Genomic DNA, 57,671 nt, shown 5'->3' with positions numbered 1-57,671 from the left:
CGACTCTACCGTTCGTTTTGCCCATGTCATCGGACAGGCGCTGTCTGTAGAGCAGATGCCGGATAGTGTTCATTTCAATCAGATCAGTTCTTCTGAGATGAAATCTTACTTTGAAAAAGGTGAGATTAAACAAGGAGAGTCTATCGGTAATGTGCAGACCATCTATTATATGACGGATGATAAGGACAGTTCGCTCATTGGCTTGAATTATCTGGAGACCGATACCATGCGCATGTATATGGGACCGGGCAGGAAGATGGAGAAAATCTGGACCAATAAGTTTACATCTACCATGTATCCTATGACGCAGATTCCGCCGGCAAAATATAAACTTAACAATTTTGCCTGGTTCGAGGACTTGCGTCCTAAAGATAAGAATGATATCTTTGTATGGCGTGGTAAATCCAAGGGCTCCGAACTCAAGAACATTAAGCGTCATGAAGCTCCACTTCAGAAACTGACTGACTGATTATAATGAAGCATCATTTTCTTATATGATTAATATTTAGAGATGAGTGATATTATTCAACTTTTACCCGATTCTGTTGCCAATCAGATAGCAGCAGGTGAGGTTATACAGCGTCCGGCTTCAGTTATCAAGGAGCTGGTCGAAAATGCAGTCGATGCGGGTGCCAGGAATATCCATGTCACAGTTACCGATGCTGGCCGTACCAACATCCAGGTGATAGATGATGGAAAAGGTATGTCTGAAACCGATGCTCGTTTGGCTTTCGAACGTCATTCTACTTCCAAAATCCGTAAGGCTGATGATTTGTTTGCTCTTCGCACCATGGGCTTCCGTGGCGAAGCTTTGGCGTCAATAGCTGCTGTGGCTCAGGTAGAACTGAAGTCACGACAGGCTACCGACGAGATAGGAACCCTGATACAGATTTCTGGTTCCCGATATGAGAAACAGGAGCCATGCTCCTGTGCTGTGGGAAGCATCTTCTCTGTCAGCAATATCTTTTATAATGTACCCGCGCGAAGAAAGTTCCTGAAGTCCAATTCTACAGAGTTGAACAATATTCTGACGGCTTTCGAGCGGATTGCATTGGTAAATCCTCAAATCACCTTTACTTTACATAGCAATGGTACCGAAGTATTCAATTTGCGTGCCGCTAATTTGCGTCAGCGCATTCTCGATGTCTTCGGCAAGCGTTTCAATCAGGAACTCCTGCCGGTAAATGTAGAAACCACTATGTGTAAGGTGTCTGGATTTGTGGGCAAACCGGAATCTGCCAGAAAGAAAGGTGTGCATCAGTTCTTCTTTGTCAATGGGAGATACATGAAACATCCTTATTTCAATAAGGCTGTGATGGCTGCTTATGACCGTCTGGTTCCTCAGGGTGAACAGGTGCCTTACTTTCTGTATTTTGATGTAGATCCGAAGGATATTGATGTGAATATCCATCCTACGAAGACTGAAATCAAATTCGAGAATGAGCAGGCTATCTGGCAAATCCTCTCGGCTTCGGTCAAGGAGTCCATCGGTATGTTCAATGATGTACCTACCATTGATTTCGATACCGAGGATAAACCGGACATCCCTGTTTATAATCCAGAGATGAGCACTGCTGCTGCGGCACCGAAGATCAGTTTGAATCCTGGTTATAATCCGTTCAAGTCTTCCTCTTCCACTGGAGCAGTCCCTATGGGAGCAGGCTTCTCTGTTCCTAAGTCAAAGCCTCAGGTGGATGATAAATGGGAACAGCTTTATGAAGGACTCAAAGATCAGGATGATGTGCAGGGGATGGAGCAGACCATGGTGTTTTCCGATGATTCTAGTCAGGATAATACGCCAGACAGTATCATTGCAGAGAAATCGCCAGCCCATTATCAGTATAAAGGTAAGTATATCATGACTGCGGTAAAATCGGGATTGATGATTATCGACCAGCATCGTGCCCATGTGCGTGTCTTGTTCGAACAGTATTTGCGCCAGTTGGCTGACCGGACCTTTCATTCACAGAAAGTCCTCTTTCCTGAGGTTGTGCAGTTCCCGATGTCTGAGAAGGTAATCTTTGAAAAGATCCTGCCTGAAATGGAATCGATGGGCTTTGAACTGGAAGATCTTGGAGGCGGAAGCTATGCCGTTAATTCAGTTCCTGGCGGACTGGAAGGATTGAATCCTCTTAAACTGGTACAGGACATGGTTTCTTCTGCAGTAGAAAAGGGCGTATCAGCCATTGATGAAATCAATCAGACTTTGGCTTTGAGTCTGGCTCGCCAGGCTGCAATACCTCAGGGGCAGATATTGAGTAATGAAGAGATGGAGGGGCTGGTGAATGATCTTTTTGCCTGCCAGAATGTCAATTATACGCCCGACGGAAAGTCGGTACTTTGTATCCTCCGTCAGCAGGAAATTGAGCATCTTTTAGGTTAAAAGCAGGGAAAAATCCCGTTTTTCTTAAAAAAGTTAACGAAAAATGCTATTTTTTTTAGAAAATGAAGGTTATTTCAAAAAATAGTATTATCTTTGCTCCGTCATTCAGAAGGTATATATATATATAAATTGATTTTTAAATTATAAAGTTATGAAAAAGTTATTAGCAGTGCTAGCATTGGCTAGCGTAACAATGGGCAGTATGGCTCAGGATGCAGCAACTACTGAGAAGTATAGCGTTGCAACAAATTCTTTCTGGAGCAATTGGTTTGTTCAGGCAAACGTTGCTGGTTCTGCATTCTGGGGCAACCAGGAAGAGGGCAATGGTTTCTCTAAGAGCCCACTCAAGGGTTTCAGAAACAATCTCGGTTTCTCTGTTGCTGTAGGTAAGTGGTTCACACCAGGTCTCGGTCTCCGTACCAAGTTAAATGGTGTTTGGGGCCGTACAGTAGTTTCTGAGGATAAGTCAACAAATGCAAATAAGTATTGGACTTTGAATGAGCAGGTTTTGTTCAATGTTAGCAATATGTTGTGTGGTTACAACGAGGCTCGTGTTTGGGATTGCATCCCTTACGCAGGTTTTGGTATTAACCGTAACATGAGCGCTAACTGCTATGCTCCTGTAGTTGGTGTTGGTATCTTGAACGAGTTCAAGATCAATAAGAAGTGGGCTGTCAACCTCGATGTAAACTATGCATTAGGTGCTAGCGACTATGATGGTTACACAGGTGTATTGGCAGGTGCTAAGCCTAGCACATCTCGCTCTATCGACAAGGTGATTGCAAGACACGACCGTTCTTTGAATGTTGAGGTCGGTGTTACATACAACTTGGGTAAGGCTACTTGGAACAAGGTTCCAGATGTTGACGCTATCAACGCTCTTCATCAGTCAGAACTCGACGCTATCAATGCTAAGTTGAACGATGCTAATGCAGAGAACGACCGTTTGAAGAATCTCTTGAACAACCAGAAGTCTGTAGAGGATAAGGCAGTTAAGGAGTATGTTGCTACTCCAGTTTCTGTATTCTTCAACATCGGCAAGTCTAAGGTTGCTTCTAAGAAGGATCTTGTAAACGTACAGGCTCTCGCTCAGTATGCTAAGGACAACAACGCTAAGTTGGTAGTTAACGGTTATGCTGACAGCGCTACTGGTTCTGCAGCTGTTAACCAGAAGATTTCTAAGGCTCGTGCTGAGAAGGTAGCTGATGAGCTCGTTAAGTTGGGTGTTGCTAAGGAGAACATCGTAGTTAAGGCTAACGGTGGTGTTAAGGATTTGACTCCTGCTTCTTACAACCGTCGTGCAACTGTTCAGGTTGGTGAGTAATTATACAGTATATATAATATAAGGTATAAAAATAGAATAGGGCATTCTTCCTCGTGAAGAATGCCTTTTTTGTTTCTTTGAATTTCTTAAAAAAGAACTTTTCTTTCTCAATAAGTACCTTTGGGGGTTGAAAGAGGTTTGGCAGTCCCATCGTAAGTACTTTCTCTTGGTGGCTGTTTTTGGCAATTGAAATGCAAAAACTGACCGTTTTTACCCTGAAAAATGAGGAAAAACACCAGAAAATGCACTTTTTTGAAGAAAAAACGAAAAAAGTTGCTGAAAAATTTGGTGGAACCAAAAAATAGTCGTACCTTTGCAACCGCTTACGAAAAGTAAGGGCGCTTAGCTCAGCTGGTTTAGAGCATCTGCCTTACAAGCAGAGGGTCGGCGGTTCGAATCCGTCAGCGCCCACGGGGGTGTTCCCTGTGATTCACTTTTGTGGTTGCAGGGACTTTTTTAAGGGCGTTTAGCTCAGCTGGTTTAGAGCATCTGCCTTACAAGCAGAGGGTCGGCGGTTCGAATCCGTCAACGCCCACAATGGTGAAGGTCTCTCAACAAATGTTGAGAGACTTTTTTTATGCTTTTAAATTTATTTATCACTATTTTCTCTGTTTTCTCACGATAATTCATTAATTTTGCACCCTATATATAATACGTATTGTTATGAATTTAGATTTATTGACTGCCATATCACCAATTGATGGTCGTTATAGGGGAAAAACAGAGCAGCTCGCTAACTACTTCTCAGAGTATGCTCTCATTCGTTATCGTGTACGCGTAGAGATTGAATACTTCATTACTCTATGCGAGTTACCTTTGCCACAGCTTGCTTCTTTCGACAAGTCGCTGTTCGAACGTCTGCGTGACATTTATCGTAATTTTGACGAAAATGAAGCACAGCGCGTAAAAGACATCGAGAAGATTACCAATCACGATGTAAAGGCTGTAGAGTATTTTATCAAGGAAGAATTCGATAAGATCGGAGGCTTGGATGCTTACAAGGAGTTTATCCATTTTGGTTTGACATCTCAGGATATCAACAACACAAGTGTGCCTCTCTCTGTAAAAGAGGCTTTGGAAGAGTGCTTCAATCCGCAGGTTGAAGAGCTGATTGCACAGCTCCAGACTTATGCTGATGAGTGGAAGGATGTGCCTATGCTGGCTAAGACTCACGGACAGCCTGCTTCACCTACCCGCCTGGGCAAGGAAATCATGGTTTATGTTTACCGTCTTACCGAGCAGCTTAATTCGCTCAAGGCTTGCAAGATTACAGCTAAGTTCGGTGGTGCTACCGGTAATTACAATGCTCACCATGTAGCTTATCCACAGTATGACTGGAAAGTATTCGGTAACAAGTTCGTCAGCGAAAAACTCGGTTTGGAACGCGAGCAGTATACCACACAGATCAGTAACTATGACTACCTTGGCGCTATCTTTGACGCCATCCGTCGTATCAACACCATTATCATCGACTTAGACCGTGACTTCTGGATGTATATCTCTATGGATTACTTCAAGCAGAAGATCAAGGCAGGTGAGGTAGGCTCAAGTGCGATGCCTCACAAGGTGAATCCTATCGATTATGAGAACAGTGAAGGTAACCTGGGCATAGCCAATGCCATTCTTCAGTTCCTGGCACAGAAACTTCCGGTTAGCCGCTTGCAGCGCGACCTTACTGACAGTACCGTACTCCGTAACATCGGTGTGCCTCTCGGTCATAGCGTCATTGCTATCCAGAGTACATTGAAGGGCTTGCGTAAACTGATTCTTCACGAGGAGAAACTGCAGGAAGATTTGAATAATACATGGGCAGTTGTAGCTGAGGCTATCCAGACTATTCTTCGCCGTGAGGCATATCCACATCCTTACGAGGCATTGAAGGCGTTGACACGTACCAATCAGCACATGACTGAGGAAACTATTCATGAGTTTATCCAGGGATTGAATGTGAGTGATAGTGTTAAGGCAGAACTGATGGCAATCACACCAAGCAATTATACAGGTATCTAATATGCATAAAGGAATTTTGTAGTTTTAGTACATATATATAAAAGTAAAAATTAGATTTATTAACCCAGCCGTGAGGCTATTAAGTATTTTAAGAAAATGGATTCAGAATTTGAAAACAAACCTCAAGATCAGTCTTCTGAGAATGAGAGAACCCGTGAGGGCTACAACCCAGCAGGTGGTTATCAGAAGAGTTATCGACCAGTAGGTCGCACACAGCGTCCTCGTATCAATTCACATCGCGCATACAGCAGCGACAGAAGTAGCAGTAACAGCGAAGGCGGTTTCCGTCCTGAAGGTTTCGGTGCTGGCTTGCAGAGTACAGGCAGCAGCGAGCGTCCACAGCGCAGCAGCTATCAGAGCCGTGGTGGTTATGGTAACAGCAACCGTGGTGGCTACCAGCCACGTCAGCAGGGAGGCTATCAGTCTCGTCCTCAACAGGGTGGCTATCGTCCTCGTTACAACAATAATGATGAGCAGGGTGGTTATCAGCCTCGTCAGCAGGGTGGCTACCAGCCACGTCAGCAGGGCGGCTACCAGTCTCGTTCTCAGCAGGGTGGTTATGGCAACAACCGTGGTGGTTATGGTCGTCCCCAGGGTGGCGGCTATGGCAACAACCGTGGTGGTTATGGTCGTCCTCAGCAGGGTGGTTATGGCAACAACCGTGGCGGTTATGGCCGTCCACAGGGTGGTGGCTATGGCAACAACCGTGGTGGCGGTTTCCGTCAGCACACTCCTGGTTACGATCCAAATGCTAAGTATAGCATGAAGAAGCGTATCGAATATAAGGAGGAAAACATCGACCCAACAGAGCCATTGCGCTTGAACAAGTTCCTCGCCAATGCTGGTGTATGCTCTCGCCGTGAGGCTGATGAGTTTATCCAGGCTGGTCTGGTAACTGTCAATGGTGAGGTAGTTACCGAGTTGGGTACCAAGATCCTTCGTACCGATGAGGTGAAGTTCCACGACGCTCCTGTATCTTTGGAGAAGAAGGTATACGTATTGCTCAACAAACCAAAGGATTATGTTACAACCAGCGATGATCCTCAGCAGCGCAAGACTGTGATGGACCTCGTAAAGGATGTTTGTCCTGAGCGTATCTATCCTGTAGGCCGTCTCGACCGTAATACAACAGGTGTACTTCTCTTGACCAACGATGGTGACCTGGCTTCTAAGCTTACTCACCCTAAGTTCCTGAAGAAGAAGGTTTATCACGTTCATCTCGATAAGAATCTGACTGCTCACGATATGGATCAGATCCGTGAGGGTATCACCTTGGAAGATGGTGAGATTAAGGCAGATGCTGTAGAGTATGCTGATGATCGCGACAAGGCACAGGTTGGCATCGAGATTCATAGTGGCAAGAACCGTATCGTGCGTCGTATCTTCGAGAGCCTCGGCTATCGTGTTACCAAGCTCGACCGTGTACAGTTCGCAGGTTTGACTAAGAAAAATCTCCGTCGCGGTGACTGGCGCTTCCTTACTGAGAAGGAGGTAGACATGCTCCGCATGGGTGCTTTTGAATAAGGATAATAAGATATAATAAGAAAGGAGACTATCTGTTTAGTCTCCTTTTTAACCTATTAATTAACAATGGAAAAAGTAAAAAGAACTAAAGTTGTAGACTTGCTCAAGAGTACAGCCTACGGCTCAATCGTGAATGTCAAGGGATGGGTTCGTACCCATCGTAGTAGCAAAGCAGTCGATTTTATCGCTCTTAACGATGGTTCTACTATTAATAATATTCAGATAGTAGTCGACCCATCAAAGGTCGATGAGAATCAGCTCCGTCAGATTACTACCGGTGCTTGTATCAGCGCCGTAGGTACGCTGGTAGAAAGCCAGGGTGCCGGACAGAGTGTTGAGATCCAGTGCGAGAGCATCGAGATTTACGGTCTCTGCGGCAGCGACTATCCTATGCAGAAGAAGGGACAGAGCTTCGAATACATGCGTCAGTATGCTCACCTCCGTCTCCGTACCAATACCTTTGGTGCCGTGATGCGTATCCGCCATAACATGGCAATGGCTATCCACACTTACTTCCATGAGCATGGATATTTCTATTTCAATACTCCGCTCATCACAGCCAGCGACTGTGAGGGTGCTGGTCAGATGTTCCAGGTAACTACCAAGAATCTCTACAACCTGAAGAAGACCGAGGATGGCAAGATTGACTATTCTGATGATTTCTTCGGCAAGCAGACTTCATTGACCGTTTCCGGTCAGTTGGAGGGTGAGCTCGGTGCTACAGCACTCGGCGCCATCTATACCTTCGGTCCAACCTTCCGTGCAGAGAACAGTAATACTCCTCGCCACCTGGCTGAGTTCTGGATGGTAGAGCCAGAGGTTGCTTTCCTGGATATGGACGGTTTGATGGAGTTGGAGGAAGACTTCATCAAGTATTGTATCCGTTGGGCACTGGAGCATTGCAAGGACGATCTTGCTTTCTTGAACAAGATGATTGACAAGGGTCTGATTGCCCGTCTGGAAGGCGTATTGAATTCCGACTTCGTTCATCTTCCATATACCGAGGGTATCCGCATCCTTCAGGAGGCTATTGCCAACGGTAAGAAGTTTGAGTTCCCATGCGAGTGGGGTGATGACCTGGCTTCAGAGCATGAGCGTTTCCTCGTAGAGGAGCACTTCAAGCGCCCGGTTATCATGACCAACTATCCTAAGGCTATCAAGGCATTCTATATGAAGATAGACGAGGAGGAGAGTGGTTTCGGTGGCAAGAGCGGTCAGACCGTTCAGGGTACCGACGTACTGTTCCCACAGATTGGTGAGATTATCGGTGGTTCTGTCCGTGAGGAGAGCTATGACAAGCTGATGGGTGAGATTGAGGCTCGCAACATCCCTATGAAGGATATGAACTGGTATCTCGATACCCGTAAGTATGGTTCATGCCCACACGCAGGTTTCGGTCTCGGTTTCGAGCGTCTGATTCTCTTCGTAACCGGTATGCAGAATATCCGCGACGTGATTCCATTCCCACGTACACCAAAGAACGCAGAATTCTAGAATAAAAAAATGAAGCCTGTTTCGATGTCCTTCGAAACAGGCTTCATTGTTCTATTCATTGGAACGCTTGGTGCAACGACTGAACAAAACAAGGGTTTTACGTTCAATATAGCCCCTTTTTTTCGTCTTTTTATCACCAAAAATGGAAATGAGGCTTACTTGATAATGGGCAGGATGCTCCTGAAACTGCGTCCCGACGTAGCTGTCACTGCGTCGGGACGTAGTTGTTGTTACGTCGTGACGTAATTTCTCCTGCATCGTTGGCGGAATAACTCTACCTCCCTCTCATATGCTGATAGCTTTGATAAGCATATCGTTGTATCTGTCTATCACATCGTCATTGATACTTTTCCGATATTCACATCAATGCCAGTATATATGATAAGGTGTAATGGGCTGCCAGCCAGTTTTAGTAAGTAGATGAAATCATGTACGTCATTTAACAAGTTTATACGCTTCATTGAGTCGATAGATACGACTGCGTTGGGTTAAAGATACGACTGCGCTGGGCAGAAGATTCGATTTCGTTGGGTGGAAGAGTCAATTTCGTTGGCTGAATAATATGGCTGCGTTGGCTGAACGAAGTAGCTCAGTGAGCTGAATGAAGCACTTGAGTTATCAGAATGAGGTGGCTTGGTGTAATACGATTTACTCATACATTCGCATCTAGATGGTCCCTATATATAATAAGGTGTAGGACCGCCAATCTCCCCTATATATAATACGGTATAGGTTTTATATCGGCAAAATGGAGGAAAACAGGGAAAATGGACGGATTAGAAGCCCAATATGGGGGCTATTTTATAAAAAACATAAGAAAATTAGCCTTTTTTTGAAAAAAAATGCTCAAAAACTTGCAAGTTTCGAAAAATATACTTATATTTGCAACATGAAAAATCTCCTGGTTGGAGATATGATAAAAACAATAAGAACTGAGTGGCGATAAAAAGCCACAATATTTAAGAACGATAAAAAATAACTTTTCTAAGAGGACCTTTGAAAACTGAAAAAATAACTTTTCTAAGAGTGCAGACTCTTTTCATCAAACGGAACTCTTAATTCGATATAGAGAATTAATTAATAACTTCCTGCCGGAAGGCTAGGAAAATCGTATAACTTTATAAATTATTACCGTATGAAAAGAAAGTATTTTAGCGCGCTGCTTATGGGTGCATTGACAATTGCCTCGGTAAGCACATTTACTTCTTGTAAAGATTACGACGATGACATCGACAACTTGCAGAGCCAGATTGACAAGGCTGGTTTGCAGAGCGACATCGATGCATTGAAAACACAGTTGCAGGATGCAGCTTCTACTGCATCAGCAGCTAAGACTACTGCAGAGTCTGCTTTAGCTAAGGCTAATGATGCTGCTGTAAAAGCAGATGTTGAAAAAGCTATCCAGAAAGTTGAGGTTACAGCTAACAAGGCTGCCACTGACGTAGCAACTGCAATCAGTAACGCTGCTAATGCACAGACAACAGCTGACGGAGCACAAAAGGCTGCAGATGCTGCTGCTAAGGCAGCAAAGGATGCTCAGAAGCAAGCTGACCAGGCTGTTAAGGATGCCGCAGCTGTAGCTACTACAGCTAACGCTGCCGCTAAACAAGCTGACTTCGAGAAGGCTCTGGAGCGCATCGGTAACTTGGAAACAAGCCGAGTTACAGCAGACAAGTTGGATGAGAAGCTCACTCAACTCAAAGAAGAACTCCTCGGTGCTGATGGTGACAAAGAGACTATCGGTAGCTTGACCGTTAAGGTTAATGCATACAAGGGCGCTGTTGAGGAGTTGTATTCTGCAGTAACTAGCGTTGAGCTCGTTGAGACATATTCTGGTGTTAACGGATTTACAAGTAATTGGAATACAACAAATGGCATAACACCTCTCACAGTAGAGATGCTTCATGGTTTGATTTCAGACGACTCTAAGTTTGGTGATGAGAATGGTAATGACGCTAAGCCTATTGTTGAGTACGTTAAGGGTAAGGATATCGATGTGAAAGACGATGCTTCTATTGTAGTTCGCGTAAACCCAGTTAACGCTGACCTCACAAAGGGTGCTAAGATTATTCTTTTGAACTCTAAGGGTGAAAGCCTTGAGGACATTGTTAAGGTAGGTACTCCTTCTAAGTTCGACAAGTTGATTACTACTCGTGCTGCAGCTACTGTCAAGACAGGTCTTTGGAAGCTCCCTCTTTCTGTAGCAGAAGGCGTTTCAGAGGAAGACTTCAAGAAGGCAGTTACAGTAAAAGATGAGAATGGTAATGAAAAAGCTATCCTCTATGCTGTAGCTATCAATAACACTGTTGATTCTAAGGCAGAGGCAGCTGCTGACCGCTACGTAGTGTCTACTTACGATGTTAAGCCTACTTACAATAAGTTCGTGCCTAGCAACGATTTCACATTCAAGGTTGGTGGTAAGGATGTTAGTGAAATCCACAACCGTTGGACTGGTTATGAAATTGTTGGTGAAAACAGCAATTTCTCAAGCGATAAGAATCCTGAACTTGCTTGGGCAAATGATGCTGCCGCAGAGCCAGTTTTGGAAGGCGAGAAGAAGAACGTTGAGAACGCAAATTATCGTAGTCACCGATCTGATGTCCGATATTGGAATAGTCTCTTGCAGGTTGAAGTTGGTAAGCCATTCTCTATCACTGATTTGAAGACTTCAGACAATACGGCTGCGGATTATTACTATGTAGTACTCGACAAGGATAATGCTATCGAGTCTGGTGTTTCTGAGCTCAACGCTTGGAAGAACTATGAAATTGATAATTTGAACAAGGTTGTTCCTGCAAGCGAGAACTTGACTCTTACAATCCAGACCGAGGCTGCAAACCACGACATCATCGGTTTCCGTGTATATGCAGTAAACAAGGATGGTAAGTTGCTCGACCCAGATGGTAAGGCCTTCTACGTAGTTGTAGGTGAGAACTATACATCAGGTATCGTAGGTAACTTGGATGCAGTAAACAAGATTACAGAGAAGAAGGACTTCAGCCCAGTTGATGGTGTAAGCTATGGTCCTTGGGAGTTAGTAGCTGACAACAATGCATGTCCTCTTTCAGAGAAGCCTGTATTCGCTGCTGTTTATTACGACAAGGATGGAAATGAGACAACAAACATGTCTGAGGTTACAAAGATTGCCTTCAAGGTTAACAACCCAGCCCTCATCGCTGATGGTGCAACAGTTTCATTGAAGTCAACTTTGAGGAAGTATACTGATAACAACTTCTATGAGGTAGGTACCGTAACAGCTACGTACACCAAGGTTCTTCCTAAGGCATTCCCTGCTGACATCACATTCCGTCCAGCACAGGAAACAGGTAAGGGTACTGGTTACTTCATCGCTTACATGACGCCAGAAAATGGCTACACAGTAACCAATAAGAGCGTATATGGTTCTGTAGACTTGAATAACGTATTCTATAATCTCGACGATAACGTTAGTTTCGAAATCGCAGACGCAGCTAAGGATGCAAATGACAAGTTGACAAGTGTTAGGGCAGACAAGGCCAACAATTTTGTTGCGAAAGTTGCAGCTAAAGACTTCATTAACTCAACGACCAAGCATGCTGTTACAGCTAAGTACAACTATGGCGAGATTAGTCTTGTTAAGAATAATAAGACTGGCCAGTGGGAAAAGAAGCCTTGCTCTGTAGACTACGGTAAGAGTCTGTCAGTTACATTCGCTTGCTGGCATTCTGCAAGCAGCTATTCTTGGAAAGAACAGCCAGCACTCCAGTGGAAGGCTACTGCAAATGTAATCAAGACAGACATCAAGAACATTGCTGTTAAGAATACATATAACAATGATTTCTTCGGTGGTACATTTGCGCAGCTCTTGACTAACAAGTATCTGGAGGTTAAGGCTGGTTCAGCTCACTTGACATATGAAGGTCAGGTTGACCCATACTTCACGGTTGAAGTTGATGCCACTAACGGTCAGTTTATCTTTACTCAGACAGGTATTCAGGCAGAGAACGCTCCAACAGTTGATCACACAGAAAACTTGGAGTTCGTTGTTGTTGATGCTTATGGTCATGAGGTACCACAGTCATTCAAGGTTACTATCAAGCGTCCTGCTTCTAAGTAATTATTGCGACAACAAGAATCGGTTAGATTCTAGAACATTACTATAATACTGAGGGGGACGTTCATCTGAACGTTTCCCTCTTATTTTTAAACAATAAGGAAAGAAGAAGATGAGAAAATCATTTTTTTATATGGTTGTTTTCACCTTATTGCTGGTTCTAGGAATCAGCAGTTGTGGAAAGCCTGAACTTAAAAAGATAAGAGGCATCGTGAAAAATGTTCGCATTGATGATGATACCCTAAAGAACCTTACCGTTATGGACGGAGAAGATTCTATCGTATTTAATCTCAACGAGGTTCGTTACAACAATGGAGTGATGCTTCCTAATGATTCTGTTATTGTTGACTACATAGATGGAAAGAATGACACAGCTCGAGCTTTAGTAGTAACTGTACTTCCCAAAAATGCTGTAACAATCAATCCAGAAGACAACCAGAGCAAGAAACTCATTACAGCTCCCATAAAAAGCAATTAATAATCAGTTTTAAACTTATCAGACATGAAAAATTATAAGTTTATCATTGCATCTGCTATGCTCGCCCTCGGCACTTCAGCCGTGGCACAAGCCACCTATGTCGATAAGGACGGCAATGAGTATCAATTCAAGAAGCACTTCTACCCCGATATTCGGGGAGGTGGATAGTATACACTGGGCGAGGCTAAGTTCAAGGACTTACTCTCTCCTAATATTCAGGGAGCTATTGGCTATCAATTCTCTCCGCTTTTCGGACTCCGTGCTCAGATGAACGGACTCTGGAGCAAGGGCGGCTGGGCTAGTTTTCGCTCCAAAGTGGGAGAAAAGCCTTACAACGCCAAATATAAGTTTAAATATATGGCTCCTGGTGTAGATTTCATGTTCAACCTCTCCAACCTTTTCTGTGGCTGGAATCCGAACCGTGTGTTTAATATAAGTGCTTTCGCTGGCGGTGGTATCAACTGGGCTGGCGGCAACCAAGAGATAAACGGCATCGCTGCCACGCTTGAGAACTTCAACAACTACAACCTGGAGTATCTCTGGCAGGGAAAGAAGGTTCGCCCTTACGGCAGAGCCGGTATCGACCTGGAATTCAAGGTAAGCAAGGCTGTGAGCATCATGCTCGAGGGCAATGCCAACATGATTTCAGACAAATACAACTCTAAGAAGGAAGATAACCCTGACTGGTACTTCAATGCACTGGCAGGTGTACGCATCAACCTGGGCAAGAGCTATACCAAGAAGGCTAAGCCGGTAGAGGAACCTGCTCCGGCACCAGCTCCTAAGCAGGAATATGTAGCTCCTAAGCCAGCTCCTGTAGAGAAGAAGGTAGAGGAGATTCGCCGTGACATCTTCTTCACCATCAATTCTTACAAGATTGCTCCTGCTGAGGATGCTAAGATCCGTGAGGTGGTTGACTTCCTGAACAAGAACACAGAGGCAAAGGTTGTAGTAACCGGCTATGCTGACAAGGGTACAGGCTATGACGTCATCAACGACCGCATCGCTGCCAAGCGAGTAGCAGCTGTGGTTTGGATGCTTACAAAGAAATATAATATACCTTCAGAGCGCATTACAGAAGAATCTAAGGGTGCCCGTGTGCAGCCTTTTGCAGAAAATGCAGAGAACCGTGTAACGATCATGATCGCTAAGTAGTACGGTAAGTTTATAATGCGACAATCAATTATTTTAATTGGTGGCGGGGCATCCTCAAGGGGTGCCCCGTTTTTCTTTCAGCTATCCCTTCCTTCTCCCGCTCATTTTGTTATTTTTTCACCATTTCTTGCAGTTTCTCAATATTTTGTTGTACCTTTGCACAAAAATAATAATAAATTGCAAGAAAATGGGAAAGATTATATTGACGGGCGACCGTCCTACAGGTAAACTTCACCTGGGTCATTACATCGGCTCTCTGCAGCGCCGAGTACAACTTCAGAACGCTGGCGACTTCGACAGGATGTTCGTTTTCATGGCAGATGTTCAGGCTTTGACTGATAATGCCGACAATCCTGAGAAGATTCGCCAGAACATCACAGAGGTGGCTCTTGACTATCTCTCTGCGGGCCTCGACCCACAGAAGTGTACACTCTATATCCAGAGTATGATTCCAGAGTTGGCTGAGTTGACTACCTATCTGATGAACCTCATCAGCGTATCTCGTGTTCAGCGTAACCCAACCGTGAAGACTGAGATCAAGATGCGTAACTTCGAGGCAAACATTCCGCTCGGTTTCTTCTGCTATCCTGTGAGTCAGGCTGCCGACATCACCGCTTTCAAGGCTACAACCGTGCCTGCCGGTGAGGACCAGGAGCCTATGCTGGAGGTAACCCGCGAGTTGGTTCGCCGCTTCAACCAGACTTATGCACCTGTTTTGGTAGAGCCGGAGATTCTGCTTCCTGAGATTGCCTGCTGCCGTCGTCTTCCTGGAACTGACGGTAAGGAGAAGATGAGTAAGAGTCTCGGCAACTGCATCTACATGAGTGACGATGAGAAGACCATTTGGAAGAAGGTGAAGAAGATGTCTAACGGTGAGCCACGTATGAGCATGGAAGAGCCAGGACATCTGGAGGGCAATGCCGTATTCACCTATCTCGAGGCATTCTCTACTCCTGAGGATTTCGCAGAGTTCTGGCCTGAGTTCAAGACTTTGGATGAGTTGAAGGAGCAGTATGTGAAGGGTGGTATCGGTGACGGTACCTGCAAGAAGTTCCTGAACAGCGTCATTAACAAGATGCTCGACCCAATCCGTGCCCGCCGTCATGAGTTTGAGCAAGATATTCCTGAGGTATTCAATATCCTGAAGAAGGGTAGCGAGGATGCCCGCGAGTTTGCAGCCCAGACTATGGATGAGGTTCGCAAGGCTATGCGTATCGACTATTTCAGCGATGCTGCCTATATTGAGGAGCAGGCTGCGAAATATAGAGTATAGTGATTATTTATTAGTGATTAATGATAATCATTAAAGTACGTGAATAAACGAATATTACAATTAGCGGTGCCGTCGATAATATCCAATATCACGGTACCGCTTTTGGGTTTGGTGGATGTCGCCATCGTCGGGCATATCGGCAATGCGGCTTACATCGGAGCCATTGCCGTGGGGTCGATGCTGTTCAATGTCATCTACTGGCTTTTCGGATTCCTGAGAATGGGAACCAGCGGAATGACTTCGCAGGCTTTGGGAAGGAGAGATTTGGCTGAGGTACTGAGGCTCCTGGTGCGCTCTCTGAGTATCGGTGTGGGGATAGGAGTGCTGTTTTTCGTTCTCCAGAAATGGCTGATAGGCTGTGGACTGTGGGCGATGTCGCCGGAAGCGGATGTCGTAGAACTGGCACGAAGATACTGTTATGTCTGTATCTGGGGAGCCCCGGCAGTGCTAGGACTCTACGGATTTACGGGCTGGTTTATCGGTATGCAGAACACGCGCATTCCGATGATGGTATCGCTGATGCAGAATGTGGTGAACATCATCGCCTCTCTGCTGCTGGTCTTTGTCGGCGGTATGACGGTAGAAGGCGTGGCGCTCGGAACGGTTATTGCCCAATGGTGGGGATTCCTGATGGCATGTCTGTTCTATCGCATCTGTTATCGCCGGTTAAGCAAGTATGACTATCGCCGGCATCTCTTTGCTGCCGAACCGCTGAAGCAGTTTTTTTCGCTCAATAAGGATATCTTTCTCCGCACCCTCTGTCTGGTGGCGGTCAACCTCTTCTTTACGGCGGCAGGTTCCAGGGAGAGTACCATTGTGCTGGCTGTGAATACGCTGCTGATGACGCTCTTTACCATCTTCTCTTATTTTATGGATGGTTTTGCCTATGCGGCAGAGGCGTTGAGCGGCAAGTATTATGGAGCTCGAAACATGGGAGCATTCCGCGAAGTGGTTAGAAGAACGATGGGTTTTGGAGCTGTCGTGGCTGTAGGTTTCACCTTATTATATATAGTGGGTGGCGAGAATTTCCTCTCTTTGCTCACGAGCGATAAGCAGGTGATAACTGCATCGGGCGAATATTTCTGGTGGGCTGTGCTGATTCCGCTGTCTGGCATGTCGGCATTCGTCTTCGATGGCATCTTTGTAGGCATTACCCAGTCTAAGTCGATGCTCTGTTCTACCGCCGTAGCCTCGGCTTCGTTCTTCGGTCTGTTCTTCGGCTTGCATCCTTTCCTGGGCAATCATGCCCTGTGGTTGGCCTTCATTCTCTACCTTCTGTTGAGGGGAATCGTACTGTTCGTCATTTACCATAAAAAACTGCGGTAAATGACGAATTGTCTTTTTATAGGATATATTAGTAGAAATAATGTACATCTTTCATAAAAATTGCACACTGAATTATAGTGTGCGCATTTTTGTGAAAAACTACATTAATATAGTTTAAATCTTAGGCTTATATTCTTTTTCTTAGCCGAAAATTAGTAATTTCGCAGAGCAAAACTTAAAAAGAAAAGAGTAAATGACAGCAGAAGAATATTATCAGCAAGGTAACGCCTGGCGCAAGCAGGGTGACTTTAAGCGTGCCCTCGACTGCTATATGGAGGCCATTGCCCTCGATCCGGAGAGCCCTGCCGTAGCAGCCAAGGAGATGTTGGATGATATCATGAGCTTTTATTGCAAAGACTACTACAATCCATAACAACCGACATGTGGACAGCAGGAGCTTTGTTTACTCCAATGGTAAAGATAATTAGTAAGAAATTAGAATATGAGTAAGATTAAAGGGGCTATTGTAGTCGACACCGGGCGTTGCAAGGGATGCTCGCTCTGTGTGGAGGCTTGTCCTCAGCATGTCATCGCATTGGCAGAGAAAAAAGTCAATGTGCATGGTTACCGTTATGTAGAGGCAGCTGTACCTGATGCGTGTGTTGGTTGCACTTCGTGCGCCATCGTGTGTCCGGACGGCTGTATCACTGTTTATCGTAAGAAGGAGGACTAAATAATGGCAAATCAGAAAGTTACATTAATGAAAGGCAATGAGGCGATAGCCCATGCCTGTATCAGATGTGGTGCGGATGGTTTCTTCGGCTATCCTATCACACCTCAAAGTGAGATTATAGAGACGCTGGCTCTGCTCAAGCCATGGGAAACATCAGGTATGGTGGTTCTGCAGGCTGAGAGTGAGGTGGCGGCTATCAACATGGTTTATGGTGGCGCCGGTGCCGGTAAGCGTGTCATTACCACTTCTTCAAGTCCGGGTGTGGCTTTGATGCAAGAGGGTATCTCTTACATGGCTGGTGCTGAGATTCCGGGCGTTATCGTCAATGTGCAGCGTGGCGGTCCGGGTCTGGGTACAATCCAGCCATCCCAGAGTGATTATTTCCAGGCTACCCGCGGTGGTGGTAATGGCGACTATAATGTGATTGTGCTGGCTCCTGCATCTGTTCAGGAGATGGCTGATTTCGTTGATCTCGCCTTTACGCTTGCCTTTAAGTATCGCAATCCTGCGATGATTCTGAGCGATGGTGTCATTGGTCAGATGATGGAGAAGGTGGTTCTGCCTCCTGTCAAGCCTCGACGTACCGAGGAGGAGATTGCGAAGGAATGTCCTTGGGCTACCATCGGCCGTCCGAAGAGTCGTCCTGTCAACATCATGACCTCTCTGGAACTCAAGCCTGAGGTGATGGAGGAGCGCAATATTGCTCTTCAGGAGAAATACAGAAAAATCCGTGAAACCGAGGTTCGTTATGAAACCGAGCAGATGGATGATGCCGACTATGTTATCGTAGCCTTCGGTAGCGCGGCACGTATTGCCGAGAAGAGCATCGAGAGTGCGCGTGAGCAGGGCATCAAGGTAGGATTGTTCCGTCCTATCACCCTCTGGCCTTTCCCTGAAAAGGAGATTCACGAACTCGCCAAGACCAAGAAGGGCATTCTGGTTGTAGAAATCAATGCCGGTCAGATGGTTCAGGATGTGCGACTGGCTGTGAATGGTCAGACTCCTGTGGAGCACTTTGGTCGTCTGGGCGGTATCGTACCGGAGCCGGAGGAAATCGTTGAAGCATTAAAGAAGTTAATAAAATGAATGATATAATTTCACCAGAGAATCTGGTATATAAGAAGCCTACGCTGATGAACGATACCCCGATGCACTATTGCCCGGGGTGTTCGCATGGCGTAGTTCATAAGCTCGTTGCCGAGGTTATCGAGGAGATGGGCATGGAGGATAAGACGGTAGGCGTATGTCCGGTGGGCTGCGCTGTCTTTGCTTATCGCTATTTGGATATTGACTGGCAGGAGGCTGCTCATGGTCGTGCACCTGCTGTAGCTACGGGCATCAAGCGCTTGTGGCCTGATCGTCTTGTCTTCACTTATCAGGGCGATGGCGATTTGGCGTGCATCGGTACCTGCGAAACTATCCACGCCCTGAACCGTGGTGAGCACATCGCCATCATCTTCATCAATAATGCCATCTATGGTATGACCGGCGGACAGATGGCGCCAACCACCCTGTTGGGTCAGAAGACTGCTACCTGTCCTTATGGTAGAGATGCTGATCTTCATGGTTATCCACTTAATATTACCGAGTTGGCAAGCCATCTGCAGGGTACTTGTTATGTAACCCGCCAGAGTGTGGAGACCGTGGCAAGCATCAAGAAGGCAAAGAAGGCTATCCGCAAGGCGTTCGAGGCAAGCATGCAGGGCAAGGGCTCCAGCCTGGTAGAGATTGTTTCTACCTGCAACAGCGGTTGGAAACTCTCCCCTGTTGAGGCTAACAAGTGGATGGAAGAGAACATGTTTAAGCAGTATCCTAAGGGTGACCTGAAGGATACAACGGGAATGTAAGTGAAGAGTGAAGAACGAAGAGTGAAGAACGAATTGCTCTTCTAATATAATAATAGAACAATGAAGACAGAAATCATTATATCCGGTTTTGGTGGTCAGGGCGTTCTCTCTATGGGAAAGATTCTGGCTTATTCAGGACTGATGGAGGATAAGGAGGTAACCTGGATGCCTGCTTACGGACCAGAGCAGCGTGGCGGTACAGCCAATGTAACGGTCATTGTGAGCGACAGTCGCATCTCTTCGCCTATCCTGAGCCATTATGATGTAGCCATCGTGCTCAACCAGCCATCGCTCGACAAGTTTGAGCCGAAGATTAAGCCAGGCGGCATCCTGATTTATGATGGCTATGGTGTGATGAATCCTCCACAGCGCAAGGACATCACCATTTATCGCATTGATGCGATGGACAAGGCTGCCGAGATGAAAAACTCCAAGGTGTTCAATATGATTGTTTTGGGCGGTCTGCTGAAGGTTTGTCCTGTAGTTAGCACCGATGGTTTGAACAAGGCGCTTTACAAGTCATTGCCAGAGCGCCATCATGGTTTGATTCCGCTGAACATGCAGGCAGTGGAAGAGGGAATGAAGATTATCGAAAAGGTAGATTAAATTCAATCATCAGTATAGATAAGGGAGCGGGCTGCGTTGCAATGCAGTTCGCTCCCTTGTTTTATTAGGCTGGGTTGAAAAGGAAAAAATGATGCATCTTGCAGATTATATATTTAATTTGCATCATGTAGTTTGCTACATTCAAAAACTGTTGTTGAATGTTTTTCGTATCTTAAACTAAAGAAAGTCGCTCTTTTCTTTGGCATTTCCAATTCTTTTCTTTAATTTTGTGGCGTTAATTTAAAAGAAAGGAATAAGATGGAAACGATTAATATTCAGTTTCAAGTACCTTCTACAGGTCAATATACGCTTGACGAATTTGTCGCCAAGCTCAAAGACTATGCTGAAAAATTAGCCAGTTCTATCTCCAAATCAGGAAACAGTTATCAGGAAACTTATATGAGCCAGGCAGAGCAGGAAGCCTATGTGGCAGAAAGTCTCAACCGTGCTCTTGATGAACTGGAAGCCCATAAGAAGAATGGGACTAAGCCGATGAATGCTCGTGATTTGTTGAGAAGACTTCGGGAAGAGGAGGCGTAGTATGAAGGTTAAAATTTATACGGAAAATGAATTTGAGCGACAACTTAGAAAGCTTTCCTTGCTGGTAAATTGATTATCAAGGATCATACGATGGCTGCCCTTGGTTTGGGTGGTAAACCGTATAAGAAAATAAAGGTGACGCATCTCATTTGATGCGCCACCTTATTATATATAGTTCTAAAAACTTTATTCCGCCAATCGGATGCTCATCGGGCTTACGGTGATGAGGCGCTTTTTGTATAGATCGCCCACGGCACGCTTGTAAACCTTCTTGCTCACGTGGAAACGCTCGTAGATGTCGTCGGCTTCGCTCTTGTCGCCAAGGTTACACTCGCCATCGTTGTCCAAGAGATACTGGTAGAGGGTTTCGGCGAAATCGGCAGTCTGCTGAATACCGGTCTTCTGTAGGGTGACATCTATCTTTCCGTCAGGGCGAACTCTTCCGATGTAGCCCTTCATCTTGTCACCGGTGTGGATGTACTGGAAAATCTGGTCCTGATAGAGCAGACCCGGATACTGGTTGTCGATGATAACCTTGAAGCCGAGATCGGTCTTCTGCCAGATGAGGAGATCCACTTCATCGCCATGCTTGTAGTGAGGATGGTCTTCGTTGAGATAACGCTCAATCTTGGCAGAGGCAACGATGCGATAGCTCTCCTCGTCGATGTGGATATGCACGATGTAGGAGTTGCCGAGCACCATGCGCTTCTTCTGCTCACGGAATGGGCAGAAGATGTCCTTCATCAGTCCCCAGCCCAGAAAGGCTCCGTATTCGTTGACCCATTTCACTTCGAGATAGGCGAAATCGCCCACCTTTGCCAAAGGGGTTTCGGTGGTTGCTATGAGGCGCTCTTCCTGGTCGAGATAGATGAAGACATCCAGCTCGTCGCCGATGCCTGCGTCTTCAGGTACGTAGCGGGATGGAAGGAGGATCTCTCCCTCGTCACCACCATCGAGATACAGACCGAAATCAACTTTCTTTACGATGCGAAGGCGATTGTAATCGCCGAGTTTTATCTTTTTGCTCATATAATATTATCTTCAGTTTTTTCTTCTATTGTTGGGGCTTTTACAACCTCTTCAGTTTCTTTCTTGCTATCAGCTGTTCCTGCCTCCACCGTCTTCTCAATCATTCCATCCTTGAGGTGGATGGTGCGGTCGGTGATGGCAGCAAGGCCCTCATCATGAGTTACGATGACGAAAGTCTGACCGAACTTGTCTCTGAGGTCGAAGAAGAGCTGGTGAAGCTCAGCCTTGTTCTTGGTGTCGAGACTTCCTGATGGCTCATCGGCAAGGATGACGGCAGGATTATTGACCAAAGCTCTCGCCACGGCTACACGCTGTTTCTCACCACCGGATAACTCGGCAGGTTTGTGACTGGCTCTATCGCTCAAGCCCATGAATTCCAATAACTCCTCGGCACGCTCCTTGGCTTCTTTTCGGCTCTTGCCTGCAATGAAGGCAGGAATCATGATGTTCTCCAAGGCGGTGAACTCAGGGAGAAGTTGGTGGAACTGGAAGACGAAACCGAGATGCTGGTTGCGGAAATCGCTCAGTTTCTTGGTGCTGAGGCTGCTTACATCGATGCCATCAACCATGATGCTGCCACTATCAGGCTTGTCGAGGGTACCGATAATCTGGAGGAGTGTAGTCTTGCCGGCACCACTAGGACCGACGATACTTACCACCTCGCCCTTGTCAATATGCAGGTCGATGCCCTTAAGCACCTGCAGGGAGCCGAAGCTCTTGGTTATACCTTTTATATCTATCATTTTCTTACTCAAAATTATTTTGTAGGCAAAATTAAGCAAAATATTTGGAAATGCCTAATTTTAAGAGATAAAAAGAAATAAGGAGGGATATAAAAAAACAAAACGCGCCTTATTCTTGCAAATTAAGCTCGTTTCTGTACTCAATTCTGTATTACTTTCTATAAAATGTAGGTGTTATTTCAACCCATCGGCATCGCCGGTGGTCTTCAATCCGTTGCTCTTTTCTCTAGGGGTGATGTTCATCTTCTTTGCCATGGTATTCTCGATGAGGCTGGCATCGAATGCCATCTTCTTGTCGGTGCAGGTGATATCCTGGAAGGTGAAATCTACTAGGCGGTATTTATCGCTCTTACCCACATCGAAGAAGTTGTCGCAATCCATCTGGATGTTCTTGATGGAGATGTTGTTGCACTGGCACTGATCGTGTATTATTATATATTGGTTCTTTTTATATGTAATCTACGATAAACTCGTAATTTTCTATGTTTTAGTATTACGAAAAGCTCGTAAAACGTTAAAGTGTAGTTGAATTTATGTTTTTTAACGTAGGTTGTTTTGTACTTATACGAAAAGTTCGTAGATTTGCAGCGTGATTTAGAAACAAGAATGTTGAATTTAAAAGAATAAAGATAGAAATATGGAAAAGCTGACGAATCAGGAAGAAGATATTATGCTTCGGATATGGCAATTGGGACGATGTGCCGTGAAACAGATTATGGAACTGTTGCCAGAACCTCGTCCACCTTATACTACAGTGGCTTCTATTGTGAACAATCTGAAGCGCAAGGAATATGTCAAGGCGGAGCGGGATGGTAAGGGTTATGTCTATTCTCCACTCATAGCCGAGAGCGATTACAAGCGGAAGTTCCTGTCGGGTTTCGTGAACAATTACTTCAAGAATTCCTTCAAGGAAATGGTTTCCTTCTTTGCCAAGGACGAGAAAATCAGTCCTGAGGACCTCAAGGATATCATCCGTGAAATCGAGAATTCGGAAGAATAACTCGAGAACTTTGCTGAATAAATCAAGCTTTCGGAAGAATAATTATTAAGTTCATTTCAAACAAAAATCGAAACTGTATGGCAATATATCTTATAAAAATCAATGTAGCCCTGATGCTCCTTTATGGGTTTTATCGCCTCACGGTGAGCCGCGATACCTTCTTCGGTCTTCGCCGCCTTACCCTCTGGCTCATCTATGCCGTCGCCCTGATGGTTCCGGCGCTCAATCTGGAATATTGGGTACGCGATACCCCTACGATGGTGAGTATGGCGAATGTATATGCCGACACGTTTTATCCCGTGGTGGTTGTAAAGGCTCAGGCTTCCGGCATAACCTGGATGGATATGCTGCTGGGCATCTATTGGGTAGGAGTAGCCGTCCTCTCATTGCGGTTGGTATGGCAGCTCTTCAGCATCATCCGCCTTGTGGTTATTTCCCGGAAACAAGAGGTGGAAGGCATCACGGTACATCTGCTCAAGGGCGAGGGGAGTCCGTTCTCCTTCTTCCGCTGGGTGTTTATGTATCCATCTACCCTGGAGGGTAGGCAGTTGCATGAAGTGATGGTTCATGAATGCACCCATGTTTCGGGTCTCCATTCCCTAGATACCCTCTTCTCTGAGCTTTTCTCCATCGCCTGCTGGTTTAATCCGTTTGCCTGGCTGATGAAGCAGGAAGTAAGAATGAATTTGGAATATTTAGCCGATGAAAGTGTTTTATCTGATGGCAACGCGCGCAAATCCTATCAGTATCACCTTCTAGGTTTGGCATATCGACAGCCGAATGAATCGACCAAGATTGCCAATAATTTTAATTTATTACCTCTTAAAAAAAATTAAAATGATGAACAAACGTAGAACAAGTGAAATAGGCAAGGCGAAGTACCTCCTTTTCGCACCTTTGGCAGGAGTGTTGCTCATGGTGAGCAACATCGAGAGTGTGGCTCGTGAGATTGGCGAGCAGATTCCAGTAGTAGCTGAGGTTCAGCAGAAGACTGAGCAGGCTCTGAATGCTGATGTGGCTGTGGCGAATCCGATGGCAAAGGATGCTGTCGAGATGATGAACCCATCAGAGACGGCTGAAATGAAAGCTGCCGAGGCTGCAGAATTGGCAAAGGCGGAAGCTGAACTGAAGGCGGAAGCAAAGACTTCTGATGCGACAGCTCCTGCCGATACGACTAAGAGCGTAGTGTATGATATACCAGAGACGATGCCGTTTTTTCCTGGTGGTCAGTTAATGTTGATGAAGTATCTGGCTGATAACATCAAATATCCTGCTTCCGCAGTCAAGGCCAAAAAGCAGGGTCGTGTGATCGTAACCTTTATCGTCCAGAAGGATGGCAGCGTTACGCATGCCAAGATAGCCAAATCTATAGATCCGGAACTTGATGCTGAGGCATTGAGAGTCGTGAAGGGAATGCCTAAGTGGACTCCGGGTACACAGAATGGTAAACCTGTAAGTGTAAGATATATGGTCCCTGTAAAATTCTCTCTTTGGAAAGATGCAACCCCAGGGAAAAAGAAGTAAAGTAGAATATCAATCTCAGGTTATAATAAGAGCATATATCTCAACTCAATGAAAAAGAGCATAAATCTCATCTCAGCGATAGGGTATGTATTCTCTATTGACATGTAGAATGAAAAGGGCGGTTTTCTTGCGTGATGCAAGAAGCCGCTTTCTGCATTTTTCACGATTTTGAGGGTTATGCCAAATGTCATAGCCCAAATATCAAAAGAATAGGTTGGATATGGGCGGAAATGATTACTTTTGCAGCAGAAATTTTAAATAAGCTAATAACAAGATTAATATGAATAGTGTTTTAGAAGGTCGTCCTGCCTTGAAAAAGGAGGTCGAGAAGATAGCTGAAGTTGCTGGATACCTCTGGCAGAATGGTTGGGCTGAGCGTAATGGTGGTAACATCACTGTAAACGTTACCGACTTGGTTGATGACGAAATCAAGGCTTTGCCTGCCATCAGCGAAGTAAAGCAGATTGGTACAGCATTGCCAGCCTTAAAAGGTTGCTATTTCTTCTGCAAGGGTACAGGTAAGCGTATGCGCGACTTGGCTCGCTGGCCTATGGAGAACGGTTCTATCATCCGCATCCTCGACGATTGCGCCAGCTATGTTATCATCGCAAATAATCCTGTAATGCCAACATCTGAGTTGCCTAGTCACTTGAGCGTTCATGCCCGTCTCATCGAGAAGGGTTCCAACTATAAGGCTACTGTTCATACTCACCCTATCGAGCTTATCGCCATGAGCCACAACAAGAAGTTCATGGGCAAGGACGTGTTGAGCAACCTGCTCTGGAGCATGATTCCAGAGACCAAGGCTTTTTGTCCACTCGGTTTGGGTATCGTTCCTTATCAGTTGCCAGGCAGTTTGAAACTTGCTGAGGAGACCTTGAAGGAGTTGGAGGATTATGATGTAGTGATGTGGGAGAAGCATGGTGTCTTTGCCAAGGGCTTGGACGTGATGGATGCCTTCGACCAGATTGACGTACTCTCTAAGAGCGCCAAGATTTACATCGATTCCAAGTGCATGGGATTCGAGCCTGATGGTATGAGCCAGGAGGAAATGGCTGAGATGACCAAGGCATTTAATTTGCCAAGATAATATAGGCTTTAGATAAAGAAATAAGTTTTAAAGATTGTTTTCTATAAGAATTTTTGGTTTAGATAATTAAGTTTAATAAAAAGACCCCGAGCATTGTGAAATACTCGGGGTTCCTTTTTTGTTATATAAGTTGTGGCAAGAAGCTTGAGATAATCAAGACGATGATGCCGACAATTAATACGGAGATGGTCTTCTTTGAGCAGCCTTTCCATTCCTTTAGGATGATGCCCCATACATTCGAGAATACTACGTTGAGCGCCATCAGAATGCAGAACGATAGGGTCATGAGGGTAGGAGATTCGGTGAGGAACCCCTTGCCCAGTGACAGTCCGAAGAACTGGCTGTACCACAAGGCACCAGCCAAGACACTATAGAGAATGTTATTGCTCCAAACCTCCTGGTTCTTGTAATCGCTCCAAGTATGATTCTTGGTGTTCTGATAGAAACAGTAGATGGCATTGGTGATGAAACCACCTAGGGTAACCAGGAAGGTGGCTGGCAAGGTCTTGTACATATCAGGAGTGAAACTGCCGAAATGGATATCGGAACCGAAGGCGAGACCCACATTGAAGCAGCCGCTCATGAAACCAGCCAGCAAGGCGATGGCAAGTCCCTTAGGGAAGTTGAAGTCCTTTACTGCCGCCTTCTTCTCTTCTTCTGAGAGCGATGCCGCCTTCATACTACCTGCCACACCGATGATGGCGATACCGAGAAGAGTGACTACCACGCCGAGAATTACGCTGAAGGTAAGCGATGAGAGGGCGTCCATCTCCGGGAAGAAGATGTTGAGCAATACAGGTCCCATGATGGTGCCGAGACCTGCACAGGTTCCCAAGGCGATGCTCTGTCCCAATGCTACTCCCAGATAGCGCATGGAAAGACCGAAGGTCAGTCCACCTACGCCCCAGAGTACACCGAAGAGCATGGTCATTGCTACGTTGAAGCCATAACCGTCGAATAATTCAAAGAAGGAATGGCCGCTTGGAACAGCGAGCATTGCGCCTAAGAAAGGCAAAATAAGCCATGCGAACACACCCTGAACTACCCAGTAGGATTCCCAACTCCAATCCTTAATCTTGTTGATTGGAACGTAACAGCTGGACTGGCAGAATGCGCCGATGGCTATGATTAAAAGTCCTATTAATATTTCCATATTGTTTAGTAATTAAGTGAAGAGCGATTTTGAGTGAAGAACGAAGAGTGAAGAATTCATGTGTTTTTTTAGCCATAAGACTATTGAATTCTTCGTTCTTCACTCTTCAGTTAAATCGTTCTTCACTCTTCACTTAAATCGTTCTTAAACTCGCTTTGCGAGTACCTCAGCCTCGTACTTCTCGATGTCTGCGATGTACTCTTCGCCAACAGGGATGTTGTTCTTCAAGTTGAAGTAATCATATACTGCACCGAATGGCAATGTCTTCTCTTCTTCGAGGAGAGCCAGGCGCTGGAAGAGCTTGCCCTCGTCCTCGTACTTGCGGAGGGTATCAAGTGGCTCAAGGAATGCCTGCAACAATGACTTCTGGGCAGCACGAACACCGATGATGTAAGCACCGATGCGGTTGATAGAACCGTCGAAGTAGTCGAGACCGATGTGAGCACGGTCGAGTGCGTTGGCACGAACCAACTCTGAGAAGAGGTTGCGTGTGTTGTCATCGAAGAGGGTTACGTGGTCTGAATCCCAGTGCATTGGGCGAGATACGTGGAGCATCAGCTCAGGAACGAAGAGCAGGAGTGCAGAAACTGCATCAGATACGTTCTCTGTTGGCTCATAGTGACCTGTATCGAGAGTGTACATCACGTTGTTCTTAGCGCAGTAGCCAGCGTAGAAGTCGTGAGAACCTACGGTGTAAGCCTCCAAGCCAATACCGAAGAGCTTAGCTTCGAGACAAGACTTCATGTTAGGCAACTCCTCTGCTAAGATCTCATCGAGAGAGTTCTTCAAAATCTCACGATAGCGTCCCTTCTCTACAGTGATGTCCTTAGAACCATCGTGTACCCAGATGTTCATGATACATGGGTCGTTCTGGAACTTACCCATAGCGTCTGCAATGCGGCGGCAACGCTTGGTGTGCTCAATCCAGAACTCGCGGATAGCTGGGTCAGGATTTGACAATGAGAGGCTGCCACTCTTAGGGTGAGAGAAAGAAGTAGAGTTGAAGTCGAGCTTCATGTTCTGCTCCTTAGCCCACTGCATCCAGCCTGTAAACTGGTCTACGGTTACCTCGTTACGGTCAATCTGCTTGCCACCGAACTCACCGTAAATCTCATGAAGGTTGAGACGGAAAGTACCAGCCAGGAGAGAGTTCACCTTCTCGATGTCCTGACGGAGTTCGTCGATGTTGCGAGCCTTGCCAGGATAGTTACCAGTGCTCTGGATACCACCAGAAGCAGCCTCACCGCGCTCGAAGCCAACTACATCATCAGCCTGCCAGCAGTGCAGAGAGATAGGAGTTTTCTCCAAAGTCTCAATAGCCTTGTCTGTATCTACACCCAGAGCTGCATAGCGCTCCTTTGCAATCTCGTAATTCTTTAAAATCAAATCTGCTTTCATTGTTTTTATGTATTTTGTTATTATTGTTTATTTTTACCTTTTTACCCTTTTACTTTTTTACCTTTAAAAACTTCTCGTAAGCCGCATCCCATGCTTCCTTGTTCTGTGGCTCGAATGTATTAAGCTCCAGTGAGTTGGCGATAATCTGGCGCATTTCCCAAATATCCTTTACCAAGCCCGATGCCTTTGCCTGGAGCATGATGTTACCGATGGCGGTGCCTTCCTGAGGACCTGCCAATACGGTTACACCACAACTGTTGGCAGTAAACTGGTTGAGATATTGGTTGAGCGAACCTCCACCGATGATGTGGAGCACATTGAGGTCGATGTCGGCGAAATCCTTGAGCCATGTGAATACCTGGCGATAGCGGAGGGCAAGACTCTCGAAGATGCAGCGGCAGAATTCGCCATAGCTCTGAGGAACATGCTGACCGGTCTTTTCGCAATACTGCTTGATGGCTTCTACCATGCTCGATGGGTTGGCAAAACAGGTATCATCCGGGTTGATGATGCTTTGGAAGGCTGGCTGCTTCATGGCTTCAGCTATAAGTTCTGCATGACCCAGGCAAGTCATATCTTTCTGGTTGGCAGCAGCCTCGTCTTTCCATTCCTTGCGGCAACGCTCGTAAATCCACATGCCGCAGATGTTCTTCAGGAATCGGGTAGTGCCCTCAATGCCGCCCTCGTTGGTGAAGTTGAGCTCATAGCTCTTCTCGTTGATGATGGCGTTCTTGGTCTCGATGCCCATCAGGCTCCAGGTTCCTGAACTCAAATAGGCAAACTCCTCGTTCTTGGCAGGAACGGCTGCTACGGCACTGGCTGTATCATGACCTGCTACTGCGATGACGGGAACGGCATTCAGTCCTGTTATCTTCTGTACCTCTTCGGTCAGTGTGCCGATGATGGTAGCAGGATGGGTCATCTTGCCAAACTGTTCTCTCTTCAATCCGATACTTTCCACGAGGTCGATGTCGAAATCGCCGGTCATCGGATTCAGAATCTGAGAAGTAGATGCTACGGTATATTCGCAGATGGCGTTGCCGGTGAGCATATAGCTCAGTGCATCAGGGATGAAGAGAATCTTGTCGGCATTCTCCAGAGCCACGTTTCCTGCCTTGCGCATGGCATACATCTGGAACAATGAGTTGAAATTCATAAACTGGATGCCGGTCTTTTCGTAAACCTTCTCCTTGCTGATTTTCTCATCAAAGTATTTCTCCATGATGCCCATGGTATGAGGGTCGCGATACGCCATCGGGTTGCGTAGGATATCTCCGTTCTTGTCTACATATACAAAGTCGCATCCCCAGGTATCAATACCGATGCTCTGGATGTGGATGCCACGCTGTGCTACGAGTTTCAATCCTTTGATAATCTCAAAGTAGAGGGCGTAGATATCCCAATAGAAGTGACCGCCTGTTTCGATCAGGTTGTTGTCGAAACGGGTCAGCTCCTCTAAGTCAAACTTGCCGTCTGACAAGCTTCCTACTATGGTTCTTCCGCTGGTAGCACCTAAGTCTACCGCGAAGAAGTATTTCTTTTGTTCCATTATGAATTTTGTCTTTAAGTTGCTGTTATTTGTTCACGTTTGCAAAGGTAGACCAAAAAAAGGATATGGAACAAGAGAAATTGATTTTAGAGCCTTATTTTTTGACTATCTCGTCATATTTCTGAAATCTGATGGCTTCATGCCCGTCTGAATTTTGAATTTGGCAGAGAAATAGTCAGGCGATTCGAAATTGAGCCGGTATGCAATCTCCTTGATGCTCTCGTCGGTGGTAGACAGCAGTTCTTTGGCTCTCTGCAGTTTCAGATTCTGCTGATAGAGGGCGGGAGCGAATCCGGTATGCTCCTTGAAGAGCTTGCGGAAAGAAGAGTAGCTGATGCCCAGTTCCTGCGCAATCTCCTGGATGGTGAGCGTATCTTCAAGCGATTCTCGGATACGCAAACGGGCTTTATTGATCATGTCAACATGCTTGGTATCCTTGCTCAACACGATATTTCTCTCCAGAGAATACATTTTGCCTATCAGATGGTTTACGATACCCGCCATAGTCTGTTGTGCAAAAGCAACCTCTTCCTGTGCGGTTTTGTAAGCCTCTTCGTAGAGAGCGATAATCTCGTTACTGTAACCTACATGGTAGATTGGCTTTTCAGGAGAAAGAAACCCTGCTTTCACGCGGTCGTCGATGTTCTTGCCCTTGAAGCCGATCCAATAGCTTTTCCAACCCTTGGTGCCTGATGGATGATAGCTATGCCATTCACCGGGAAAGAGCAGGAAGATGTCTCCAGCCTTGATCTTTGTTTCCGGGAGATGGGCAGAACAGAACACTCCTTCACCTTCTGGCTGGTAAAGCAGTTGGTATTCGTCGAGTATTCTTCCCTTCTGAAGATCGAAGTAATATCCGTCAGCATGTCCTTTTGTTGGATAGGCTTCTCCTGGGGCGATTTCTTCTCGTCCCACGGTGCTGATGGTGAGTCCCCATTCGGCATCTCTTTTTGTAGCTAATAGGTATTTACTTGTTTGCATATTGTTTCTGTTTTATGATTTTCATCTGCAAAATTACGCTGAATAATTCTAACTTCCAAATTTTTATGTCGTTTTTTTCAGGAATCCAGCATTACTTCTGATTGACGTTGCAAAGATACAACATTTCCGTTTCCTACCTATGCGATTTGTGCGATTTGCGTGGATTCGGGAAATAAAGTACAGAAAATACCATGAAATCATTCTGAAAATATCTCCGAAGGATAAAAAGATAACTCCGATAGATAAGAAATTATCTCCGAAAGATAGCAGAATATCTCCGAAGGATAAGAAAATATCTTCGATAAAGAAGACTTGGAAGCTGTGTTGGGTGACGAGGTGAAGGGTGAAGGGTATATTTTAAATCTTTATATTATATTCTTTTTAGGGCTTTTTCGATTTTTGACCCTAGGGTACTTTTTGATTTTACCCTTTTTTCCTTTACCCACGCGTACATATATAAATAGAGTTTTCAAACCTTCACCCTTCACCTTTTTATTTAACATTCTGTATATCAATTTATTAAAGGTGAAGGGTGGTGAAGGGTGTTTTCGGTTTTTCTTAAACATATTTTAAGAAATGAAGCGGCCTTTACATTTTTTAAAAGATGCGTTTCTTTGAGATGTTAGATTGATATTTCCATATTTAAAATATCTTGTTAACTAAAAGTAGTTTGGGTTGTTTGGATAAAATTAAGTATTTTTGGATAAAAATGTTGGCTCATTATCAATAATAATGAGTAATTTTAAAAAGGCCACTCGGTAAGAACTGAGTGACCTTTGTTTTCTCTTTATTTTCTGAACTTCTTCTTAAACCATTGCAGGAATGATTCGTAAGCACTGATCTCTTCCTGATGCTGAGGTTCAGCGAAGGTAAGCTGGTCGCCGTAGGAATCACCATGCTGGTCGGGGAAGATAATCATCAGGTTGGTACCTGAGAAGTATTTCGTTATTTCTTCCGGCAGACGCTCCAGTGCTGTCTTGTAAGATACGGTTCCCTTACGGGCGGTTACTACCACGAACAGGTGGTCTGGAGATATCTGCGAAGCCAGCTGCGGCAACTCGTTCCAGTGAATCATCTGGGTATAATCAGCACGCACTTCCGGATGCCGGTTCTTGATATATTCATTGATGAGCGCCAGACTCTCTTCTCTGCCATGAAACTGGATGCGACAGTCGAGGTTGCCGGCAAGTCGGGCTAGTCGTTCCAGCCAGCGGTAGAAACCCGGCTCAAACTCTGCTCTCGAAGGTACGGCTACCTGTATTCTTCTCAATGTATTCAACGGCTGTCTGATGCGTGCCATGATAATCTGGCGGCTCAATCCGTTGAAAAGACTCTGGTGGAATTCTCCCCAGAACTTCGGCGAAACCTCAGGATGCATGTGCATTCCGATGATAATCTCAGAACATTGGAACTCGTTGAAGGCATGCTTGATGCCGTTGGCGATGTTGGCGGCAATACGAACCTGGGTCTGCGTCATCACATCGGTGGCAGCAGCCAGCTGACTGCAATGTTCCAGAATCCTTCTTCCCTGTTCCTGGTTGTATCGCATGTCCTTGTCTTCATATACCACATTCAGGCAGATGAGTCCCCTGTTCAGCTTCTGATTTCTCACCAGAAACGCCAGACTCATCAGGTTGTCGGCATATTCAGGATATTTCACCGGAACCAGAATTTTCTCATCGCTCACCTTCTTGTCGTCTTCTGCATCAGGCAGTTCCTTGTCTCTCAGGATAATCTTCTGCGAAGACCGGTCGGTAAGGATGGATGAGATGATGCAGGTAATCAGAATCATCATAACCACACCATTGAGCATATCATCGTTTACGAGATAAGTGCCCGGTGCTACGAGCAGATGCATACCCACCATCACCATGGCGATACTTCCGGCAGCATGAGCCGAAGTGAGTCCAAACATCATGTGACCCGAAGAAAGTGGCAACCTGAAACCCAGACAGGCGATATAGGCTGCGATGGCTTTGCCCAGGGTTCCGAAGAAGGCGATGCAGAACACGACCCATAGAATATGACTGCCCTGAAACAGCAGATTGATATTGATTAGCATGCCCACACCTATCAGAAAATAAGGAATGAAGAGGGCATTGCCGATAAACTCGAGGCGGTTCATCAGTGGCGAAACATGCGGAATATATCTGTTTAATATCAGACCGGCGAAGAAAGCACCGAAAACGCCCTCGATGCCCACTATCTGCGAAAGTGCCGCACTCATAAAGAGCATCGAAAGTACGAAGATAAACTGCATCACCGCATCGCTGTATCTTCGCAAGAACCATCTTGTAAGTCGGGGAATCAGTATGATCATCACGCCACAATAGACAGCAAACTTGAGGGTGAAGAATACCCAGAACAGTACACCGTCATGCTTGCTGAACGATGCTACCAGTCCGGCAAGCATAATCAGGGCTATGAGCAGCGAAATCATGCTCGACCCCACACTCAGCGTAACGCTCGGTTTCTGTTGCAGTCCGTATCTCGAAACGATAGGATAGGCAATCAGCGTATTGGATGCCATGATGCAGCTCAGCAGGAAGGAAGCCTTGGCAGAGTAGTGGAGCAGCCAGATACTCATGCCGTATGTGAGGAAGAATGGTATAAAACAGGTGAGCAGGCCATAGATAAGCAGTCGCGACTTGTTCTTTTTCATGCCTTCCATATCCATCTCCAGTGCAGCGAGGAACATGATGTAATAGAGTCCCACCTTTCCGAAGAGCTCAAACGAAGAGTCGCGCTCCAGGATATTCAGTCCGTATTTGCCTATGAGCACACCTGCCAGCACCATACCGATGATGTGCGGGATACGGAGTTTACCCATGATGATAGGGGCAAAGAGGATGATGAGGAGCACTACGAAGAATATCAACGTAGGGTCTGTGATAGGGAAGTATTGAGCGATATGGAACATAGGCTTTCTTCTTTTTTGTTATATTAAAAGAGGGATTTCTGCATCAGCATTCATCCCTCCCTTTCTGTTTTTGACTGCAAAAGTACGAATAAATCTTGAAAGCACAAAGTTTTTCTGCCCTTATCCTACAATCATGGTGATATTTTTGCATGTTCACTATTGTTTCTATCTTTTCAAATCCCTATCCACCATGGCACAGACACAGGAGTCTGACCATACATTCTCTGCCGTTTCAATCATGTCGATGATGGTATAGATTGGCAGGATGATGCCCATGATGCCGATAGGAGCATTGATACCGGACATCAGAGATAGGGTAAGGAAATAACATCCCATCGGTACTCCTGCATTACCCACTGCTGAGATAACTGAAATGAAGAGCCAGAGAATCATCGTAGTCCAAGGTAAAGGCATTCCTCCATTCTGCATCAGAAATAAGGAGGTTACGAGGATAAACGCAGCGCAACCATTCATGTTGATGGTAGTACAGATAGGTAATACAAAGCGGGAAACCTGATTGGAAACTCCCAGCCTGTCTTCTGCTGTCTGCATCGTCACCGGCAACGTAGCAGCAGAACTCTTTGTAAACAGAGCCATTAATACTGCCGGCATCATCTTGCCCAGTGTACGCACAGGATTCAAGCCTCTTGCCAAGAGGAAGAGCGGAAGGATGATGAAGAATTGAATGACATTACCTCCCAGGATAACAGCTACGTACTTTCCTAGAGAAGCCATCACGATACCCGCAGAGAACTGGGCTGAGAGTTGTGCTGCAAAGGCAACGATACCCAGAGGCAGAGCCCAGATTAATCCATGAATCAGCATAAAAAGCAGATCCTGTAATCCAAACAATCCCTTCATCACGACTTCTTTCTTATCGCTTGATGGCATCTTGGCTAAAGCAATACCTGCTGCTGCCGCCAAAATCAATATAGAGAGTACATTTCCTTCGGCAAACGGCTTGATGATGTTGTTGGGTATTACCCCAAGAATATGGTCATAATAGCTGGTTTCTCCCAGCTTTTGGGGAACATCCGCCATACCGCTCTGTACCAAGGCTGTAGGTAAATTGCCTGGAGAAACGATGTTGTAGAGCACCAGTCCCACTGCTGCAGCTGCTATCGTCGTGAGCAGGGTGTAGGTGATGGCGTGGCGGAATATCTTACCGGTATCTGCCTGGTTGCCCAAGGATGCCAGGGTTGTGATAACAGCCAAGGCTATGGTTGGTACTGCCAGAAGCTGAAATAAGCGGGTATAGACCGTGGCTATGAAGTTCATCAGACCATCCAGCCAGCTGATGCCGAATATCCCCAAGACTGCGCCTACTATCAAAGCGCCAATCCATAGTACCAGCTGCCGGGTTTGCTTATTCTTCACTCCTTTTTGCTTACTGCAGCCAGCATTGCTATCCGGCTGTCTATTTCCAATATTATTCATTGTTTCTACCATGATTTTAAACTATTATTTTCAAAAGGCAAAGGTATTATTTTTTTTCCTTGTCAACAATCCCACAAATATGGTATTTTGCAATCTCGTTATTTTTTTCGGGCTATTCTTTTGCTTGTATCATTATTTTTTGTAACTTTGCCGAAAGAATTTAAAAAGGCAGCAATATGAAATATCCTATAGGAATACAAGACTTCGAACAAATCATAGAAGGTGATTATGTTTATCTTGATAAGACGGCATTGGTCTATGACTTAGTGACTAATGGTAAAATATACTTTCTGTGTCGTCCTAGACGATTCGGAAAGTCGTTGCTCGTATCTACCTTGAAATACTATTTTGAGGGAAAAAAGGAGTTGTTCAAGGGGCTTGCCATCGACAAGCTGGAGAAGGAATGGAAGCAATATCCTGTGTTCCATTTAGACTTCAATGGCATTAATTTTACTGATGCAGGAATGTTGGATAAAACCCTGTTAGGTTTTGTTGAACGACAGGAAAAAATATATGGGAGGGATGAGTTTGCTGAAGGATTGGGAAGCCGATTTGTATCTGTCCTCAAAGCTGCCCATGAGAAAACTGGTCTTCGTGCTGTTGTCTTGATTGATGAATACGACAAGCCTTTGCTAGATGTCTTGGACCAAGATTTGAATATTACAATCAATGGTCAGAAGAGAAAGTTGGAGGAATGGAATAGAGAAGTTTTGAAAGGTTTTTATTCAGTTTTCAAGGCAGCCGATGCCGATTTGCAGTTCGTTTTGTTGACTGGCGTTACCAAGTTCTCTCAGGTGAGTGTGTTCAGTGGTTTTAACCAACCTGATGACATCAGTATGGATGAGCATTACGAGGCACTTTGCGGTATTACGGAAGAAGAGTTGTATTCCACATTCGAGGAACAGATTAAAGTGATGGCTGTGAGATATAAGACTACAGAGGAGGGGATGAAATACAAGTTGAAACGTAAGTTCGACGGTTATCATTTTAGCTCAGACATGCTCGATATCTATAATCCGTTTAGTATCTTGAATTCTTTGAGCAAGAAGAGACTAAGTGACTTTTGGTTTCGTACTGGTACACCAACTTATTTGGTTCGCTTGCTTTCCCATTTTAAGGAGAATTTGAATGAATTGACAGGCAAGTATTATCCAACAAGTAGTTTCGTGGATTATCGAGCAGATGTAGAAGCGCCATTGCCTATGATTTATCAGAGTGGCTATCTTACGATAAAGGATTGGAACATGAATATGGATTCCTATCTTTTGGATTTTCCGAATGATGAGGTGAAAAATGGATTCCTTACTTTGGTGGCTACTAGCTATTTGCAGCCAAAAGAATCGACAGATGCTTTTGTTTTACAAGTGGTGAGTGCTATGGACGTGGGAGATTGCCATCAGTTGGAGAATCTGATGACTTCCTTCTTTGCCAGCATTCCTTATAGCCAGCGTCGCAAGGGCGATGAGCGCGAGAAGGAGCGTTATTTCCAATATACCTTTTATCTCGTATTGAGAATGATCAGCTGTTTCACTGTGTTCATTGAAAAGCAGCAAAGCGAAGGTAGGGTAGATTGTGTGGTTGAGACCCAGAACTATATCTACATCTTCGAATTCAAGCGTGATGGTTCGGCAGAGGAAGCCCTGAAGCAGATAGAGGATATGGGCTATGCCAGGGAATATGCAGCAGATGGCAGAAAGATTTATCAGATAGGCTGCAACTTCTCATCGAAGACGGGAACCATTGATGGGTGGAAAATGAAGTAGGTAATCTGTAAGAATATCCCGAAGATGTAGTGATGCGGCGTTGTTAAGAATGAAACATTTTTACATTAGCTTGCCTGAGATTCTCATATTTTCAGACGCTTCTGGGTTCTTTGAGAATATCGCAAATATGAAGAAGAATAGAAACTTGTTGATAATCAGGTGTTTGTGATTTCTTGACAAGAATATGCCGTTGAGGAAAATCTATAGTTGTACGACTATAACCCCTATAGTTGTACAACCATAACTCTACAGTTGTACAACCATAGCATATATAGTCGTACAACTGTAACTTTATAGTCGTACAACTATAGGTCTTGTTCTTAATATAGAGCAGAAAACAGAGAATTCCGGCCTCTCAATTCTCTTGTTTTTATCGCTAGATTCCAAACTTGTAGGTATATGCATTTTGGTTATAAATATTGACGGGAGGTATTTTTTGCAATTGTAATTTGAACTAAAAAAAGGAGGAATAAGGCCTTATGGAAAATGGGGAAGATGTTCCCGAATGGCTGAAGAATGGGGATTATGAGTTTGAGTATAATATTATAAGATAAGATTAGTTGTGTGTCTGATTTAGCAAAGAGGCTGTGTCATAAGTAAATGATTCACCCTTTTTTGTTGGAATGTTACTGATATGTTGTTGGAAAACATAGTATAAGTTGTTAGAAAAGATAGTATATGTTTTTGAGTTAGTTAGTATCTCCGGTCGCACAACAGCTGTTGTGCGCTTGCATAGCAGCTGATATGCGCTTGCACAACAGGTGATGTGCATGCGTAGGTCAACTGTTATGCGCCAACTGTAATTTAGACTTATGGCGCCCCCTCTTTGTAATTTTGTACATTCAGAATGGCATTTCATACAAGGTAGGTTTAGATATTTGGCTGATAGAAATAATCTTCTTACTTTTGCGCTCGTAATCGGGAAGCGGTAGAAAAGAAAAAATCGTGGAACGAGGAACATGAAGTATAACCCTTTTTATATATAATAAGGTATGAAGAAGATTATGATTTCGTTGATGATGGTAGTAGCTGTCACCACAATCAGTTTTGCAAAGAGTAACAACACCGATGTGGCAAATGCCGTAAAGAGCGTAGCTGAGCAGGTAAAGCAGGCACCATCCGGTACAGTGTATGGTGTAGTTGAAAACACCAAGCGCCACATCATCGTAGCTACTCCTTTCGGAAAGTACACCATTGAGAAGAAGGACGGCGGCGTCAGCTTTATGGGAATGTCGGCAAAGCTGGTATCATCAAAGAATGGCGTTTATAAAGTCAAGACATCCCTTGGTAATTTTACGATGATTATGAGAAAAGAAACGATAACGAAGAGATAATCGTTACAGTTTGTTTACCTTCTTGCAAGGGATGGTATATAGGTATAGGGCATTGAATTGTTGCCATGGAATAGAAATGTGGAAGTATTTTTCTCTCGGCAATGGCAGCGTTCAATGCCTTTTTTGTCCTTCGGGATAAAAAACATCGCTAAAAGTTTGGCGGTATCAAGAATATTGCTTACTTTTGCGGTCAGAGTTGGAGCAGACGGAAAAGAACGGCTGCGATGAAGACTCAAATGAATGAGCGTATTGAACGTTAGTCTTGAAATAGAAATGTGGAAATTTCAAAATTCAACTATGACGAACAGCAATACGGCTCACGCTATGGGATTATTGTATCCTTTTCTCTATAGGAGGAAGGTGCCGATATACCTTTTGGCGTGGGCTATTGTTAGTTGCTAGTTGAAAGGTCTTTCCACAACCTCTATTTCGGCGACCGAACAATAGTCCCACGCCATTTCACTGGTATTTAACAACTAACAAGCTAACTTCTGGGAACAAGTTGGGGATCGAGGTATACTTATGGTATTGGAAAAATATATTATGTCAACATTCAATCCAACCATTTGGATATTCGTTATTGAACAATCTATTCGAATGAATAGTTTGCTTAAAAGTGTGTCCAAAAGTAAGGCTGTTGTTGCAACTCAATTGGTGAATCAATTGATAAATACAGTTATAATGCGTAATTATGATGGTGAAGTTCCAAAGAATCGTTGTTTTATATCTGTAATAGGATATAATCACGATGTCAAAGAGTTGTGTTCTGGTTGGTTAATTGATGAAAATCCTTTGCGTTATGAAACAGCCAAGGAGAAACAGTATAATCGTAATGGGGGAATTATCGAGGTTGAGGTAAAACAACCAGTTTGGATAGAAGTCAAATCCGAGAGTGATGATTCTGCAAAGGAGCTAGCTTTAGATGAAGCTAAAAAGATACTGTTAAAATGGATAGAGAATCAAGGAGAAACGTCTTTGCCTATTATTTTCAACATAATGTCATCGAAAAAATCAGCAAAAGATGATTTTGTAGAAGTTGGCGATAATTGGAAATGTGAAAAATACAAGTATCTACAACTGGATATATATGTAAATGATAATATGCAATTGACAGAATTGGTTCATTTGCCTTTTAAATTATATAGGGATGGTGGAGGTCCCGGTATGTATACTGATGAAATTTATCGAAGATTTTATGAGTTCAATACATTAGATGCTGATGTGAATAATTTAAAAGATAGTATATCGTTGAAGTTTAAAGTACTTAAACAATAATAAGTTTATAAACATTTTTAATTTTATAAGTTATGGCAAAAAATGAAAAACAATGGAGTTCTGCGACTCCTGGTCTTTTAATTATCTTGTTGGATCAGTCTGGTTCAATGTTAAGCCCTTATGCTGCAGGAAAAAACCGTACAGAATTTGCTTCTTTGGCTGTAAACAAAGTGATAGATAATATTATATCTAAGAATTATGATGGTGAGGCTCCAAAGAATCGTTGCTTTATTTCTGTAATAGGTTATAATCACGATGTCAAAGAGTTGTGTTCTGGTTGGTTAAAAGATCTTGATGAGAATCCTTTGCGTTATGAAACAGCCAAGGAGAAACAGTATAATGGTAATGGGGGAATTATCGAGGTTGAGGTAAAACAACCAGTTTGGGTTGAGCCAATTACGCAAGATGGTGCAACAAATATGTTGGGTGCTTTTAAATTAGCTAAAGACTTGTGCGAAAAATGGATGAAAGATAATGCTGATGGTCCTGCCCCTGTTATAATAAATATATCAGATGGTGTGCCTTATTATGATGGAAAAGATCCAAGAGTGTGTATGAAAGAGACTGTTGAGTTGGTTGACTCAATAAAGAGCCTTTCGAACAACGATGGTAATGTCCTAATTTTTAATGCTGAAATAGGTGAGGATTCTAATAAAGTTGTATTCCCAACAGAACGTGGTACGATACAGCAAGTTGAGGCTCAGTTCTTATTTGATATAACAAGTGAAATTCCTGATTCTTACAAGGATGCAGCTCGCAAGAAAGAATTAGATGTGAAGGAAGGTTCTCGTGCTTGTATATTTAATGCCGGAGCAGTAGATCTTATTCAGTTGATAGATTTTGGCTCATCTAAAGGTCAAGGAGATAAAGGTTTGTAAATATGGATATACGTGCGTTTATAACACATAAAGAAGCAGAAACATTTTCTGATTGCCAGGACAGATTTAGTATCAATTCTGATACTAAATCTGTGGCAGTATCAGATGGAATGTCCCAATCTTTTTTCCAAAAGATTTGGGCGGAGAACCTTGTTGATGCTTTTGTAAATAATCCTCGTTGGAACTTGTATGGCGAACAGTGTAATGAATTTTTAAAAGAACTGCAAGGCAAATGGTTAGAAAAAGTGCTGGATAGAATTAAAGAACAAAAACATGACGGAACGAAAGAAAATATAATTTATCGTAATGAGAAATTTGTGGCACAGGGGAAATCTGCGGGAGCGACTTTGCTTGGCGTTCGTTTTGTTGGTGCTAACTGGCATTGTCAAGTACTTGGTGATTCCTGCTTGATAGAAATCAAAGATGGGGAAATCGTGCAAATTTGTACATCGCAAGAGGGGGATGAATTTGATAACTTTCCTGACCATTTTGATAGTAATCCAAAGCAGTCTGGTAAAGGAAATGTAAAAGAATTTAAAGGAACGTTAGAAACGGATAGTGTTCTTTTGTTGGTTTCTGATCCATTTTCTGATTTTTTGAACGAACGAAGGAAAAAGGGGAGTGTCAAGGAACTTGTTGATGCACTTTTGAATATTGGAACCCATGAGGATTTTGAAAAACTTGTTTCTGATTGGAGGATTACCAAAGGTATGCATAATGACGATAGTACTTTAGTTGTTATTCGCTATGACGGAAATACTGAATTTAATGTTGGATATGAGGATTCCTTAAAGAATTTGGGACAAGATGACTCGAAGAAGACTTTAATGCCAGTGATGAAAACGAACGAAAGTGAAATTGATGAAGAATTTATAAAAGATTTCATGGGTTCTTTTGAAAGAAACTTACGTAAGAAACCTGGTATTAAGAACCTCACAGGACAAATTGCATATAAGTTTGTGAAAAAATCGCTGAGAGAGACTTTGGAAAGTCATTGCAAAAAGTATAAATTTTTGAAACGATAGAGGCTTATGGCGTTACCGAGTATTCCAGAGTATGATACCTCTATAAAAGTACAAGATTTAGTCTTGCCTACAGTTTTGCAAGATGGGCATCCTATAGAAAAAAGAAACCGTCTTGTAAAATATGCAGGTGGTTTTTGTGTGGTGTACCCTTATCAAACACCTGGTAAGAAATATGCAGTTCGTTGTTGGCATGCAGAAATTGCAGAAAGTAAACAAAGAACTAAATTGATATCGGAGGCATTACATGCAAGTGGATTGCCATATTTCGTAGGCTTTGATTACTATGATGAAGGTATATTAACTGCTATAGGCAAGCAACCAATAGTGGTGATGGATTGGGTAGATGCCCTGCCATTAAAGAAATATATAGGCGAGCATATTCATGAAAGTTCTGTTATCAGTGTTTTGGCAGATACATTCATGACAATGGTAAAAGACTTGCATCGTAACCATTTCTCTCATGGAGACCTACAACATGGAAATATTATGGTGAAGAATGATGGAAGTATCATTCTTGTGGATTATGATTCTATGTATGTCCCATCTTTGCAAGGGATGAAAGATGAGATAAAGGGGCTTGTTGGCTATCAACATAATGCTCGTTGGAATAATGAATTTCTTTCGGAAAAGGCAGACTATTTTTCTGAATTGGTGATATATCTGAGTTTGAAGGCTTTGGCTTTGTTCCCGTCTCTTTGGGATGATTTGCATATTGAAGATACTGAAACTATGCTTTTTTCCAAAGAAGATATAGATAATCCATCAAAATCTATGGTGATAGATAAACTAAAATCTAATAGTACATTGTTGCCAATGGTAAATAGATTGATAGAGTTTGTCGGAAAGACAAGCATTGATGAATTGTTGCCGTTAGAACAAGTCTTGAAAAGTGAAGCAGAAGGAATTTCCTCAAAATGGGCTTCGGGAAATGGTTACAAGCAGAAAAAAGCAAAAGTGACAGAATCATCTATGATATATAGTAAATGGGGAAGTGGCAATGGGTACATTAAGACTGAGGTAAATCAGAAGAAAATGGCTAAATTGTCTGATAACATTTCTAATAAATTTAAAAGATCTGAATAATGCCTACATTACCAAGTATAAGAACATCAATAGAGAATAACCAATCTTTGGTTATTGATTCTTTTGCCCGACAAGGTATCTTCCGAAGGGACAAGAGAGGGCGACTTGTAGCATATACAGGTGGCTTTTCTGTTGTTTATCCTTTTGAGTATAATAATGAGGTGTGGGCTTTTCGTTGTTGGCATGCGGATTTGGGCAATTTGAGAGGACATTTTTTGACACTCTCTTCTGCTTTATCTAAGTTGAATCTTCCATATTTCTGTAGTTTTACATATGTTGATGAAGGTATCGTAGTTGAAGGTAAGAAATATCCAACTACTAGAATGAAATGGATAGATGGAAAAAATCTCAAGGAGTATATCTGTATTCATAAGAATGACAAGAACAAGTTAAAGATCTTGGCAGATAATTTTGTCAAGATGATAACTATGCTGCATAAATGTCATATATCTCATGGGGATTTACAGCATGGTAATATCTTGGTCGATGATAATGATAATTTATTTTTGATTGACTATGATTCTGTTTATGTTCCAGAATTGCAAGGTGAGGCTGATATTATTAAAGGTTTAAAAGGGTATCAGCATCCTAAACGTGGTGACAATTTGTTGGCAAATGAAAAGGTTGATTATTTTTCTGAACTGATAATCTATCTCTCTATTCTAGCTATAGCGGAAAAATCGTCTTTAGTTGAGAAGTATCAAGTTGAAGATTCTGAGCAGTTGTTGTTTTCTTTTGAGGATTTCAAGGACTTAGAGAATTGTCAAGTTTATGCAGACTTAATGCAGTTGGGAGGTTTGTTTCCTATTCTGCTCAAGATATTGTCGGATTATCTTGATGAAGATGATATCTGTAATTTGGAACCATTTACGACACTAGTTGACAAATATACAAAAGAGCCAAAGATAAAATCTTTTAGGGCTTCATCAGATTATTTTGTTGTAGGGCAATCCTATAAATTGACTTGGGAAGTGAATGATGCCTCTCGTGTATATTTGAATGGAAAGAATATTCCTGCAACGATATGTGAATGTGAAGTACGACCATTGCATATAGGATTGAAAAGCTATGAACTGAAAGTAGAAAATGGATTAAAAACAGTTGCAGCAAAGCTTTCTGTAAATGTTGTGGAGGGTGTAAGTTTAGAAGTGGGGTTAAGCTTAGATAAACTCAAAAGAGGGCAAGCGCAAACAACTTTATTGCATTGGAATGCTCAAAAAGCAAAGAGTGTTGTTTTAGAGACTAATGCCCATTCTGAGCCTATACCATTGCAGGGTAAGAAAAAGTGTTCGGCAAATGTCTCTACAACTTACACCATAAAAGCAATAGCTCTTGATGGCATAACGGAAGTTTCTAAGTCTGTAACTGTTGGTGTCTTTGCTGAAAGTGAAGTGTTATTTAAGACAGATAAGACATTTACGTTTAAGGATGTGCCAGTGACTTTGAGTTGGGATGTGAAAAATGCTAAGTCGGTAAAATTGGAAGACGAAACAGTTCCTCTAGTAGGAAAGAAAGTTGTAACAACTGATAAGGAAAAACAATATGTGTTGGAGGTGGTGGATGAATTTGGGACAAAACGAGTTCCAATAACCATAAAGGTCCTTCCTTTACCTCTCATTAAAGCGATTTTGCTTCCGATGCCAAAATTAGAGAGGACAGTTTTTGTACAACAGAACATACCATCTCCAGCAGTAGGACTAAATGTACAGATGCAAGAATTGTCAGTTGATATGCTGGGCTTAAATGTAAATTTGCATCCTACAGAAACTAAATTTGCAAAGTTGAACTCTTTGCACCCTTTGTCTATAAAAATAGGAAGCAGTTTGCGTTCTCGCATCAAGATGGCAATAGATGTAATTACTAATAAAGTTGAACATTTAAAATTTGTAAGTGATGAAGAAAGATAGTCATAATGAATTAGAATATGTTGAATGGGGAGGCTTCTTAAATGAGTTCCTTTGGATGTGTTGTGGCGTAAACCGTAAAATCGTGAGACAATGTCCAACGGATTACGCCAAGTATGCGGGAATGGGAGGTACAATTTTGTTTACTGCAATAATGGCGTCTTTGTCAGGAAGCTATGCTTTGTTTTCTGTTTTTGATGATGAAGTTGTTGCTATTTGTTTTGGAGTCTTTTGGGGATTGCTGATCTTCAACCTTGACAGATTTATCGTGAATACAATGTATTCAGATGGAAAGGTGACAATTAGTTGGCAAGAGTTTAAGTCTGGTCTTCCTCGAATCATAATGGCAATATTCTTAGGTATAGTAATATCTACTCCTTTAGAGTTAAAAATATTTGAAGATGCTATAGATATACGAATAGAGCAGGACAAGGATAAGTTGCTGCAAGATAAAATAAGCGGTAGCGTGCAACTTCGTGACTCTATAGCTCAGAAGCGTGATGAAATAATGAACGGAGTAGCTCTTTTTGATAGTCAGATTACGACTAGCAGCACAGAAACTAATTCTTTGCTTTCTGGTATTCAGGCTTTGCAGGGAAAAATTACTCCAGTGCGTGCCAAAGTGCAGAATCTGTCAAATGAAATCCGTATGTTGGATTCTCGAATAGCCATGGCGAAAAAGAATAACGTTGGATATGCTTCGTTTTTGCAAAAAAGAAATGCTTTGCGTTCACAACGTTCGAGTTTGCAAATGCAGTTGAATAATCTAAATTCGGAAGTAAGAAGAAAAAGTGGTGAAGCAGCTGCTTCTGATGGTAGATTGAAAGATTTGATGGCAAGAAAGCAGGATGAGACTACTAAGGAAAGTGAAAGATTGCAGCATGATGTGGATTCTATCAATAATATTATTAATGAAGCAAATGTCCGTCATAAAGATTGGGATGAACGTACAATTAAAGAAAGAGGTTCTTTTAGAGATAAATTGGACGTTGAATATAAAGGGTTTCAAGCAAAAATGAGTGCATTCTCTGAATTAAAGGATGAAAGTACTTCTACTCAAATTGCATCGTTGTTTATAATGTTGCTCTTTGTCATTATAGAAACGGCTCCAACATTCTTTAAAATGATGATTGCTTCTGGACCATATGACGATATGCTTAGGGCGGAAATGTATCGAGTTAGAGTTCTTGCGGATAAGCAAATTTCTGATTTGAATGATGAGGTAAATACGGAAGTAACCATTTCTACTGAACGCAATAAACAGAAGTTGGAGGCGGAGCAGAAGGCTAATCAAGAGTTGATGAATAAGGTTGCTTTGGCTCAAGCGGAAATATTAAATGTTGCTATTGAAGAATGGCGAGAACAAGAATTGAAGAAAGTAAAGGCTAACCCTTCTGATTATATTCAATCAAATGTTCCTAATAATGCAGGTGTAACAGTAAAAGCGTAATAGCTTATGTCAAAGTTTAAAATTCCAGGAGTATCATTCTCCTTAAATCGGGCACTCGGTATCACGCAGGCTAAACAGAAGTTTGCACGTGAGACGGGGATTCCAACCTCTAAGGCTGGATTAGAAAGAAAAGTGGGTAAGATGGTGTTGAATGCCATCTTCGGAAAAAGAAAATGATTTGAAATGAGAAAGTTGAATCTTCTATCAATGTGTTTTGTGCTTATGGTTATGCTATCTTGTAACCATAAGCCTAAACCTTTTGTGATAGAGGTAAATGCTGACAGCCTATCTGAAACAATAAAGATTGTAGCGCCAAGTTCCAATACTAGAACTTTTGTTAATCTGAAAGACTCTGGGGATTTGGTTGTCTTCACACCGATTTATAACACTGTAGATTTGGTTTGCGGTAAGCGACCAAGCAAAGACACGGATATGTCTGTGAGCTATTGTGCTGAGGCTGCGTTTACAGGGGAATGCTTGGATTCTTTTGCGCATCGCAATGTAGCAGGAAATCATGTGTCTGGTGGTATTTTTTATAGAGGCTACGTGGCTAAAACGAATACGGGGGCTTTTGTTTGGTATCAAGGCAAATGGAAGTTCCTGTATGATAGTTACGCTAGTGAACTTAGGAAAGCGGAAAAGCATAGAGGTATGGGCTTTGGACAGAATATGATTATTTATAATGGGCGAGTTATGCCTAGATTTAGAAAGGATAAGCCATTGAATATTTATCGGGCATTATGCGAGCTAGATGGCAAGCTGTGCATTGTTGAGGCTAAGCAAGCGTTGGCTTATAGCGAATTTGTGGAAAAGTTGGCAAACTTGAAGGTCAAATATGCTCTGTACTTGGATATGGGATCAGGATGGAATTATTCGTGGTATCGTGATTCTGTAGGAACTGTCCATGAAATACATCCAATAAAGCCATGGTCTAAATATCAAACGAATTGGATAGTATTTAAGAAGTAAGCAATATAGTATGTGCCGTTTCATATAATTTAATAAAACGTTAAAACGAGGATGAATTTTTTGAAATTAAGTGTCACTTTTGTGAAGTCTTTGAGTGCTTTATTCGTTCCCGGTAAATGCCCCAAACGAAATGATCATGAGAGAATTGTCGCTGGTGAAAGCTTAGTGTCTGATTCTACACCTGCGGACATTATCAGATATCCAAATGCTCAGCAGCCACACTATGATCTCTTGCGTTTTCTGGATGCACAGGAGTTTGCCTATACCCAGGCTTTAGGTGAACTGAAGGAAGGACGAAAGCAAAGCCATTGGATATGGTATATCTTCCCGCAACAGAAGGGACTCGGACATAGTTACAATTCTAAATTCTATGGCTTGGATGGCGAGGGTGAAGCCAGAGCCTATGTTGAACATGAAATTCTGGGTGATAGACTCCGTGAATGCTGCAAGGCGCTCTTGCTCCATAAGGATAAGGATATCAAATATATCATGGGAAGCGGAATTGACGTGCTGAAACTCAAAACTTCTATGCGTCTCTTCAATAAAGTTAGTCCTAATGATGTGTTTGAGAAAGTATTGGATGCTTTCTTTTTAAACCATTCAGAATAGTCTTAATAAGAGAACATAGGTTTCCCTTAATAATATGACTAGGACATCTGAAGTTGTAACAAATAAAGGAAATAGTAGTGACAATAATATAAAGGTGATATGATGAAGAAAATATTTTTTGCAGCATTCGTGTTGCTTATCGTGATGGGATTTGCAGCTTGTTCTAATAAACAGGTTCCTGTAAGTACAGTCAATCTTCAGTTGCAGAACTCTGTTGATAGTTTGCTCAAACAGGGAATGGGAGAGTATGGCGCTACGGAAGGTATAGCAATTGTGGTGGAGACATCGACTGGTAATCTCAGGGCGATGGTAGGGTTGAAGGAGAATAGTGGGAAACTTGTTTCAGATACCACCTTATTTTCCAAGGCTCGCGAAACATTTCTTTTCAGAAGTGCATCCCTGCTTGCTGCTCTTGAAACAGGAAATGTATCGCTGGACGATATGTTTGATACTTATGACGGTATTGATGTTGTTGGGCAGGATACCATCTATGACCATAATTGGAGAAAGGGTGGATATGGGGAATTGACTCTTCTGCAAGGATTAGCATACAATTCCAGTATTGCCATTGACAAGGCTGTAGATGTAGCTTATCAAGATAAAAATGTCTTCTTGCAAAAGCTGGAGCAAATGGGATTAGAGAAGGATTCTACTTTCAAAGGTTCCTGGCCCTTGTACGCTTTGGGCTTCCACCATATAAAGCCAGTCAATTTTGTGAGCTTCTTCAATGCCATCGCCAATGGAGGTAAAATGGTTAGTCTAAAATCGCAGGATAGTTCTGCTATCGTGGTTGACTCTATGATTGCAGAAAAGAAGAATATCGAATCAATGAAGAAGGCTTTTAGGTTCTATGTTACAAATGGCTTGGGCAAGAAGGCAGAATCAAAAATGGTCAATGTGGCTGGTACCTCTGGAACTATCCATACGGATGATGGCATCTATGCTGACTTCTGTGGTTACTTCCCCGTAGAGAAGCCGAAATACACGGTATTCGTCAGCTATAAAAGACCGGAGATTCCGGTTTCCGGAGGAGGTATGGCAGGACAAACATTTAGAAAGATTGCAGAACAGATAATGAAAACTTGTAAGTAGTCAAGAATTCTTTAAAGATGATTATGTTTCATCAAAAGACAAAGAGGAGGCGTCATGAACTTATGACTGACCCTCTTTTCTGATATTTCTTAAGATAATGCAAGGTATCATCTGTCTTTTTCTGCCTAGCATTAGAAATTCCTGCAGATTATAAAAATTCTAGAATCAGAGTAATCACGTCTAAGGAAATCTATAACTTCGTACATGAGGGAGTAGTAGAAGTGTCAGGGAATCGTCAACATCCCGTAATGTGGGGTAAATTTGATGGGAATATGGTGGTAATGAAATGGTGAGAGATTAAATACTCGTATCTTTACCATTCGAATTCGTTTTTGAAATTGGCCATCATTTCTAGAAAATCAACGGCGTAGCCTGTTCTTGCATATTCTTCTTCACGGGCTAAGACATGATTCGCCAACTCGTCATTATTGCATGATGTCATAAAAGGATATTCTTCGGATTCGTTATGAGCCTCTGTTGCATAATCGTGACGATAGGTAACTGCAGGTTCTTTTGAGTTTGACATTATTTTAGTCATATTGTAATCCTCCTTAATTTTGGTTACTCTAATATGTTGCAAAATTACGATTAATATTTGAAAGTACCAAAGTTTTAAAATGATATTTTGTGGGATGAATTGCAAAAACATGGCAAAAAGTTTGGAAGATACCAGATAATTTCTTATATTTGCACTGTCTTAAAAGATAAGTGTTATGAGAACAGTTCAAGATTATATAGCAATAATAAGGCAAAATAGTTCCAAGATTACTAAAGATTTTGGAATCAAGACCTTGCGCATTTTTGGTTCCGTATCACGAAATGAGCAAACAGAGCAAAGCGATTTGGATATTTGTGTAGAAACAGAAACTCCTAATCCATTTTTATTGGCCGACTTGAAAGAGTTTTTAGAGAGCTTGTTCAAGTGCTCAGTTGATGTAGTGCGTATTCACAAAAACATGAATCCTTTTTTTAAATCAAGAATAGAACGGGATGGAATCTATGCAATACGATAAATATGTAGCATTGGATATACTTAATAGAGTACATATTTCTATTGAGCATATAGAAGAGCGTTCACAACCTTATCATTGTGGCGATGATTTTCTGATGTCTTCTACTGGGGTAGCAATTCTTGATTCCATATGTATGCAATTTATTGCTATAGGAGAAAGTTTAAAGGGACTTGATAAGGTTACTAAAGGAGAACTTCTTACAACTCATCCTGAAATTGATTGGAAAAATGTGAAAGGTTTACGTGATATCATAGCTCATCATTATTTTGAGGTTGATGCCGATCAGATTTGGTGGATTATAGAAAATGAGTTGCAACCTTTGAAAAAGGCAATTCAGGAAATGATAGAATCTTTAAAACGGATACTTGATGAGTAATGTCAGGTAGCCGTTTTGTCATTTCGTACTTCCAGCTCCCCATTTCATACATTTATCCCCTTGTTTTCCATGCCGTTTCGGATAAATTCACTATCTTTGTCCCCTGAAAACAACTAAAAAATAAAATGTAATGAAGAAAGGATTAAAATATACTTTGGTTTCCTTAGGCTGCCTGGTCGTTTTGGCTGGTATTGGTCTGGGAATCATGTATGTGGTGTCGCCATATAAGGTGAAGCGATGGGTGGGCATCGCTTCATCTTATTCTGATGTGTTCGTTGATAGATTGAAAGGGCAACCTTATACCCATGGCGGATATGACGGCATTGATGTTTCGAAACACAATGGAGTTATCAAGTGGAAGGAAATAGCGAAGAATAAGCGAATCAAGTTCGTTTATATCAGAGCTACACATGGTAAAGGATATGTGGATCGACATTATCGCCGAAATATCAGACTGGCTCGTAAATATGGGTTGAAGGTAGGATCTTATCATTTGATGTCTGCCGGCTCTTCAGCAACTGTTCAGTTCCGGGATTTCCAAAAGATGGTGAAGAAGAGTGAACAGGACTTGATTCCTGTATTGGATGTGGAGGAGAAAGGCATCCAGGGAAGATGGAAGGGACGACAGCTGCAGGATAGCATACAGGTGTTTGCTGACTTGGTGAAGAAACACTATGGCAAGTATCCTATCATCTATAACAACGAGAGCTTCTATAATAAGGAGATGGGGGCGAAGTTCAATCGTTATTATCTCTTCATCGCCAATTATAACTCCCGACAACCCTCTATCGGCGGCAGAGGAAAGTGCAATATCTGGCAGTATTCCGAAACCGGACATTTGCATGGTATTGGAGAAAGGGTAGATTTAAGCAGATTCATGAATGGTACAACCATCAAGGATTTGATGCTATAGGCATTGATGATTTCATACACATAAGCGAGTATTTGATACAATCCACGTATGGATAGCATCATTACTTGCTTATTTTTTTCTACTTTTGCATTATTATGAAGAAGTTATTGATCATATTGGGAATAGAAATGTCTATGTTTTTTTAATTATATGTTTGAAGATTATGAAGAAGTTATTGTTGTTTATAGCTGGAATCTCAATCCTGTTTTTAGCAGGTTGTTACAATGGAAATCAGAGCCATGGCAATGAGGGCATGGGAGACAGCCTTCCTGCTGATCCTCCATTGGGTTATGTCATAGAGTTAAAGCCTTTGGGAAATTTCTCACATCAGGAGGCAGAACAGTTGAGAGAAGAACTCGTGAAGCAATTGGGTATCATTTTCAATAAGGTACCAAAGGCTGAGTTGGAGGCTTCTGTATTTGTAGGAGACAAGAAAGAAATACCTGCCTCATGTCTCTACAAACCAAGAAACAGGTATTGGGCTGGGGGGATCCTGAAAATGTTGCATGAAGAGCATGGAGGTAATGATGAAATCGTAACGATAGGTTTGACGCATCGAGACATCTCTACTTCCATTCACGGACATTACAACTATGGAATCATGGGATTGAGTTTCTGGCCAGGTGACGCCTGTGTGGTTTCAACCTTCCGATTGAAACGAAAGGATGACTTATGGAAAGTAACAATCCATAAATTCCTGCATTCTCGCGGCTTGCCGCATTGCAAATAGCAACTATTTTTCTCCGTTTTTATGCATATTCTTGCAGAAAAGTAAGCAAAAATGATAAATTTGCAGCAAAAAGCAATAATTTTTGGGAATTTATGCTTGATATTGTAGAAAAAGTCTTAACTTTGCAGCGGATTTGAGAAAATAAGCAGTTTCCGGCTATCAGAAAATGAGTAATCATGAAGCTGTCAGAAAGATGAGGAATCATGAAGATGATAAGGAGGCTGGCTTTCTCTTCCACAGTTTACACTTATAACAACTTTATAAATTAAAAGATTCGATTATGAAAGTAGCAATTGTTGGTGCAAGTGGCGCAGTAGGACAGGAATTCCTGCGTATCCTTGCTGAGAGAAATTTCCCTATGGATGATTTGGTGTTGTTTGGTTCTGAGCGTTCTGCCGGACGAAAATACAACTTCAAGGGAAAGGACTATGAGGTCAAACTTTTGCAGCATAACGATGACTTTAAAGATGTCGATATTGCTTTCACATCTGCTGGTGGCGGCACTTCAGAGGAGTTTGCCGAGACTATCACCAAGTATGGTGCCGTGATGATTGATAACTCTAGCGCATTCCGTATGTGCGACGACGTGCCTCTGGTTGTACCTGAGGTAAATGCTGAGGATGCCCTGAACCGCCCTCGCAACATCATCGCCAACCCTAACTGTACCACCATCATGATGGTTGTAGTGTTGAAGCCTATCGATAACTTGAGCCATATCAAGAAGATTCATATCTCTTCTTACCAGAGTGCTTCAGGTGCTGGTGCTGCTGCCATGGCTGAACTTGAGCAGCAGTATAAGGATATCCTCGAGACCGGTAAGACTGAGCATATCAATAAGTTCCCTCATCAGTTGGCATACAATGTCATTCCACAGATTGACAAGATGACTCCTAACGATTACACCAAGGAGGAGATGAAGATGTATAACGAGACCCGCAAGATTATGCACTCTGATGTTCGCACCAGTGCTACCTGCGTTCGCGTTTCTTCACTCCGTTCTCACTCAGAGAGTGTTTGGTTTGAGACTGAGAAGCCATTGGCAGTAGAGGACATCCGCAAGGCTTTGGAGGCTGCTCCAGGCGTAACTGTAAAGGATGATGCCCAGAACTACGTTTATCCAATGCCATTGGAGAGCGCCGGCAAGGACGATGTATATGTAGGTCGTATCCGCAAGGATCTGGCTGATGACAATGGTAACACATTGTGGTTGACTGGCGACCAGATTCGTAAGGGTGCTGCCCTGAACGCAGTTCAGATTGCTGAGTACTTGATTAAGGTGGGCAACGTAAAGTAAGCCATACCTTATTTATATAAAAGAATATGAGGAAGTTAAGGGATAATGAATTTTATCTCTTAACTTCTTTTCGTCTTTATACGATTCTGAATAGGAAAGTAAGAATATGCTTGAAAGATTCAAACAATTACTCGGTGAGATGAACCGGGGCATTTATGAGAAGGAGACGGAGATATCGCTCTCGCTCCTGGCAGCTCTGGCAGGTGAGAGTATCATCCTGCTGGGACCTCCGGGAGTGGCAAAGAGTATGGTAGCCAGACAGTTGAAGACGGCGTTTAGGGATGCTCAGAGCTTTGAGTATCTGATGTCGCGATTCTCTACACCCGATGAAATCTTCGGCCCGGTGAGCATTCAGAAACTGAAGACTTCGGATACTTACGAACGTGCGATGGAGGGTTATCTGCCTACTGCCGATGTGGTTTTCCTGGATGAAATCTGGAAGGCGGGACCTGCGATCCAGAACACGCTCCTTACGGTGATTAACGAGAAAATCTTCAGAAACGGCAATCGGGAAATGCATCTTCCTCTGAAACTTCTCGTGGCGGCAAGCAATGAGTTGCCGGCTAAGGGAGAAGGACTGGAGGCGCTCTGGGACCGATTCGTCATCAGAATAGAGAGTAGACCGATAAAACTGGAGAAGAATTTCCGGGCGATGCTGCTGGAGGCTCCCACGGATTTCTTAGGTCCCACAGATTTCACAGATTCCACAGATTCTTCTGGTTCTATGGGGAAATCTGATTCCGCAGATTTTTCTGATTTGAAGATTACTGCTGAGGAGTATGCTGAATGGGCGGAGAAAATCTGTAAGATTGGCGTGAAGGAGGAGGTGCTTGATGCAATTTCCGCTATCCGTAAATCTCTGAGAGCCGTGAATGTGGATGAGGCTGCCGAGCGCAGAAATATCTATGTGAGTGACCGAAGATGGAAGAATATCGTCCGCCTGCTTCGCACTTCAGCCTTTATGCAGGATAGGGAAGAGGTGGATATCTGCGATTTGCTGCCTATCTACCATTGTCTGTGGCAGGAACCGGAAGAGCGGGATGCTATCCGAAACATCGTGATCCGTGCCCTCTTTTCTCCTTTTGCAGACAAACTCGTGGAGATGAAGAATGCGCTTGCTGAGGATATTAAGTATCATCGTGTACGCAGGAATCCGGAGGATGGAAGGGATTACGAGGGGGAGATAGAAACTCTTTCGGATGGCTTGAGCTCGCTGGAAAGGCAGTTGGGCGAGAATCTCTTCGCATCTGCTGATGATAAGGCGGAAATATCGGCTTATCTCCGCGATTTTTATAAGGAGCTGGCGTTTACCCGTCAGGATACGATGAAACTTTATGAGGTTTAATCGCCTCCTATTACATTATTATATATAGAAGAATCTAAACATGATGAATGAACAGAAAATATTGACTCCAGAGTTGGAGGCGCGTGTTCACCAGGCTGTGGATAACTTTATGCAGGGCTATGGCTGCTGCCAGTCGGTAGTGGCTGCCTTTGCCGATTTATATGGTCTTGATGATGAGATGGCGAAGCGCATTGGTGCCGGCTTCGGTGGTGGAGTAGGCAGAATGAGAATGATGTGTGGTGCTGTTTCGGGCATCGTGGTGCTCGTTGGCTTGGATTGCGGACAGACCGAGGGGGATGACCGTGAGGGCAAGTCGGCCTGCTATAAGGTGGTGCAGGATTTGCTCGCCAAATCGAAGGAGCAGAACGGTAGTATCATCTGTGCCGAAATCCTCGGCTTGAAGGGTCACGAGAAAGCGCAGTCCAGCTATGTGGCTTCGGAAAGAACGGCAGAATATTACAAGTCTCGCCCTTGCGCAGCCAAAGTAGAGAGTGCTGCAAGAATCTTCGCAGAATATCTGATGGAGAAAAAATAAGGATTTACTCCTATGAAATATCAGAATAACAAGGACTTGGCGGAGGCACAGTATTACTTGAAGATGCTGGATGACTTCTGCAAGTCGGGACAGGTGAAGATTCCTGATCCGACAGGCACCGCCATGCCTTGGAATTTGAAGGAAGACCCGCTGAAGGATTATCTCATTCATCTCTTTACCCTGAAAGTAACCATAGAAGAAACTGGCGAAGAGGTGCAGAAATTCGTGCGACAGGTGGTAAACAGCAAGATTAAGAGCAAGGTGTTCTATGATAGCGTGGGAAAATTCATCGTGGAATGCGTCCATCACATGCGGTTCCAGCGCCAGCGTGCCTGGACCGAGAGTCATCGGGCAGATGATGTGCTCGATTGGGCTCCCTTCAAGCGGATGGATGAACAGGTGTGGCTCCCCTTGCTCGACCAGCTGGAACAGGAACATGCTGAAGATGGGTTCGATAAACCTTTCTTCCTCAAGCTGATGACTGGAGACGGGGCTTCGAAACCCGAAAACTGGGAAAGGCTGGTAAGAGACTGGAAGGTCTGCATCGACCATCAGGTATTGAACAAGCTGAAGGACTTCATCTCCCTGCGCCAGAACAACTTCGAAACAGGACTGGTGCGCATGATGGACCAGATAACCCGCAACATGAAGACGAAGGGCGTTTCGGAGCAGCGCGCCGTACAAGCCTGGGAACTGATGACGAACGGATGGACTGAAACGGAGTTTGAACGCCGTCTGAACCAGGTGAAGATTCAGGACAAATATCCCGAAATCAAGGAAATTGTGGCGAAGATGGGACGAGTAGCCGATGCCAACGGCAAAGACCGGCTCACCATCGCATCGGGCGTAGAGATGAAGATGGAGCATTCAGCGGGTAGCGATATCGAGGGCATTACCGTGGGCGATGATCTCAACTCCCTTCTCCCCCTCGAACTGGCACAGTACAGCGATGAAGATATGGAGGGCCTCTTTATCTATAAGTATCGCACGCGAAGACTCCAGACCTTCCGTTATAAGAGCGAAATGTCGAAACCATCCCGCAAACTGGGCTTTACCCATGCCTCCCGCAAGGGTCCGATGATCGTCTGTCTGGACACCTCAGCCAGTATGTATGGCACGCCCGAAAGGATATCCTCTACACTCATCTCTCTGCTGGAAGAAACGGCAGAAGATTTGGAGCGAGACTGCTTCCTGATAGATTTCTCCGTCAGTACCCGTGCCATCGACCTGATGGCGAAGCGCAAGGCAGAGCGCCTGAAGAGAATAGGAATCACTATGATGGAATCAGCCGAAGCTGATGCAGCTCCGTCCGACGGAGATGGACAGGCGCATACCGGGCGAGGCATCCGGCGGCAGCCTACCACAACCCACCTTCCATTTATCGGAGGCGGAACATCGGCAAAGAAGATGATGACCCAGATGTTCGACCTTCTCGACAACGACGGACTCCATTACGTGAATGCCGATGTGCTTTGGATTACCGACTTCCTGATTCCAGATCCGCCACAGCAGCTGTTGTCGAGATTCCGGGAATACAAGGAGACGGGTACCCGATTCTATGGCATCCGCATCGTGCGTGATGATGACAAGGAGCCGAACGCCTGGAAGGAGTACTTCAATCAGATTTATACCATCCGGTACCGTCCGCTGCGAAGATATTAAAGAAGATGTTAAGGCAGAAAAGGGGTGTCAGATGATAATAGAGACATGTATGAAATGTATCAAGAACTTTATCATATGTTACATTTGGCGCAGAATTTCGGTTTTGCGCCATTTTTTTGAATTAAAAATTCCTTAAAACGCTTGGTGATACAAAATATATTTGTACCTTTGTGCTCGGAACAATGAATAATTGTCAGCCAAACAAATTAGAAAAGAATCAATAAATATAAGCAATTTATACAAAAACTTAAGTAATAAACTAAAATTATGGTAAGCAACAACATTCCACAAGTAAAGCTCGGTATTATTGCCGTTAGCCGTGACTGTTTTCCAATCGCGCTTTCTACTCAGCGCCGTGAGAACATCGTAAAAGAGTACAAGGGTGAAATTTTCAACTGCCAGACTACAGTTGAGAACGAGAAAGATATGCTCAAGGCTTTGGGCGAAGTGAAAGAGCAGGGCTGCAACGCTTTGGTTGTATTCCTCGGTAACTTCGGTCCTGAGACTCCTGAGACTTTGATTGCAAAGAACTTTGATGGTCCTTGTATGTTTGTTGCAGCAGCAGAGGGTGACGGCGACATGATCAATGGTCGTGGCGACGCTTACTGCGGTATGCTCAACTGCTCTTACAACCTCGGCATGCGCCACCTGAAGGGTTACATCCCTGAGTATCCTGTAGGTACAGCAGAGGACGTAGCTAAGATGATTCAGGACTTCGTACCAGTAGCTCGCGTTATCATCGGTTTGAAGGGCTTGAAGATTATCACCTTCGGTCCACGTCCACAGGACTTCTTCGCTTGCAACGCTCCTATCAAGGGCTTGTACGAACTCGGTGTTGAGATTGAGGAGAACTCAGAGCTCGACCTTCTCG

The 57,671-nt window shown here is 43.6% G+C and carries 54 protein-coding genes and 2 tRNA genes (2 of these 56 cut by a window edge); 45 read left to right on the top strand and 11 right to left on the bottom strand.

All coding sequences use genetic code 11. The features are described 5' to 3' along the window. The 8 genes from KUA48_RS05855 to asnS all read left to right on the top strand — a co-directional run. On the top strand, positions 1-469 hold the end of the coding sequence (locus tag KUA48_RS05855) for an OstA-like protein (protein ID WP_218432492.1). 1,187 nt of this gene lie to the left of the window's left edge; 469 of the gene's 1,656 nt are visible here — the last part of the coding sequence; the start codon falls outside the window, past its left edge; its stop codon occupies positions 467-469. A gap of 42 nt (positions 470-511) precedes the next feature. Then, complete coding sequence (gene mutL, locus KUA48_RS05850; RefSeq protein ID WP_218432491.1) at positions 512-2,383, top strand: DNA mismatch repair endonuclease MutL; 1,872 nt, start codon at positions 512-514, stop codon at positions 2,381-2,383. Positions 2,384-2,534: 151 nt separating this feature from the next. Next, complete coding sequence (locus KUA48_RS05845) at positions 2,535-3,707, top strand: OmpA family protein (RefSeq protein ID WP_218432490.1); 1,173 nt, start codon at positions 2,535-2,537, stop codon at positions 3,705-3,707. A gap of 336 nt (positions 3,708-4,043) precedes the next feature. Next, positions 4,044-4,118 (top strand) — tRNA-Val (locus tag KUA48_RS05840). 49 nt (positions 4,119-4,167) lie between these two features. After that, positions 4,168-4,242 (top strand) — tRNA-Val (locus tag KUA48_RS05835). Between the two features lie 128 nt (positions 4,243-4,370). Next, positions 4,371-5,717 (top strand): adenylosuccinate lyase, encoded by a 1,347-nt coding sequence (purB, locus tag KUA48_RS05830; protein WP_119237905.1) that lies wholly within the window; start codon positions 4,371-4,373, stop codon positions 5,715-5,717. 96 nt (positions 5,718-5,813) lie between these two features. Continuing rightward, complete coding sequence (locus tag KUA48_RS05825; RefSeq protein WP_218432489.1) at positions 5,814-7,241, top strand: pseudouridine synthase; 1,428 nt, start codon at positions 5,814-5,816, stop codon at positions 7,239-7,241. A 66-nt stretch (positions 7,242-7,307) separates the two neighbouring features. Beyond that, complete coding sequence (gene asnS / locus KUA48_RS05820) at positions 7,308-8,735, top strand: asparagine--tRNA ligase (RefSeq protein ID WP_117587394.1); 1,428 nt, start codon at positions 7,308-7,310, stop codon at positions 8,733-8,735. Between the two features lie 488 nt (positions 8,736-9,223). Here asnS and KUA48_RS05815 read toward each other — a convergent pair whose 3' ends face one another. Then, positions 9,224-9,391, bottom strand: coding sequence for a hypothetical protein (locus KUA48_RS05815; protein WP_334649280.1), 168 nt, complete (start codon positions 9,389-9,391; stop codon positions 9,224-9,226). Between the two features lie 479 nt (positions 9,392-9,870). Here KUA48_RS05815 and KUA48_RS05810 point away from each other — a divergent pair, with 479 nt between their 5' ends. The 12 genes from KUA48_RS05810 to KUA48_RS05755 all read left to right on the top strand — a co-directional run bounded on the left by KUA48_RS05810 (position 9,871) and on the right by KUA48_RS05755 (position 20,726). After that, a complete protein-coding gene (locus tag KUA48_RS05810) occupies positions 9,871-12,831 on the top strand; it encodes a hypothetical protein (protein ID WP_218432488.1) in 2,961 nt (986 codons plus the stop codon). Between the two features lie 109 nt (positions 12,832-12,940). Further along, the gene (locus KUA48_RS05805) at positions 12,941-13,306 is read left to right on the top strand and encodes a hypothetical protein (protein ID WP_118255273.1); all 366 of its coding nucleotides are present in this window, start codon (positions 12,941-12,943) and stop codon (positions 13,304-13,306) included. A 24-nt stretch (positions 13,307-13,330) separates the two neighbouring features. Next, positions 13,331-13,474, top strand: coding sequence for a hypothetical protein (locus KUA48_RS05800; RefSeq protein ID WP_153087508.1), 144 nt, complete (start codon positions 13,331-13,333; stop codon positions 13,472-13,474). A 99-nt stretch (positions 13,475-13,573) separates the two neighbouring features. After that, a complete protein-coding gene (locus tag KUA48_RS05795; RefSeq protein ID WP_256624428.1) occupies positions 13,574-14,461 on the top strand; it encodes an OmpA family protein in 888 nt (295 codons plus the stop codon). A gap of 187 nt (positions 14,462-14,648) precedes the next feature. After that, positions 14,649-15,734, top strand: a complete 1,086-nt coding sequence (gene trpS, locus KUA48_RS05790; RefSeq protein ID WP_218432487.1) for a tryptophan--tRNA ligase — start codon at positions 14,649-14,651, stop codon at positions 15,732-15,734. Between the two features lie 66 nt (positions 15,735-15,800). Further along, on the top strand, positions 15,801-17,060 hold the full coding sequence (locus KUA48_RS05785) for an MATE family efflux transporter (protein WP_334649282.1): 1,260 nt from the start codon (positions 15,801-15,803) through the stop codon (positions 17,058-17,060). Between the two features lie 193 nt (positions 17,061-17,253). Continuing rightward, positions 17,254-17,433, top strand: a complete 180-nt coding sequence (locus KUA48_RS05780) for a tetratricopeptide repeat protein (RefSeq protein ID WP_006848323.1) — start codon at positions 17,254-17,256, stop codon at positions 17,431-17,433. A gap of 69 nt (positions 17,434-17,502) precedes the next feature. Next, the gene (locus KUA48_RS05775; RefSeq protein WP_006848322.1) at positions 17,503-17,733 is read left to right on the top strand and encodes a 4Fe-4S binding protein; all 231 of its coding nucleotides are present in this window, start codon (positions 17,503-17,505) and stop codon (positions 17,731-17,733) included. Between the two features lie 3 nt (positions 17,734-17,736). Then, entirely contained in the window at positions 17,737-18,819 is a 1,083-nt protein-coding gene (locus KUA48_RS05770; protein ID WP_118152185.1) for a 3-methyl-2-oxobutanoate dehydrogenase subunit VorB, read from the top strand. Beyond that, positions 18,816-19,580: a thiamine pyrophosphate-dependent enzyme gene (locus KUA48_RS05765; RefSeq protein WP_119228077.1), complete on the top strand. Its 765-nt coding sequence runs from the start codon at positions 18,816-18,818 to the stop codon at positions 19,578-19,580. Before KUA48_RS05770 ends, KUA48_RS05765 begins: the two co-directional genes overlap by 4 nt. A 60-nt stretch (positions 19,581-19,640) precedes the next feature. Then, positions 19,641-20,186 carry a 2-oxoacid:acceptor oxidoreductase family protein gene (locus KUA48_RS05760; RefSeq protein ID WP_006848319.1) on the top strand — a complete coding sequence of 182 codons (546 nt, stop codon included), beginning with the start codon at positions 19,641-19,643 and terminating at the stop codon, positions 20,184-20,186. 258 nt (positions 20,187-20,444) lie between these two features. Beyond that, positions 20,445-20,726, top strand: a complete 282-nt coding sequence (locus KUA48_RS05755) for a hypothetical protein (RefSeq protein WP_153079748.1) — start codon at positions 20,445-20,447, stop codon at positions 20,724-20,726. Positions 20,727-20,912: 186 nt separating this feature from the next. Here KUA48_RS05755 and KUA48_RS05750 read toward each other — a convergent pair whose 3' ends face one another. The 3 genes from KUA48_RS05750 to KUA48_RS05740 all read right to left on the bottom strand — a co-directional run bounded on the left by KUA48_RS05750 (position 20,913) and on the right by KUA48_RS05740 (position 22,879). Further along, the gene (locus KUA48_RS05750; RefSeq protein ID WP_022121556.1) at positions 20,913-21,755 is read right to left on the bottom strand and encodes a S1 RNA-binding domain-containing protein; all 843 of its coding nucleotides are present in this window, start codon (positions 21,753-21,755) and stop codon (positions 20,913-20,915) included. Then, the gene (locus tag KUA48_RS05745) at positions 21,752-22,498 is read right to left on the bottom strand and encodes an ABC transporter ATP-binding protein (RefSeq protein ID WP_218432485.1); all 747 of its coding nucleotides are present in this window, start codon (positions 22,496-22,498) and stop codon (positions 21,752-21,754) included. Before KUA48_RS05745 ends, KUA48_RS05750 begins: the two co-directional genes overlap by 4 nt. A gap of 174 nt (positions 22,499-22,672) precedes the next feature. Further along, a complete protein-coding gene (locus KUA48_RS05740) occupies positions 22,673-22,879 on the bottom strand; it encodes a hypothetical protein (RefSeq protein WP_153088101.1) in 207 nt (68 codons plus the stop codon). Between the two features lie 256 nt (positions 22,880-23,135). Here KUA48_RS05740 and KUA48_RS05735 point away from each other — a divergent pair, with 256 nt between their 5' ends. From KUA48_RS05735 to rhaD, 4 genes are all read left to right on the top strand, one after another. Then, positions 23,136-23,498, top strand: coding sequence for a BlaI/MecI/CopY family transcriptional regulator (locus KUA48_RS05735; RefSeq protein ID WP_006848305.1), 363 nt, complete (start codon positions 23,136-23,138; stop codon positions 23,496-23,498). Positions 23,499-23,575: 77 nt separating this feature from the next. Further along, positions 23,576-24,334: a M56 family metallopeptidase gene (locus KUA48_RS05730; RefSeq protein ID WP_228112476.1), complete on the top strand. Its 759-nt coding sequence runs from the start codon at positions 23,576-23,578 to the stop codon at positions 24,332-24,334. Between the two features lies 1 nt (position 24,335). Further along, positions 24,336-25,022, top strand: coding sequence for an energy transducer TonB (locus tag KUA48_RS05725; RefSeq protein ID WP_228112475.1), 687 nt, complete (start codon positions 24,336-24,338; stop codon positions 25,020-25,022). A 280-nt stretch (positions 25,023-25,302) separates the two neighbouring features. Further along, positions 25,303-26,112, top strand: coding sequence for a rhamnulose-1-phosphate aldolase (rhaD, locus tag KUA48_RS05720; RefSeq protein WP_118085764.1), 810 nt, complete (start codon positions 25,303-25,305; stop codon positions 26,110-26,112). A 121-nt stretch (positions 26,113-26,233) separates the two neighbouring features. On the opposite strand, the gene KUA48_RS05715 is transcribed toward rhaD, so the two are convergent. The 6 genes from KUA48_RS05715 to KUA48_RS05690 all read right to left on the bottom strand — a co-directional run bounded on the left by KUA48_RS05715 (position 26,234) and on the right by KUA48_RS05690 (position 35,490). Beyond that, the gene (locus tag KUA48_RS05715) at positions 26,234-27,265 is read right to left on the bottom strand and encodes an L-rhamnose/proton symporter RhaT (protein WP_218432483.1); all 1,032 of its coding nucleotides are present in this window, start codon (positions 27,263-27,265) and stop codon (positions 26,234-26,236) included. Positions 27,266-27,409: 144 nt separating this feature from the next. Beyond that, the gene (locus KUA48_RS05710; RefSeq protein ID WP_117586846.1) at positions 27,410-28,663 is read right to left on the bottom strand and encodes an L-rhamnose isomerase; all 1,254 of its coding nucleotides are present in this window, start codon (positions 28,661-28,663) and stop codon (positions 27,410-27,412) included. Between the two features lie 49 nt (positions 28,664-28,712). Then, a complete protein-coding gene (gene rhaB, locus KUA48_RS05705) occupies positions 28,713-30,212 on the bottom strand; it encodes a rhamnulokinase (protein ID WP_218432481.1) in 1,500 nt (499 codons plus the stop codon). 105 nt (positions 30,213-30,317) lie between these two features. After that, on the bottom strand, positions 30,318-31,193 hold the full coding sequence (locus KUA48_RS05700; protein WP_006848297.1) for an AraC family transcriptional regulator: 876 nt from the start codon (positions 31,191-31,193) through the stop codon (positions 30,318-30,320). Positions 31,194-31,980: 787 nt separating this feature from the next. Next, a complete protein-coding gene (locus tag KUA48_RS05695) occupies positions 31,981-34,113 on the bottom strand; it encodes a cation:proton antiporter (protein ID WP_218432479.1) in 2,133 nt (710 codons plus the stop codon). Positions 34,114-34,278: 165 nt separating this feature from the next. Continuing rightward, positions 34,279-35,490 carry a dicarboxylate/amino acid:cation symporter gene (locus KUA48_RS05690; protein ID WP_228114801.1) on the bottom strand — a complete coding sequence of 404 codons (1,212 nt, stop codon included), beginning with the start codon at positions 35,488-35,490 and terminating at the stop codon, positions 34,279-34,281. Between the two features lie 236 nt (positions 35,491-35,726). Between KUA48_RS05690 and KUA48_RS05685 the strand changes: the two genes are divergently transcribed. The 12 genes from KUA48_RS05685 to KUA48_RS05630 all read left to right on the top strand — a co-directional run bounded on the left by KUA48_RS05685 (position 35,727) and on the right by KUA48_RS05630 (position 48,932). Then, positions 35,727-37,313 (top strand): ATP-binding protein, encoded by a 1,587-nt coding sequence (locus tag KUA48_RS05685; RefSeq protein ID WP_218432477.1) that lies wholly within the window; start codon positions 35,727-35,729, stop codon positions 37,311-37,313. A gap of 992 nt (positions 37,314-38,305) precedes the next feature. Next, entirely contained in the window at positions 38,306-38,647 is a 342-nt protein-coding gene (locus KUA48_RS05680; protein WP_218432475.1) for a hypothetical protein, read from the top strand. 543 nt (positions 38,648-39,190) lie between these two features. Then, positions 39,191-39,922 (top strand): hypothetical protein, encoded by a 732-nt coding sequence (locus KUA48_RS05675; RefSeq protein ID WP_218432473.1) that lies wholly within the window; start codon positions 39,191-39,193, stop codon positions 39,920-39,922. Positions 39,923-39,954: 32 nt separating this feature from the next. Beyond that, the gene (locus tag KUA48_RS05670; protein ID WP_218432470.1) at positions 39,955-40,800 is read left to right on the top strand and encodes a vWA domain-containing protein; all 846 of its coding nucleotides are present in this window, start codon (positions 39,955-39,957) and stop codon (positions 40,798-40,800) included. A 2-nt stretch (positions 40,801-40,802) separates the two neighbouring features. After that, positions 40,803-41,825: a protein phosphatase 2C domain-containing protein gene (locus KUA48_RS05665; RefSeq protein WP_218432468.1), complete on the top strand. Its 1,023-nt coding sequence runs from the start codon at positions 40,803-40,805 to the stop codon at positions 41,823-41,825. Between the two features lie 6 nt (positions 41,826-41,831). Continuing rightward, entirely contained in the window at positions 41,832-42,908 is a 1,077-nt protein-coding gene (locus KUA48_RS05660; RefSeq protein WP_218432467.1) for an AarF/UbiB family protein, read from the top strand. Beyond that, positions 42,908-44,815, top strand: a complete 1,908-nt coding sequence (locus tag KUA48_RS05655; protein ID WP_218432465.1) for an AarF/UbiB family protein — start codon at positions 42,908-42,910, stop codon at positions 44,813-44,815. The genes KUA48_RS05660 and KUA48_RS05655 overlap by 1 nt, the downstream gene beginning before the upstream one ends. After that, positions 44,802-46,262 (top strand): DUF4407 domain-containing protein, encoded by a 1,461-nt coding sequence (locus KUA48_RS05650; RefSeq protein WP_218432463.1) that lies wholly within the window; start codon positions 44,802-44,804, stop codon positions 46,260-46,262. The genes KUA48_RS05655 and KUA48_RS05650 overlap by 14 nt, the downstream gene beginning before the upstream one ends. A 6-nt stretch (positions 46,263-46,268) precedes the next feature. After that, positions 46,269-46,439, top strand: a complete 171-nt coding sequence (locus tag KUA48_RS05645; RefSeq protein ID WP_182429619.1) for a hypothetical protein — start codon at positions 46,269-46,271, stop codon at positions 46,437-46,439. A 6-nt stretch (positions 46,440-46,445) separates the two neighbouring features. Continuing rightward, on the top strand, positions 46,446-47,231 hold the full coding sequence (locus tag KUA48_RS05640) for a hypothetical protein (RefSeq protein WP_218432461.1): 786 nt from the start codon (positions 46,446-46,448) through the stop codon (positions 47,229-47,231). A gap of 165 nt (positions 47,232-47,396) precedes the next feature. Beyond that, positions 47,397-47,840 (top strand): DUF1810 domain-containing protein, encoded by a 444-nt coding sequence (locus KUA48_RS05635; protein WP_334649284.1) that lies wholly within the window; start codon positions 47,397-47,399, stop codon positions 47,838-47,840. Between the two features lie 99 nt (positions 47,841-47,939). After that, positions 47,940-48,932: a penicillin-binding transpeptidase domain-containing protein gene (locus tag KUA48_RS05630; RefSeq protein WP_218432450.1), complete on the top strand. Its 993-nt coding sequence runs from the start codon at positions 47,940-47,942 to the stop codon at positions 48,930-48,932. A gap of 313 nt (positions 48,933-49,245) precedes the next feature. On the opposite strand, the gene KUA48_RS05625 is transcribed toward KUA48_RS05630, so the two are convergent. After that, positions 49,246-49,470 carry a hypothetical protein gene (locus KUA48_RS05625; protein ID WP_147380631.1) on the bottom strand — a complete coding sequence of 75 codons (225 nt, stop codon included), beginning with the start codon at positions 49,468-49,470 and terminating at the stop codon, positions 49,246-49,248. A gap of 175 nt (positions 49,471-49,645) precedes the next feature. On the opposite strand from KUA48_RS05625, the gene KUA48_RS05620 reads away from it, so the two are divergent. The 9 genes from KUA48_RS05620 to KUA48_RS05580 form a co-directional block, all read left to right on the top strand. Continuing rightward, complete coding sequence (locus KUA48_RS05620) at positions 49,646-49,945, top strand: nucleotidyltransferase family protein (protein ID WP_118254967.1); 300 nt, start codon at positions 49,646-49,648, stop codon at positions 49,943-49,945. Then, complete coding sequence (locus tag KUA48_RS05615) at positions 49,932-50,321, top strand: DUF86 domain-containing protein (RefSeq protein ID WP_118254968.1); 390 nt, start codon at positions 49,932-49,934, stop codon at positions 50,319-50,321. The genes KUA48_RS05620 and KUA48_RS05615 overlap by 14 nt, the downstream gene beginning before the upstream one ends. Before the next feature lie 130 nt (positions 50,322-50,451). Beyond that, a complete protein-coding gene (locus KUA48_RS05610) occupies positions 50,452-51,234 on the top strand; it encodes a glycoside hydrolase family 25 protein (protein ID WP_218432449.1) in 783 nt (260 codons plus the stop codon). Positions 51,235-51,397: 163 nt separating this feature from the next. Then, positions 51,398-51,964 carry a hypothetical protein gene (locus tag KUA48_RS05605; protein ID WP_218432447.1) on the top strand — a complete coding sequence of 189 codons (567 nt, stop codon included), beginning with the start codon at positions 51,398-51,400 and terminating at the stop codon, positions 51,962-51,964. Between the two features lie 280 nt (positions 51,965-52,244). Then, positions 52,245-53,258, top strand: a complete 1,014-nt coding sequence (locus KUA48_RS05600) for an aspartate-semialdehyde dehydrogenase (protein WP_118201595.1) — start codon at positions 52,245-52,247, stop codon at positions 53,256-53,258. Positions 53,259-53,364: 106 nt separating this feature from the next. After that, the gene (locus KUA48_RS05595) at positions 53,365-54,603 is read left to right on the top strand and encodes an AAA family ATPase (RefSeq protein WP_218432445.1); all 1,239 of its coding nucleotides are present in this window, start codon (positions 53,365-53,367) and stop codon (positions 54,601-54,603) included. Positions 54,604-54,643: 40 nt separating this feature from the next. Beyond that, on the top strand, positions 54,644-55,138 hold the full coding sequence (locus tag KUA48_RS05590) for a C-GCAxxG-C-C family protein (protein WP_118254972.1): 495 nt from the start codon (positions 54,644-54,646) through the stop codon (positions 55,136-55,138). Between the two features lie 12 nt (positions 55,139-55,150). Next, on the top strand, positions 55,151-56,800 hold the full coding sequence (locus tag KUA48_RS05585) for a kinase (protein ID WP_218432443.1): 1,650 nt from the start codon (positions 55,151-55,153) through the stop codon (positions 56,798-56,800). 267 nt (positions 56,801-57,067) lie between these two features. Further along, on the top strand, positions 57,068-57,671 hold the beginning of the coding sequence (locus KUA48_RS05580) for an L-fucose/L-arabinose isomerase family protein (protein ID WP_218432441.1). It continues 875 nt past the right edge of the window; 604 of the gene's 1,479 nt are visible here — the first part of the coding sequence; it begins with the start codon at positions 57,068-57,070; its stop codon lies off the right edge, out of view.

Origin of the sequence: Segatella copri, assembly GCF_019249795.2 — a bacterium.
GTDB classification, from domain to species: domain Bacteria; phylum Bacteroidota; class Bacteroidia; order Bacteroidales; family Bacteroidaceae; genus Prevotella; species Prevotella copri_B.
The sequence above is the reverse complement of the archived record's forward strand: the minus strand, read 5'-3'. Positions and strand labels throughout refer to the sequence as shown.

Excerpts from the sequence above, each read along its gene's own strand:
- KUA48_RS05775 (WP_006848322.1), top strand. The coding sequence starts at position 17,503 with ATGAGTAAGATTAAAGGGGCTATTGTAGTCGACACCGGGCGTTGCAAG.
- KUA48_RS05630 (WP_218432450.1), top strand. The coding sequence starts at position 47,940 with ATGATGAAGAAAATATTTTTTGCAGCATTCGTGTTGCTTATCGTGATG.
- KUA48_RS05620 (WP_118254967.1), top strand. The coding sequence starts at position 49,646 with ATGAGAACAGTTCAAGATTATATAGCAATAATAAGGCAAAATAGTTCC.
- mutL (WP_218432491.1), top strand. The coding sequence starts at position 512 with ATGAGTGATATTATTCAACTTTTACCCGATTCTGTTGCCAATCAGATA.
- KUA48_RS05595 (WP_218432445.1), top strand. The coding sequence starts at position 53,365 with ATGCTTGAAAGATTCAAACAATTACTCGGTGAGATGAACCGGGGCATT.
- KUA48_RS05815 (WP_334649280.1), bottom strand. The coding sequence starts at position 9,391 with ATGAGTAAATCGTATTACACCAAGCCACCTCATTCTGATAACTCAAGT.
- KUA48_RS05730 (WP_228112476.1), top strand. The coding sequence starts at position 23,576 with ATGGCAATATATCTTATAAAAATCAATGTAGCCCTGATGCTCCTTTAT.
- KUA48_RS05700 (WP_006848297.1), bottom strand. The coding sequence starts at position 31,193 with ATGCAAACAAGTAAATACCTATTAGCTACAAAAAGAGATGCCGAATGG.
- KUA48_RS05655 (WP_218432465.1), top strand. The coding sequence starts at position 42,908 with ATGCCTACATTACCAAGTATAAGAACATCAATAGAGAATAACCAATCT.
- KUA48_RS05615 (WP_118254968.1), top strand. The coding sequence starts at position 49,932 with ATGCAATACGATAAATATGTAGCATTGGATATACTTAATAGAGTACAT.
- KUA48_RS05585 (WP_218432443.1), top strand. The coding sequence starts at position 55,151 with ATGAAATATCAGAATAACAAGGACTTGGCGGAGGCACAGTATTACTTG.
- KUA48_RS05590 (WP_118254972.1), top strand. The coding sequence starts at position 54,644 with ATGATGAATGAACAGAAAATATTGACTCCAGAGTTGGAGGCGCGTGTT.
- rhaB (WP_218432481.1), bottom strand. The coding sequence starts at position 30,212 with ATGGAACAAAAGAAATACTTCTTCGCGGTAGACTTAGGTGCTACCAGC.
- KUA48_RS05755 (WP_153079748.1), top strand. The coding sequence starts at position 20,445 with ATGGAAACGATTAATATTCAGTTTCAAGTACCTTCTACAGGTCAATAT.
- KUA48_RS05675 (WP_218432473.1), top strand. The coding sequence starts at position 39,191 with ATGTCAACATTCAATCCAACCATTTGGATATTCGTTATTGAACAATCT.
- KUA48_RS05825 (WP_218432489.1), top strand. The coding sequence starts at position 5,814 with ATGGATTCAGAATTTGAAAACAAACCTCAAGATCAGTCTTCTGAGAAT.
- KUA48_RS05800 (WP_153087508.1), top strand. The coding sequence starts at position 13,331 with ATGAAAAATTATAAGTTTATCATTGCATCTGCTATGCTCGCCCTCGGC.
- KUA48_RS05650 (WP_218432463.1), top strand. The coding sequence starts at position 44,802 with ATGAAGAAAGATAGTCATAATGAATTAGAATATGTTGAATGGGGAGGC.
- KUA48_RS05780 (WP_006848323.1), top strand. The coding sequence starts at position 17,254 with ATGACAGCAGAAGAATATTATCAGCAAGGTAACGCCTGGCGCAAGCAG.
- KUA48_RS05685 (WP_218432477.1), top strand. The coding sequence starts at position 35,727 with ATGAAATATCCTATAGGAATACAAGACTTCGAACAAATCATAGAAGGT.
- KUA48_RS05645 (WP_182429619.1), top strand. The coding sequence starts at position 46,269 with ATGTCAAAGTTTAAAATTCCAGGAGTATCATTCTCCTTAAATCGGGCA.
- KUA48_RS05640 (WP_218432461.1), top strand. The coding sequence starts at position 46,446 with ATGAGAAAGTTGAATCTTCTATCAATGTGTTTTGTGCTTATGGTTATG.
- KUA48_RS05680 (WP_218432475.1), top strand. The coding sequence starts at position 38,306 with ATGAAGAAGATTATGATTTCGTTGATGATGGTAGTAGCTGTCACCACA.
- KUA48_RS05660 (WP_218432467.1), top strand. The coding sequence starts at position 41,832 with ATGGCGTTACCGAGTATTCCAGAGTATGATACCTCTATAAAAGTACAA.
- KUA48_RS05625 (WP_147380631.1), bottom strand. The coding sequence starts at position 49,470 with ATGACTAAAATAATGTCAAACTCAAAAGAACCTGCAGTTACCTATCGT.
- KUA48_RS05740 (WP_153088101.1), bottom strand. The coding sequence starts at position 22,879 with ATGGATTGCGACAACTTCTTCGATGTGGGTAAGAGCGATAAATACCGC.
- KUA48_RS05710 (WP_117586846.1), bottom strand. The coding sequence starts at position 28,663 with ATGAAAGCAGATTTGATTTTAAAGAATTACGAGATTGCAAAGGAGCGC.
- rhaD (WP_118085764.1), top strand. The coding sequence starts at position 25,303 with ATGAATAGTGTTTTAGAAGGTCGTCCTGCCTTGAAAAAGGAGGTCGAG.
- asnS (WP_117587394.1), top strand. The coding sequence starts at position 7,308 with ATGGAAAAAGTAAAAAGAACTAAAGTTGTAGACTTGCTCAAGAGTACA.
- KUA48_RS05605 (WP_218432447.1), top strand. The coding sequence starts at position 51,398 with ATGAAGAAGTTATTGTTGTTTATAGCTGGAATCTCAATCCTGTTTTTA.
- KUA48_RS05725 (WP_228112475.1), top strand. The coding sequence starts at position 24,336 with ATGATGAACAAACGTAGAACAAGTGAAATAGGCAAGGCGAAGTACCTC.
- KUA48_RS05760 (WP_006848319.1), top strand. The coding sequence starts at position 19,641 with ATGAAGACAGAAATCATTATATCCGGTTTTGGTGGTCAGGGCGTTCTC.
- KUA48_RS05750 (WP_022121556.1), bottom strand. The coding sequence starts at position 21,755 with ATGAGCAAAAAGATAAAACTCGGCGATTACAATCGCCTTCGCATCGTA.
- KUA48_RS05805 (WP_118255273.1), top strand. The coding sequence starts at position 12,941 with ATGAGAAAATCATTTTTTTATATGGTTGTTTTCACCTTATTGCTGGTT.
- KUA48_RS05745 (WP_218432485.1), bottom strand. The coding sequence starts at position 22,498 with ATGATAGATATAAAAGGTATAACCAAGAGCTTCGGCTCCCTGCAGGTG.
- KUA48_RS05610 (WP_218432449.1), top strand. The coding sequence starts at position 50,452 with ATGAAGAAAGGATTAAAATATACTTTGGTTTCCTTAGGCTGCCTGGTC.
- KUA48_RS05795 (WP_256624428.1), top strand. The coding sequence starts at position 13,574 with ATGAACGGACTCTGGAGCAAGGGCGGCTGGGCTAGTTTTCGCTCCAAA.
- KUA48_RS05600 (WP_118201595.1), top strand. The coding sequence starts at position 52,245 with ATGAAAGTAGCAATTGTTGGTGCAAGTGGCGCAGTAGGACAGGAATTC.
- KUA48_RS05670 (WP_218432470.1), top strand. The coding sequence starts at position 39,955 with ATGGCAAAAAATGAAAAACAATGGAGTTCTGCGACTCCTGGTCTTTTA.
- KUA48_RS05770 (WP_118152185.1), top strand. The coding sequence starts at position 17,737 with ATGGCAAATCAGAAAGTTACATTAATGAAAGGCAATGAGGCGATAGCC.
- KUA48_RS05715 (WP_218432483.1), bottom strand. The coding sequence starts at position 27,265 with ATGGAAATATTAATAGGACTTTTAATCATAGCCATCGGCGCATTCTGC.
- KUA48_RS05845 (WP_218432490.1), top strand. The coding sequence starts at position 2,535 with ATGAAAAAGTTATTAGCAGTGCTAGCATTGGCTAGCGTAACAATGGGC.
- KUA48_RS05735 (WP_006848305.1), top strand. The coding sequence starts at position 23,136 with ATGGAAAAGCTGACGAATCAGGAAGAAGATATTATGCTTCGGATATGG.
- KUA48_RS05810 (WP_218432488.1), top strand. The coding sequence starts at position 9,871 with ATGAAAAGAAAGTATTTTAGCGCGCTGCTTATGGGTGCATTGACAATT.
- trpS (WP_218432487.1), top strand. The coding sequence starts at position 14,649 with ATGGGAAAGATTATATTGACGGGCGACCGTCCTACAGGTAAACTTCAC.
- KUA48_RS05765 (WP_119228077.1), top strand. The coding sequence starts at position 18,816 with ATGAATGATATAATTTCACCAGAGAATCTGGTATATAAGAAGCCTACG.
- KUA48_RS05695 (WP_218432479.1), bottom strand. The coding sequence starts at position 34,113 with ATGTTCCATATCGCTCAATACTTCCCTATCACAGACCCTACGTTGATA.
- purB (WP_119237905.1), top strand. The coding sequence starts at position 4,371 with ATGAATTTAGATTTATTGACTGCCATATCACCAATTGATGGTCGTTAT.
- KUA48_RS05665 (WP_218432468.1), top strand. The coding sequence starts at position 40,803 with ATGGATATACGTGCGTTTATAACACATAAAGAAGCAGAAACATTTTCT.